Origin of the sequence: Mesorhizobium sp. ORS 3428 (assembly GCF_001854785.1) — a bacterium.
Taxonomy (GTDB): Bacteria; Pseudomonadota; Alphaproteobacteria; order Rhizobiales; family Rhizobiaceae; genus Mesorhizobium.
The window spans coordinates 1-57,671 of the sequence record NZ_MDFL01000159.1; the positions used below are offsets into that span (position 1 = coordinate 1).

The following is a 57,671-nucleotide window of genomic DNA, read 5'->3' on the forward strand; positions in this document are numbered from 1 at the left end:
CACCCAGGCGCGGAAAGGCTCGACCGGCGTGCCGGTGAGGCGCAGATTGGAAAGCACATCGAGATCGGGGATCAGCGCCGGTTCCTGATAAACGGGCAGCAGRCCGGCGCGGCGCGCGGCGGCCGGCGAGCGSACGTCGCGGGCTTTGCCGCGGATCAGGATGCGGCCGGCATCCGCCGGGATGGCGCCGGTCAGGATCTTCACCAGCGTCGACTTGCCGGCACCGTTGGCGCCCATCAGGGCATGGACCTCGCCCGGCAGCACCGACAACGAGGCGTTGCGCAGCGCTGCCACCGCGCCGTAATTCTTCGCCACGCCGGTGGCGTCCAGCAATGGAGTCTTCGATGGTTCGTTCGTCGTCAAAACGGGCGTTCCGGGCTCAAGCATCGAGGACGGCAGGTTGATACCTGCCGTCCTCGCGATTTTACTTGCCGCAGGTTCTTGTCGCAAAACCGTGGGACACTTTTGCGGAACCTGYGGCGTTCGACTCGATTGGGCGATTATTCACCCGGGCCCTTGCAGGCGACGATCTGGTCCTTGGTGTAGGTGGTCCAGTCCGGGATGGAGATCGAGACCGGCCATTCGGGGCTGAGCGACGGGTCGGCCGCTGACTTCAGCTTGGCCTTGCCTTCTTCGGTGGCGTTTTGCCACAGCTGGGGCTGGACCAGAACGGTATGCTCAGCCGGCTTCTTGCCGTCGAGGATCTGCAGCGCCAGCGTGATGCCGGCGCCGCCGATCGAGCCGGGATTGGTGACGGCTGCGCCGACCAGACCCTTGACCGAGTTCAGCTGGCCGACGAAGCCGGCATTGTCGGCGCCGACCACAGGCACCATCGGCGCCTGTTGCTCGACAAGAGCATCGACGATGACGTTGTCGATGCCGGAGGTCCAGATACCGTTGATCGGCGCTCCCGTGGCGAGGAAGGAGAGTATCTGCTGCTTGCCCTGATCCTGCTGCCAGCCGGTGAAGACCTCCTGCGCGACCTTCACATCGGGGAACTCACCCAGCGCCTTCTTGAAGCCCTTGTCGCGGTCGCTGTCGGCCGAGGCGCCGGCGGCGCCGCGCATGTAGAGCACCTCGCCCTTGCCGCCCATTTGCTGGAACAGCCACTTGGCGCCAAGATAGGCATATTCTTCCTGATTGTTGGAGATGATGTAGGCGGACGGCTCCGTCACTRCCTGATCGACGGCGACGACGACGATGCCGGCCTTGGTCGCTTCTTCCAGGCCCGCCTTGATGCCGGCCGGATCGGCCGGGTTGACGACGATGGCGTCGACCTTGGCGCTGATCAGGTTGCGGATATCCTCGAGCTGGCCGGCGGCGTCGGTGTTGCGGTGCGCGATGTTGAGCTTCGCCACCTCGCCGGAAGCGAGCGCCTGCGCCTTCATGGCGCAGATCATCTCCTCGCGCCAGCCATTGCCCTGCACGCTGTTGGAAATGCCGATCGTGTATTTGCCCGCGGCGGACGAAACGCCCACCGAGGCTAGCAGGGCGGCACCGGCAAGTAGCGGGGCCATGTTCAGGTATTTCTTCATTTCAATACTCCTCCACATTGACTGTCAGTTGCAGTTCAGTCGCAGTTCCGGGGTTCGATRCCACCGGAACCAAGCAGTTTGCCCGGTCACTTGACGAAGGGGCGCAGCACGTCGCGGGCAAGCAGGAATCCGCGCTTCACCTTTTCGTCGCTCCCTTCGAAGCGCCTGTCCTCATGCTCGATGATGACCGGCCCGTCATATCCGGCCCGATACAGGCCCGAAAAAATCGTGCTCCAGTTGATGTCGCCCAGCCCCGGCATGCGCGGCACCTGCCAGCCTATGCCGGCAGAGAGAATTCCGCGCTCGTACAAACCATCATGATCAATCATCAGGTCCTTGGCATGGACATGCAGCATGTGCTGCCCGAACTCGCGGATGAAGCGTTCCTTGTCGATCATCTGCCAGACGAGATGCGAGGGATCGAAATTCATGCCGACGTCGCCGCCCCAGGCTTCGAGGATGCGGCGCCAGATATAGGGCGAGTAGGCGATGTTGTGCCCGCSCGGCCATTCGTCGTAGCTGAAGATCATCGGGCAGTTTTCGAAGGCGAGCTTCACGCCGTGGTCGCGCGCATGGGCGATGATCGTGGGCCAGACCTTCAGCGCATCTTCCCAGTTGGCATCGATGGTCTTCGAGGCATCGCCGCCGCAGAAGGTGTTGACGAGCGACACACCCATCCGGCTTGCCAGCACGATCWCCTTCTTGAGGTGGTCGATCACCGCCTCGCGGTGCGCCTGATCCGGGTGCAGGGGATTGGGATAGAAGCCGAGGCCGGAAATGGTCAGGCCCTTGCCGGCAAGCGCGGCGGCGATGTCCTTGGCTTGCGYGGCGGAGGTGCCTGCGGCGTCGATATGGCTGGTGCCGGCATAGCGCCGGCTGGCGCCCGAAGCCTTCGGCCAGCAGGYGATCTCCAGCGCCTCGAAGCCGGCAGAGCGCGCCCAGTCGGCAACCTCGCCGAGCGGCGTATCCGGAAACGGCGCGGTGAGCAGTCCAAGCCTCATGATCCCCTCCCTGTTCCTAACTATGCAGATCGCGCCGGCTGCATCAACCGCGCATCTGTTGGCCCAGCACAGACTTGTCTGACAAACCCCATCGGATCGCCCGAAAGCAGACCGTCGAGGCCAGCGATGACATGCGCCCGCAATGTGGCACTGGCGGCTAAAGGCGGATCGAAGACCGCGTCGATGGCAAGAATCGCATCGGCGAGTGCCTTGCTGTCCGCGCCGATGCGATTGGCGATTGCCGCGATCTTGWCGGCAAAGGGATCGGACACCTGCCAGGCGCGGCCGAAACGCGATGAGGCCTTGATCAGGTAGGCCATCCAGCCGGCGACGGGCACCGTCAGGAGCGCGATGTTCTCGCCACGGGCCAGGCGGTCGCGGATCGGGTTGAGCAGGCGCTGCACGATCTTCTGCGAGCCGTCGGTAGCAATCTGGTGATTGCGATGGCGGATCGCCGCGTTGGCGAGGCGCGAAAGGCTCTGCTCGACATAGGCTGATGGCGAGATGCCCGGCACCGGCGTCAGCGTCGGCAATGTCTCTTCCGTCAGCATGCGGCGGATGAAATTTGCCAGAAGCGGATCGGCGATTGCCTCGAAAGTGTGCTCGAAGCCGCCGAGCACACCGAGGTAGCAAAGCGTCGTCTGCGCGCCATTGAGCACCCGCATCTTGAGGTGCTCGAAGGCGGTGACGTCGTCGACGAAGGTGGCGCCGACAAGGTCCCAGCCCGGCGCGCGGCCGGCGAAGYGGTCTTCGATCACCCATTGCCGGAAGCGCTCGCCGACGACCACGGCACTGTCGCGGTAGCCGAAGCGCGCTTCAACAGTGTCGAAATCGGCCTGGCTCGTTGCCGGCGCGATGCGGTCGACCATGGCGCAGGGGAAGGCGACATTGGCGGCGATCCAGTCGGCCAACCCGTTGCCACGACGCTCGGCGATCGCCTCCACGACGTTTCGAAGGATGATGCCGTTGGTCGGAATGTTGTCGCAGGAAAGCAGCGTCACCGGCCGGCCATGCGAGGCCATGCGCAGTTCCAGCGCCCTTGCCAGGATGCCCGGCACGCTGCGCGGCACCTCAGGGTTGGCGAGATCGTGGTCGATGTCTGGATTGTCGAGGTCGAGCGCRCCGCTCGACGGGATGTGGCAATAGCCTTTCTCCGTCACCGTCATGGTGACCATCTCGATGTCGGGCGAGGTGAGCACTTCGAGCGCCGGGGCGGCRCTGTCCTGGCTGTCGACGACGCGCACGATGCTGCCGATGACGCGCGCTTCGACCTCGTCATCCTGACGGATCAGCCGGGTGTAAAGCCCGCCCTGGCTGCCGAGCGTCCGGCCAAGCTCAGGTGGGCGGATGTTGATGCCGACCAGCCCCCAGCGGTCGAAATGGCTCGCCAGAAGGTCATCGGTGTATTCGGCCTGGTGGCAACGATGGAACGCGCCGACGCCGATATGCGCGATCCCCGGTCGCAGCGCGGCGCGGTCGTAAGCCGGTTTGCGGACCGTGGGCGGCAGGCGGCCGAGCAAAGCGGGGCCGAGACTTTCGGAAGCGCTCACCGGTTCGCTCCGATCACCCATTGTTCCTGGTCGATCAGCGCGCCGGTCATCGGCCCGGCGGCGTCGGAGAGCAGGAAGGTAGCGAGATTTGCGATGTCGCTCACCGAGAACAGCCGGCCGAAGGGCTGCGCTGCATTGGCGGCGTCGAGCCAGCCTGGGCCCTGGCCGAGCGTCTCGGCCTGCATGACCCGTTCCGCTGGCGTGTCGGTCCAGCCGACATTGATGCCGTTGACGCGGATGCGGTCGAAGCGATGCGCGTTGGCGGCGTTCCTGGTGAGCGTCGCCAAGGCGCCCTTGGTGGCGGAATAGACGGCAAGCTCCGGCGCGCCGCAATGCGCGTTGATCGACAGGATGTTCACGATGGCGCCGCCCTGGCTGCGCCTTTTCATGTCGGCGATGGCCGCCTGCATGAGGAAGAAGGGCGCGCGCGCATTGACGGCAAACAGCGATGCCCAGTCGTCCAGGTCGGCATCGACGAAGGAGGCGCGGTCGGTAAGGCCGGCGGCGTTGACGAGGCCGTCGATGCGGCCGAAGCGGTCGATGCAGGCTCGGGCGAGGATTGCCGGAGCCCCGGGATCGCCAAGGTCGGCGGCGGCAAAGGCGGTTGGTGTGCCGTCAGCGGTCAGTTCCGCGGCGACGGCGTCGCCGCGCTTCTCGTCGCGTCCGGTGATCAGGAGGCCTTCGGCTCCCGAATGCGCTGCGACCTCCGCGATCGCGCGGCCGATGCCTTGCGTCGCGCCGGTGACCAGCACCACCTTGCCGTCGAGACGAACCTCCATTCCTCCTCCTGGAACAAGGTTTCTATTTTTTCAAATATGGAACGACAATTCCCGGTAGTCAATCGCGTCCGTCAGCCTGTCCGGCGGGCGACCACGCCGTGGACCAAAGCCATGCCGACCGCGAGCGAGGCGGCAAGCGAGCGGAAGCCGGCGAAGTCGGACTCGACCACCTCCAGCCAGGTGTCGGAGAGTTCCACCAGCGGYGAGAAGGTGCTGTCGGTGACGGTGACGATGCGTGCCTTGCGCTCATGCGCGACGGCGACGAGATCGGGTGTGATCGAATTGTAGGGGCTGAAGGAGACGGCCAGCACCGCATCGCGCGGCGTTATGCAGCCGACCTGGTCGAGCGCCGTCGAGCCGACATTGTCGACCAGCACATTGCGCACGCCCTGCTGCGACAGCGTCAGCGAGAGATAGGTGGTGACGGGAAAGGCGCGCTTGCTGCCGATGACATAGATGAGCTCGGCCGCCGCCAGATGATCGATCATCTTCTCGAAGCTGTCGATGTCGAAGCGGTTGCCGATGCGGCTGAGCGAGGCCTGCGAGGCGCCGACCATGCCGTTCAGGAAATGCAGGTCGGCGTTGGGCTCGGCCGCCTTTTCCTGGCTACCTTGTCCGCGGCCCTCCGGCCAAGAGCCTTTCATGTGCTCCTTGAACAGGGCCTGGAAATCGGAAAAGCCGGCATAGCCGAAGATCTGCGCGAAGCGCACCAGGGTCGAGGGCTGCACGCCGGCCTGGTCGGCCACCTGGGCGATGGTGCCCAGCGCCACGTCGCTCGGATGCTGCCACAGGAAGATGGCGACCTGGCGCAGCCGCTTCGGAAAATGCACGGTGCCGGAAGAGAGCACGGCGCGCAGTTCCTCATAGGTCTGCGGCTTGGTGTAGCCAAGCGCTGCCAGCGAGCGGCCCTGTTTGCGGGGAGCGCTCTCGCCGGGTGAAGTTCGCGCGCCGCTCATGAGGTGGGCCGGGTTTGAGGCGCGGATGGGGCGATCCGCACTTGCTGTGGAGATTGCCAATTGTCGAAATCGGCGCCGCCCCTCATCCGCCTGCCGGCACCTTCTCCCCGTATAGTGACGGGGAGAAGGGGGCTGGCCGGAGCCTCGGCGCCCTTCTTGCGACACTGCTGATTGGCGAAACCGGCGACGAGAGCGACCCTCTCCCCGTCACTATACGGGGAGAGGATGCCGGCAGGCAGGTGAGGGGCGGCGCCAACGTCAGGAAACGAGCGCGAACCCAAAACCCGAAGCAATTGTCCTGCTTCCATTACACAGCTCCTCCACTGTTCTCGCACAAGGCTATTGCGGCACGATCGTTTTACAAAACAAAATTTGGAAAAGCTGTTCGAAATCGGCTGGGAGCTCCCTATAGTCCTGCGCTGCCAATGACAGCCACCCGGGAGGAATCGAACCATGGTCTATGCAACTGCTGACGCAACCGCGCGCAAACGCTTGTCGGTCGGCATGGTCGGAGGCGGCCGCAACGCCTTCATCGGCGCCGTGCATCGCCTTGCGATGCGGCTCGACGACCAGATTGCGCTTGTGGCAGGCGCGCTCTCCTCGGACCCTGAAAATGCCGCGGCCTCGGCCGCGGAGATCGGCATCGCGCCGGAGCGCTCCTACGCCGACTATCGTGCCATGGCCAAAGCCGAAGCGGCGCGGCCCGACGGCATCGAGGCGGTCGTCATCGTCACGCCCAACCATCTTCATGCGCCGATCGCGACCGCCTTCCTCGAGGCGGGCATCGACGTCATCTGCGACAAGCCGCTGGCAACGACGCTTGCCGAGGCCGAAGCGCTGGTCGCGCTGACAAGAGCGAAGCAGCGCCGCTTCGTCGTCACGCTCAACAATACCGGCTACGCCATGGTGCGGCAGGCGCGCGAGATGGTGGCGGCGGGCGTGATCGGCCGGATCGTGTGCGTGCACGGCGCCTATATCCAGGACTGGCTGACGCAGCCGATCGACGCGCAAGGCCAGAAGCAGGCCGAATGGCGCACCGATCCGGCGCGGGCCGGGCAGTCGGCGGTGCTTGCCGACATCGGCGTGCACGCCTTCAACCTGGCGAGCTTCATTTCCGGCTTCGAGGCCGAGGCGGTCTCGGCGGACCTCTTCACCGCGGTGCCGGGACGGCGGCTCGACGACAATGCGCATGTGCTGGTGCGCTGGACGGGCGGCGCGCGCGGCACGATCCTCGCCAGCCAGACCTCGCCCGGCCACTACAACGATCTTTCGGTGCGGATCTATGGCGAGAAAGCAGGCCTCGAATGGTCGGGCACGCGGCCGGAGGAATTGCGCTTCTCGCCCTATGGCGAGGAGACGCGCACGCTGGTGCGCGGCGGCCACGGATCGACGGCGGAAGCCCGGCGCGTCTCGCGCATGCCGGCCGCGCACCCAGAAGGCTATATCGAGGCCTTCGCCAATTTCTACCGCGACGCCGCCGACATCATCCGCGCGCATCGTTCGGGCGGCACGGCCGATGCCGCGCGCGTGGCGCTAGTGCCCGATGTGGTCGACGGCGCGCGCGGCGTCAAGTTCGTCGCGGCGGCGGTGGAGTCGAACGCCGCCGGCGGTGCGTGGACGCCGGCGCGGTTCGGGTGAGGTCATGCAAGCCTTGGGGCGGCAGAATTCGAATAAGAGTTAGCCGGCCACGGACAATCCACGACGAGATCGAACAAATCTTCTCAGCCCATCCGAATCCAAGACATGCCCGAAAGCGTAGCCTTGCAAAATGTCGCAGCCAAGCGCTTTAAGCACACGTGCGTGCTCCATCGTCTCGACGCCCTCCGCTACGATCTCGATGCCGAGGGATTTGCCGATTTCGATGAWCGACGAGACGATCTGTCTTCGCTGGGGCGAATCCAAGATTGGATTAACCAGCTGGCGATCTATCTTCAGTCGGCGAGGCTGCAATTTGAGCAGACTGACGATTGAAGCATAGCCGGTGCCAAAATCGTCGATTTCGATGTCGATGCCGAGTTGCTTGATCTGCTCAACATTCCATGTGACCAGGTCGTCGTTGTCGTCCAGGAAGATCGACTCGACGAGTTCAAAAGAGAACGTTCCCTTCCTGATGTCCAAAGTTCGCAAACTCTTTATGAGTTCCTCGTCTTGAAGGCGCCGCGCTGAAACGTTGACGGAAACGCGTGGAATRCCAATCTTCTCTGCAGACCACGCCTCGAAATCCAAAAGCGATTGCTGGAGGACTTTCTGGTCTATTATCGAGACGACGTTCACCTCTTCGGCGGTCTTCAGGAAGGCGTCGGGTGTCAGAATGCCTTTCTCTGGGTGTCTCCATCGCGCCAGCGCCTCAACTCCCACAATTTCCCGGGTCCTGGCATTAAATTGAGGCTGGTAACATACGATAAACTGGTTTTGCTCCAGGCCGGTTAGAATTTCGTCGGCAATTCTCTTCGAGTTGACGATTTCGCTTTGCAACTCGCCGCTGAAGAATTCACGCCGGTTGCGGCCGCGGCTCTTTGCCCGGTAGAGGGCGATATCGGCGTTTACGAGCAACTGTCTGGCATCGGCATCCCTGCCATCATCGACTGCAATTCCGACGCTGACGCCAAAGCGGCACTCGTGACCGTGGTAATAGACGGGCCTGCGCATCTGTTCGATAATGCGGTCAGCGAGCACCGCCGCTTGGCCAGCATCGTCGCTTACCGTGCAGAGCACGACGAATTCGTCTCCCCCGACCCGTGCGACAAAACCTTGATCGCCGACATTGGATCGGAGAACGGATGCCGCATRCACCAGCATAGCATCGCCTGCCGCGTGGCCGAGCGTATCGTTGATGTGCTTGAAGCGGTCCAAGTCGATATGAAGCAATGCGGCACAGCCGCTGTTCATCCTGGCCTTTGCCGCGTAATCGTCCAGTACCTGGTCCAGGTAACGCCTATTGGGCAAATCAGTCAGCGGGTCGTGAAATGCGACATGCTCTATGCGCGCTTTGGCAGACTCGAGTTCCGCATTTTTCGACTCAGCCAGTTGCCGCGCGCGAACCAGATCCGCGTTCAGCAAAACGTCCGCTGTGACGTCCCATTCTGCGCCAACCATACGAGGTGAATTGTTTGCGGCCTGATAGAAGATCGCCTTGGATCGGACATGACGTATCTCTCCATTCGGTCGAACAATTCGGTACTCCGACGAATATGGTCCACCAACAGCGGCCGCTTTGTCGAAATCCGCGAGCGCGCCTGGCAAATCGGCTGGATGGATTGCTCCCGCCCAATCCCAATAACCGCGTGGCTTGCCATCGGCCTGCTTGCCGTAAATCTCGTTGACCCGATCGTCCCACGTAAGGTCGTTGGTTTCGAGGTCGTGCTCCCAGACCCCAATTGCCGATGCTTCCAGCGCAAGCTCCAGGCGACGCGACAGTCGCTCCAGTTCCCAGTAGTTTCGTTGCCTTTCATCAACGAGGCGGCCGGCCATCAGGAAAGGGACCAAGATCAGCGCAGCCGCCGATGTCATGACAGCTCGCAACAGCCAGGCATTGGCAGGAGTGCTCGGCCAACCGCCTTTGGGGATCGCCGCGATCTGCCAGGAACCTGACGGGACAAGAACGTCGACCGTCACCGGATTGCTTTTAACGACCCGTTCGTCACCGAAGAACTGGCTCCCCTTTGCACCGAGGGCGTCATTGCCGATCAGCGCGACGTCTATCCCGAGATTTTTGTCGAGAAGTCCGCTCGCTCGGTAGAGGCGCTCTACGTCGACGACTGCGGAAACAATTCCCCAGAACCGGTCGGTGTTGCCCGCGCTCTTTACGAATACCGGAAATCGGCCGATGAAGGCCTGTCCGCCCTGCTGCAGATCGACCGGGCCGGCCAGAATGAGCTTGCGCTCATCACGCGCACGCAAGGCAGCGTCACGCTGCTGGTCGTTCTTGCGGTAGTCGAGGCCGATCGCCTTCTCGTTGCCGGCTATCGGATACATCAAGGAAATCACGAGGTCAGGTGCGCCGGCAATGTTGCGAAGTTGGGACTCTTCGTTGAACAGGCGGCTGGCAAGCTCTGCGAACCGTTGCTCTCCCATATAARGCTCGGTCGTGACCGCTGCTACCAGCCCTCGCGCCAATTGCAGGTTGCCGTTTATGTTCCCTTCAAGCTTGGCGCGAATGACGTTGACCTTGGCCAGGACGTCCGCGCGAGCAGCCTGGTCCGAGACGATCTTGTTCTGATGATCCGCGAATACTGCGCAAACCGCAATGACCGCGACCGCGATCGCCGCAGGAATTTTTGCGGGTGAAAAAACGGCCCCCTTTATGCGGCCGAACCTGTTGGCGAAGAGAGCCAATAGGGCGACTTCCCAGTGCTTTTCAGGTTCTCCAACCGAGCCTGATCAGGGGATATTAGTTCGCAATAACTTAATTTTAGCCTTCATAGTCGCTAAAATTTGCGCCTCCGGACACTGTTCCGTGGAGGATCGCACCAGAATTCGCCACACGGCGAAACTAAAACGCGTCCCGCTGAACGTATTCAGGCGGCCCGCTAGTCTTTGTTTTGATGCATGTCGTTTCCCCAAAACCGCTGCGCGCCTTTGGGCGACATGCATTAGTGGCTATCAACCTTCTTCGGGATGATCCGGTACGTCCCAACACCACGCTTGGTCGCGCCAATTGAATAAGCCAGCGGGATCTTGGGGGCGTTTTCGGGCAGGCCATACATGTCCTTGCCGACCCTGACCGAGAATGAAAAGTGCTTCCAGGAAACCGTGTCGTGCTCGTTGAGAAAATCGAGCGTCAGCCCCGCTCCGATCAGGGCATTCACCACRTCGCTGATCGGATGAATCCATTCATAGTAACGCGGATGCTTCAAGGTGCGCTCATCGCCAGTATAGGTCAGATCCTCATTCCAAACCAGCGGTCGCRCTATCGGCGTCCGCCAATCGTCCTTCAACTCGAGCGCCGCAGCCTTGCGATTGCACTGGRACATCAGGGGATGGCCCTCGGCCATATAGAGCCGGCCGCCGGGCCRCAGAAGATCGGCGACCACCCGCGCCCAGCGGAAGACATCGTCAAGCCAGTTGACCGACCCCCAGGTGACGTAGACGATGTCAAAGGTCCGGTCCAGCGCTTCGACAGCCTCGTAAAGAGGCGCTTCCACGAAGCGAACGTCGCTACCTGCCTTGGACGCGAAATCCCGCGCTGCGGCGATCGCCCTTGGTGAAAAGTCCAGGCCGGTCACGCTGCCCGCGCCGAGGTTCCTGAGGCTGATCGTGTCGAGCCCGATGTGGCATTGCAGATGGACGATATCCTTCCCGAATATGTCTCCGATCTCGCGCGTTTCCAGCTCATAGAGATTGGATCCGCCGGCCAGCACATTCTCGATGCGATAGCTRCCGGTTCTATCGGTCGCGTGCAGTTCCGCCCGATCGTCCCAATTCAGGAGATTCGCGTCTATGAACGGTTCCAAACCGCCCCCCGATCTCAGCCGCGGCAAGGTAAACAGCTGGTTAATGCAGATTGCAGCCAGCTGGCGTGCGCGTCAATCCCAAGGCCCTGCAGCAAAACGAACAGGATCAGCGGCGCTTGTCGCTGATCAAGGGTGAAAGCCCGTCGAGCACCAGGCTCCGGAACATCGCGTCGACCTGCGACGGAGGCAGCCCAGGCTTTCGTTCGAACCACCAGTTCAGCGTGGTAAGGAAAGCACTGACGATGAATTGCACGGCGAAGTCGCGTGGTATGGCGTCGCCGTGGAGGGCAGGGGGCAGTTCCTGCCGCACCATCTCCGACAGGATCAGGCGAATTTCGTTCTCGGTCACCGCGCCGCCTCGCCCGCCGATCATCGTCCGGTAGTGGTCGGCGTAGCGGGCCGCATGCTCGAACATGGCCGTGCTGAAACCGAGCGGATCGTCGTGTGATGCTCCCGCTGTCGCGGGCGCCGCGGATTGCGCCTCTCTTAGCTCTTCCCGAAGCAGCTGGAAGCCGCTTYGCAGCAGATCCTCCTTGCCGGTGTAATGAGCATAGAATGTCGAGCGGCCGACATCGGCTTCATCGATGATGTCCTGCACAGAGAGGGCCTCGTAGCCCTTTCGCAGCATGAGCGTCAGAAGCGCCTGGTGAAGCGCTTTGCGCGTACGGGCGGCTCGTCGATCGATCCCGCGCGGCATGGGTCAGTTCTCCTTTGCCCCTCCACGCTGCTGGAGAGCACCGGTACCTTTTCCAGGACGACAGGCGCGGATTGTCCGCTAACGGACATTCCAGCTGCATCGTCTGTCGAAATCCCGGACAGAGTGTCCATTATCATACTGACTGTTTCGAAGCCTTACCAGCCGGCGTTTGCTGGMCTGCGCCGTTGAGGATCCGGCGCTTTCGAAGAAAGGATGTGACGAACATGCACCATATGCGAAGCGCGCACCGCCGGGGCTGCGATCGGCCCCGACGCGAACAAGGGCATCGGCTTCCCGCGCCTCTATGACCTCCTGGTCCTCATGCTGACCCGCGGGCGGGACCGGGCCTATCGCGAGGATCTGCTCAATCTGGCCGGTCTGGCACCGGGCTTTCAGCTGCTGGACGTCGGGTGTGGCACCGGCACGCAGGCGATTGYAGCCTGGCGCCGCGTGCAGCCTGGCGGGTCGGTGGTTGGCGTCRACGTCTCCGAAAAGATGCTTGCCGCCGCTCGCCACAAAGCCGGCCGCGCGGGCCTCGACATCACGTTTCACCATGCCGACGCGGYCGAACTGCCGTTCGAGGACGGGCGCTTCGACGTCGTCACTTTCACCACTGTGCTGCATATGGTGCCGGAGGCGCGGCGCAGCCTTTGCCTGCGCGAGGCAGCGCGCGTCCTGCCGCCGGGCGGACGGCTGCTGCTGATCGACTATGCTGGCCCTGTGGGCGAGCGCAGACACATGTCGGCAAAGCACGGCTTGCACGGCCAGTTCGACCTGCACGCCCTTAGTAAACCACTGGCGGCAGCGGGCTTCGAGCGCATCGAAGGCGGCCCGCTCAACTGGCTCGGCCTGCATTTCCTGGCGCAGGCACCCGACCTGTCCGGATCAACGTGGAACAAGGCTCGCTCCCGAGTGCTTGGGCGGCACATCATTCTCGTCGGGGTTGGGGACGGGCTCCTCGTCCGGCAACCTTTCCGGATCCGGCTCGCGCATCGGCTTCGGGTCGGGAAACGGCGGCGGCGTGGGGACTGGATTGGGCGTCGGATCGGGGTTGGGGAGAATGGCCATCAACTGATCTTCCTTCCGCTCGGTGTGCCGGCAAGGCGTCGGCGTGAACGGAGCGTTCCGACAACCGAGCATCCTGCCTGGCCAACCATGGTGGAGCGACAGCCGCACCCGTAGCGCTCCCGCGAGCGCCTGATTGGCGGCTGAGGCTGTCAGAACGACCACACGTAGGGATGGTTCCACGTCACATGCCGCTGCGTTTCGGCGGCGCCGGGCATGAATGACGATCAAATGATTTCCCGTTACCCATTTCGCTCTTGCCGGCGTCATGCAGCGCCTTAGTTCCGTTGCGGGGCGGGTGGTCAACTGCCGACATAGGAGGCGGCCTTGAAGTACCAAACCGTTGATCAACTCAATGCCGTTGCCGACGTAAATGCTGAAGCAGCGGTTCTCATCTCCAGTCGAGGCCAGCGCCTCGAACGCTGGGCGCAACTTCTCGAGCAAAATCCCAGCCGGCGCCTCTCGGCGCTTGCGGGCACCGAATACGCCACTCCAGAAGTGCGCGAAAGAATGCGTTCCGCCGGATCGCCAATCACTGTCGCTTTCGAAGACCCGATCTTTCGTGCGCAAGGTTTGCAGGACGACACTTACGGCGAAGCAAAGCGCTTCTTCGAGCTCAGCGACTGGCAGCTGCATGAGGTCGTCTGCCATTGCCATGTCGGCGCCAATCTGCCGGCCCGCTGGGCGGCGTCCCGCGTCCGTGCGGCGATCTCTCCCGGCTCAGGCATCCTTGCCTGGCTGAAAGCGGTGTTCATGCATTGAGCCGATTGCCGCGGTTCACGCAACTGCGGCAGGCTCAATGGAAGATCTTGCCCGGGGCGAGGGAGTTATCCGCTCCCCCCGCCCCGCGGCCGCGCGAGGCTTGGCAGCCGCGCGCCACCAGAGGCCGTTCAGCGTTTGGCAGACTCCAACGCGTTGTTTTTCGTACGAATATAGCTAGAGCGAGATGCAGTTAATCGACGTCGGCATCCCGCTCTATCTGTTTGTCCTAGCCGTACTTATCCGACGCCAAGTGGTTCCACTTACCGGCAAGATGCCCTAAAGGCGCGTCGCCTGTCGTTCCCCAAACCGCTGCACACCTTTGGGCGACATGCATTAGCGGTCGATCTCGCCAAAGACGATGTCCAGCGAGCCTATGATGGCCGCGACGTCGGCGATCATGTGCCCGCGCGACAGATAGTCCATCGCCTGGAGATGGGCGAAAGAGGGTGCGCGTATCTTGCAGCGGTACGGAACATTGCTGCCGTCCGAGACGAGGTAGACGCCGAATTCCCCTTTGGGAGCTTCCACCGCGGCGTAGACCTCACCAGGCGGTACGCGGTGCCCTTCGGTATAGAGCTTGAAATGCTGGATTGTCGCCTCCATGGAGCGCTTCATGGTGGCGCGCGGCGGCGGTGTGATCTTCTGGTTGGCCACGGCGAATGGTCCTGCGCCATCGGGCGAGCGCAGCTTGTCCAGGCACTGCCTCATGATCCGCACCGATTGCCGCATCTCCTCCATGCGCACGAGATAGCGGTCGTAACAATCGCCGTGCTTGCCGACAGGAATGTCGAAATCCATCTCGGGGTAACACYCATAAGGCTGCGCCTTGCGCAGGTCCCATGCCGCGCCCGAGCCGCGCACCATGGGGCCGGAGAAACCCCATGCCCAGGCATCGTCAAGAGAGATCACGCCGACATCGACGTTACGCTGCTTGAAGATGCGGCTGTCGGTCAGCAGGTCCTCCAGGTTGTCGCAGACCTTCAGGAACGGATCGCAAAAGTTCCAGATGTCGTCGAGCAACTGCTCGGGCAGATCCTGATGCACGCCGCCGACGCGGAAATAGTTGGCGTGCATGCGGGCGCCGGACGCGCGCTCATAGAAGACCATCRGCTTCTCGCGCTCGGCAAAGCCCCAGAGCGGCGGCGTCAGCGCGCCGATATCCATGGCCTGCGTGGTGACGTTGAGCAGATGCGACAACAGACGGCCGATCTCGCAAAACAGGACGCGGATGAGCTGCCCGCGCCGCGGAACCGAGATTTCGAGCAGCCTCTCGGCGGCGAGGCAGAAGGCATGCTCCTGGTTCATCGGCGCCACATAGTCGAGCCGGTCGAAATAGGGCAGGGCCTGAAGATAGTTCTTGTATTCGATCAGCTTCTCGGTGCCGCGATGGAGCAGGCCGATATGCGGATCGGCGCGGTCGACGATCTCGCCGTCCAGCTCCAGCACCAGCCTGAGCACGCCGTGCGCCGACGGGTGTTGCGGTCCGAAGTTGAGCGTGAAATTACGGACTGCGGTTTCGGCCATGGCCGGCGCTCCGCGGAATCTGGTTTCGTGTTGGCCGGTGCCGGTCCGGTCAGCCGCGCTCGGCAGCGCCGATCATGTCGTCGTCTGGATGATCAGCGTCAGCGTGCCGTTGCCGTCGATGTTGGCGGCGACGACTTGCGAGGAATTCAGTCCATTCGCGCGCAGGACCGATACCGCCTCCGGCGAGGCATCGATCGAGTTCTGCAGCTTGGCCAGGTCCTTGGCGGTCGTCCTGGTGACCACGGCTTCCGCCTGCGCCTTCWCTTCAGCGGGAAGATCCTCGATCGCCACCAGCACGATATTGGTGAATTTCTGACCAGAATTCTGCTGATCGGGTTGTGYCTGGTCAGGTTGGGCTTGCCCGGACGGCGGCAGGGGTTGCGCAGACGGTGGTTGCGGCTGCCCAGCCGGYGGCAAGGCCTGCGGCGGCTGCGGAGCGGCGCGCTGGGCGCAGACAGGCTGCGCCAGGGTCAGGGCTGAAAGCGTGAGGACCATCGTCAATGTCCGCATCGTCTTTCCTTCCTTGTCTCGAAGTCTGACGACACAACCCATCTGCCCGTCGATGGTTCCCGCCGAGCAATGGCAAGTCGGCGGCAGAGACGGCATAGAGCGGTTCACCGGTTCACGGAAACGCAGAACGGGTCTATTCCTTTGTTTTGACGGCAATTCCGGACGGAAATGGCTTTACGCTTTCCCTGGAATTACCCTGGCCGTTCGCAGCCGCCATCCACCGTCAATAGGCCTCAGACGGCCAGCACCGACAGCGCTGCGGCCTGCAGGCTTTCGAAGGCCGCAAAGCGCCTGTCGTGCCAGGCGGCAAGCGAGCGGTTGGGCGAATAGACCTCGCCCATCTCCGACATGGCCGACATGGCCGCGGGAAGATCGGGATGGCGGCCGGCGGCGACGGCGCCGAGCATCGCCGAGCCGAGCAGCACCGGTTCCGGAGATGTCGGCGCGTAGACCAGCTTGCCGGTCGTGTCGGCGATCAGCTGACGCACCAGCGGACTTTGACCCGCGCCGCCGCTGATGGCGATGGTGTCGATCCTGATGCCGCAGGCGCGCATGGCCTCCAGGATCTGCCGGGCGCCATAGCCAAGGCCGCAGACGCCGGCGAGATAGAGCGCGACGAGGCTGTCAGGGCCGGTCGCCATGTCGAGCCCGGCAATCAGCCCGCGCGCGTCGGGATTGGCGAGCGGAGCACGATTGCCGAGGAATTCGGGAACGACGTGCAGGCCGCCGACCAGCCTGTCCGCGCTTGGGGCGCCGCCGCGCCGTTCAGCCTCCTGCGCCAGCCACTGGCTGAGGCTCTGGCCGTTTCGCGCCGCGATGCCGGCAAGCTCGACGGCCGCCGGGTGCATGCCGACCAGGCGATCGATGGCGGCACCGGCAGCCGACTGGCCGCCTTCGTTCAGCCAGAGGCCCGGCACCATGGCGGAGAAATAGGGGCCCCACACGCCAGGCACGAAGGCCGCCTCCGCGGTCGTCGTCATGGTGCAGGCGGAGGTGCCGAAGACATAGGCCATGCGCGTCGTCACGTCGCCGGCGCCACCGCGCGCTCCGACCGAGCCGATGCCGCCGGCATGGGCATCGATCATGCCGGCGGCGACCGGCGTTCCGGGCAGGAGGCCAAGCTCGGCCGCCGCCTCGTTCGTCAGGCCGTGGGAGAGAGCGCTCCCGGGCGCGACGATCTCGGTACCGATCCGTGCGAAATTCTCATCCGCGAGTGTGCCCAGTCCGACCCGACGGAAATAGGCGTCGTCCCAGCTTGCCTCATGCGCGAGATAGGTCCATTTGCAGGTCACGGTGCAGGTCGAGCGTGCGAGGCTGCCGGTCGCCCTCCAGGTGAGAAAATCGGCAAGGTCCATAAACTGCCAGGCGTCAGCGAAAGTCCGCGGCATGKTTTCGGCGAGCCACAGCAATTTCGGCGTTTCCATTTCCGGCGAGATGGTGCCGCCGACATAGCGCAGCACATCCTCGCCGCTGTCGTTGATGCGGCGTGCCTGYTCGGTGGCGCGATGGTCCATCCAGACGATGATGTTGYGCTCGGGATCGCCCGACGGGCTGACCGTCAGCGGCGCGCCGCCTGCTCCCAGAACAACCAGCGAGCAGGTCGCGTCGAAGCCGATGCCCCRCACCGATCCGGCCGAAATGCCGGCGAGCGAGACGGCTTCGCGGACGGTGGCCGCAACGGCGCGCCAGATGTCGTTGCTCGACTGCTCGACGATATGGCCCTCGGCGTGCCAGATGGCGATGTCCGCCTTGGCGGAAGCAAGCAGCGCGCCCTGTTCGTCGAAGACGCCGGCGCGAGCGCTCCCCGTTCCGATATCGATGCCGATGAAATGGCTGCTCATGACGTCAGATGCTCCGCCCGATCGATCCGATTCTATAGGTCATTGCTTTGCGGCAGGGTGACAAGGTCGCGAATGGTGATGTTGCGCGCCTCGTCAGCATGAACATGACGGCTTCGGCCACCTCGACCGGCTGCTTGCCCTCGGCCATCGTCTTCCGTTGTCTTTGGTGTCAGGCTGGCTAAGCCGCTTTCGCCAGGTTGATGTTGTGCAATGTCAGCCGCCGGAAATGCGAGGGCGTCATGCCCTTTTCGGCGAGGAACTGCCTGTTGAAGTTGGAAAGGGTGTTGTAGCCGACCTCGAAGCAGATGCTGGTGATCGAGGCCTGCTCGTCGCTCATCAGCATCTGGCAGGCCAGGTTGATGCGCAGCCGCTTCACATACTGCACCAGGGTCATGCCGGTGTGCTGGCGGAAGGAGCGGGAAAAGACGCTGGGCGACTGGCCGGCTATGTCGGCCAGATCCGTCTCGCTGAAGGGCTGCGTCAGGTTCTCGCGCAGATAGGCAAGCGCCTTGTTGATGCCGGCCGACATATAGCCCGAGGGGTCGGGCAGGTAGCTTGCGCTGGCAAGCATGCGCGCGCCCTCGGCGCGGCTCAGCAGACCCATCATCATCATGAACAGCTCGATGCGGCGCACGCCTTGCGAATTCATGATCTCTTCCATCAGCGGGCCAAGCTGCCGGCTGGTCTGCCGGCTGAACAGCACGCCGCGGCGTGAGGCCTCGAGCACAGGCGTCAGCGCCGCGAGCTCGGGAAAGGTGTTGATGGCGCCCTCGATGAAGCCCTCGTGGAACTGGATGATGCGGCAGCGCAGCGGCACCGTCGCATCCTTCGGCACATCGCTCACCCAGTTGTGCGGCAGGTTGGGRCCGGTCAGCACCAGATTGCCCGGCTCGAACTCGCCGATGAAGTCGCCGACGAAATAGCGGCCGCGCGTGGCGACGATGAGATGCAGCTCGTATTCCGGATGGAAATGCCAGCGCACCGTGCGGAACGGATAGCCGTGCGACCAGGCGGTGAAAGATTCGCCTGGCCTGATCTGCACAACCTCGAGATCAGGTTTCATCGCTGTTCCTCCACTATCGAAGCCTTTTTGCGCGATCACCTCGTCGATGCGCCACCTCCCATCGGCCTCATGCCATCCAAACTACTGAGCCGATAAAACCGGCGCCACCATGTTCCCGTCCCCTCATTGGTACTTTTTTGACCACACTGAGCCTTCATTGAACCGTGCGCTCAAACGACGCCGTGCTCCGCTTCTGATGCGGAAAGCCATCGACGGCGATCGCAAGCAGGATCATCGTCCCGCCGAGATGGCCAGGGTTCTTCGAGAGTACTTTCGAGGGCTTGCTTGTAGCCCAGYAGGACAAGTCAGCTCCGACTTGATGGCGAAGGCAGCGTCAATGGTTCGGGACGCTGCCGCCGCCATACCGGCCGGTCAGGCCGCGTATCTCGCCATTGCGGGCTGCCTTGACCACTGGGCGTACCAGGCGTCGAAGAGCTTGAGCTGCGCCTCGGCATAGCCGCGCTGACTGTCGCTCAGCGCATCAGTCTCGTTGAAGTGCAGTCTGTATTCAGGGTTACCCTTGAGCACCATCATGTGCTTGAAATAAAGCACCAAGTCGGGACCTTCGTCGAAGGAGGACAGCACAGCAAGCGCGGCATCCAGCTCCTGCGCCAGCCGGCGTGCTTCGGCGTCGCCTCGTGCCGCTGCCTGGCTGAGACTCACGAGATGCAGCACTTCCTTCGGCAGGACATTGCCGATGCCGGTGATGGCGCCGGAGGCGCCGCAATTGACGAATCCGTGGAGAACGGCGGTGTCGACGCCGATCATCAGGGCAACCTCGTCATCGCGGCTGGTGATGTTTTCCGCCGCGTAGCGCAAATCGGACAGGCCGCCGAATTCCTTGAAGCCGACCAGGTTCGGATGTTCGGCGCGCAGCGCGAAGAAGAGATCGGCGCGTGTGGCAAAGCCGTAATAAGGGCTGTTGTAGATGACCGCCGGCAGGCCGGGGGCGGCCGCCAGAATTGCCTTGAAGTGGTGGCGTTGCGCCGTGACCGACGGCCCGCGCGACAGTACGCGCGGGATCACCATCAGACCGCGTGCGCCGACCTTTTGGGCATGCGCGGCGTGGGCCACGGCACTCGCGGTATTGACCGCGCCGGTTCCCACGATCACCGGCACCCCAGCCTTGACCAGGCGCTCGACGCCCTCCATGCGCTGCGCGTCGGTCAACAGCGGCCAGTCACCCATCGAGCCGCAATAGACGACCGCCGACATTCCGGCGGCGATCAGCTCGCGTCCTTTGCGCACCAGTGCGTCGAAGTCGGGAAGGCGATCATCTGTGCAAGGCGTCATCAGCGCCGGCATGCAGCCGGAAAAGACATTGGCGGTCATTTTGGTTCTCCCTGGGGCTCGCGATCAGATTGGTCAGTTTGTGCCGGAGAAGCATCGCTTGCCAAGCGGATAGTCGAGGTCGACAGGAGCAAGGTCGGAGGGCGCGGGAGTGCTTGCGGTCGCCTATGGCGGCATGTTCCATGCGATCGTCGGTTGTCGCCGCGTAACGACGACGCGTCACGGCATATCCAGGCTGAAATGAATGGTGGGCAGAAACGCGGATTTGGTGGGCAGAAACGCGGATTGAGCGCCGCATTCCGTTAACGCATTGCTTTTGCTGGTTTAATTGGAATGACTGGCGGAGAGAGCGGGATTCGAACCCGCGTTACGGTTTCCCGTAAACACACTTTCCAGGCGTGCGCCTTCAACCACTCGGCCACCTCTCCGTCCTTGCATCTCGCGCCGGCCGGTTTCGCCGCGCGGGTTGGGAAGATGCATCTCCCTCGGGAAGGCTCATCGCACTATTTGGGGTGCCTTCAACCGGCAGACAACCCCCTTCCCGGCACCTCTAGCCGTCTAGGCAAAACAGGCGCGGGGCTCATCTAGTCGATCCCAAGGCGAATGCCAAGCCATAATGACATTGCAGAGGCTTTTGCCGTGGACGGTCGGAATGCTGCGTTCGCATGGGGAGGCTGTTCAGTCGAATGATGTGCACAGGCCGGCCGCCGCCGCTGCCCGCGCTTGACTTCGGCCCTGGCCGCCTGTCGACTGCCCGAAATGTTTGCTTCCGCGCAATTCCGGGCGGAAAAACCGCTGCGCACTTTTCCTGGAATTGCGTGGTTTTTTCTTTTCGCAATTCCGGACGGAAAACCGCTACGCACGTTTCCTGGAATTGCTTTGGGCTTTGCGAGGGGCATCGTCCTGACATGTCATCGATCAACCAGCAACCCGCGGTCCGGCCCGACAGCGGGCTCTCCTTCATCCCAGTGGCGTGGCTGATCATCGTCATGGGGCTGTCCGCCTACGGCCTCATCTCGAACTGGCGACTGATCGGCGACTTCAACCTGCCGGAAAGCGTGCTCTTCCTGATCTATGGCGGGCTGGCCGGCGGCGTCGTCACCATTTTGTGGGGGCTTTACCTGCTCGGCCTCGCCTTCAACCGATCGGCGCGTTTCCCGCGCCACTACACGATCTGGCAGGTCGCCATCATCTTGTGGCTCATTGTTCGCCAGGCCTACACGCTTCTGGTGTCCGACTTCGTCTTCTCGGCCGAAGCGCTGGGCTTCACACTGGCCGAAGTCGCCGTCGGGTTGCTTTGCATCTACTTGTTGCGGCCCGGCGCCGGCGCTGAGACGGTCTATGCCAATCCTGAGACCGCGCGCCCGCCGCTGCTGGTCTCGCTCGTTGCCGCGCTTCTCGGGAGCATCCTCGGCGGCGCCATCGGCGCCTGCGCCGGGTTTTTCGCCGGCTCGCTGTTCGCGGATGCCACTCGTATGAGCTGCTTCGAGGGCGCCTGCGGGTTTTTCGCCGCCTTTATCGGCCTCGCAGGCCTGATCGTCGGGGCGATCGCCGGYGGGATCTTCGCCATCTGGCGGGTCAACCGGCGCAAGGCGGCAAGAATGGCCTGAAGCAATTCCAGTACGAAGCGGATTTCCGCCCGGAATTGCGCGAAAGCAAACAGACAGGACGGCGCAAAATCGCGTGTTGCGATTGCGTGGCGATAGCGCAGGCTCTATGTCGGTTCCGGGCAGACGGGAGCGTTTCGCGGGGAGAGCGTCGGATGGTGCGTTTCATCTTTCGGCTGGCGGCGATGGTTTCATTGTCGATTTCCGTCATCATGGCGGTGATCGACACCACGCGCTCGGTCGCGGCCTCGGCGCTCGTCATGACGCCGCTCAACGCAAGCTGGCTGGCGGTATCGCCCGACACCCGCGCGGCCTTCGAGAGCTATGTGCGCGCCAAAGCCGATCCGCTGGTCTGGGACGGCGCCGTCGCCTGGGTGCTCAACCAGCCGGGTTTCGCGGTTTTCGCCGTGCTGGCCTTCCTGCTCTACGCCATCGGCTACCGGCGGCGGCGCCATCAATTCGCGCCGACCAACTGACGGCGACGCTTGGCTCGGCCCGAAAGCGGTCGGGCCGGGCGCTTTTTCCAACAGGTCAAAATTCCACGTGAATTTTGTTTCGGGCCGTGCCAGATTGGCCGCGAGCGGGAGGGGTAATACACTTTCCTGCCTGGCGTCGCATGCCTGCCGGAGAACCGGGCAGGCAGGCGGTGCAACGGAAAAATAACCGACAGGGTGTGGATCACATGAAACGTATCGTTCTCGGCCTCCTGGCCGCTACCGCAATGGTTCTTCCGGCCTTCGCCGCGGATGTCCAGCCGGCCATCCTCTATGATCTGGGCGGCAAGTTCGACAAATCCTTCAACGAGGCCGCCTACCACGGCGCCGAGAAGTTCAAGAAAGAAACCGGCATCGCCTACGTCGAATTCGAAGTCTCCAACGCCTCGCAGCGCGAGCAGGCGCTGCGCCGCTTCGCAGAGGACGGCCGTAATCCGATCGTCATGGCCGGCTTCGCCTGGGAGGATGCGCTGAAGAAGGTCGCGGCCGAATATACCGACCTGAACTTCGCCATCATCGACGATGCCGTCGACCTGCCCAATGTTCGCTCGCTGGTATTCAAGGAGAATGAAGGCTCCTACCTCGTCGGCATCATGGCGGCGATGGCGTCGAAGTCGAAGAAGGTCAGCTTCGTCGGCGGCATGGACATCCCGCTGATCCGCAAGTTCGAGTGCGGCTATGTCGGCGGCGCCAAGTCGGCCGGCGCCACCGAAGTCATCCAGAACATGACCGGCGACACGCCGGCCGCCTGGAACGACCCGGCCAAGGGCGGTGAGATCGCCAAGACGCAGATCGACCAGGGCTCCGACGTGGTCTATGCCGCCGCCGGCGGCACCGGCGTCGGCGTGCTGCAAGCTGCGGCGGATGCCGGCAAGCTTGGCATCGGCGTCGATTCCAACCAGAACGGACTGCAGCCGGGCAAGGTGCTGACCTCGATGCTGAAGCGCRTCGACGTTGCCGTGTACAACGCTTTCATGGACGGCAAGAACGGCACCTTCAAGGGCGGCGTCGAGAATCTCGGCCTCAAGGAAGGCGGCGTCGACTACGCCATGGATGACAACAACAAGGCTCTGGTCACCGACGAGATGAAGGCCGCCGTCGAAAAGGCCAAGGCCGACATCATCGCCGGCAAGGTTCAGGTGCACGACTACACGTCGGACAACAAGTGCCCCTATTGATCGGCTGCTGAAGCAAGATATCGCGACCGCCGGGCCAAACCCGGCGGTTTCTTTTTGGCTTACAGCGTACCGGCGAGATAGCCCAGCGCAAAGGCCGCCAGCAGGGCGAGCGCGATGACGACGCCGAGCCTGCCGCCAAGGGAATGCAGGCCGACGCCATAGGGCTTGCGCTCGATCTTGTTGATTACGACGGGCGGCGGCTGCGTCTCGCTCCCGTTCAATCCGGCAAGCCGCATCTGCGGCAATTCGGCAAGCCGCCGCTGGACAAATTTCCAGCGATCGTCGGACGCCGACGGCCCCACGGTGTCCAGCGCACGCATGCGCTCGGCCAGCTTGAGCACCGCGTCGCGAAAGGCGGGATCGATCTGGAGGTCGCGCTCGGCGCGGGCGCGCTCCCGCTCATCCATCAGGCCGAACACGTAGTCGCCGGCCCTTGCGATGCGGTCACCTTCATTGGCCATGACGGTTCTCCCCCATGCTCRCTGGCCCTCGTTTCTCGTGCACCCCCCTGTTCGCTCACCAGTGCGGCGGCTTGGTCACCGGCACGTCGGGAGCGCTCTGCTCTTCCAACGCCAGGAACCGGTCGGTAAGGGCGGCAAGCTTGCGTTCCAGGCGCTCGATCACCTTCCACTGCTCGGCGATCTGGCCGGACAGTTCCTCGATGGTCTTTTCCTGCTCGGCAGCGCGGATTTCCAGTGTTGTCAGCCGGTCGTCAGGCATGGTCATTCAAAATCCAGGCTCTGTGAATGTGAAGCTCGGCCACCTTCGAAATTGACAAGCGCGCGGGGATTTGTCGAGAGTGAATGGCATTCYGGCCCAATTGGCACGGGCGTGGCATCATGCTAGGCGTTTGACCAAGCGATAAAAAATACGAGTGGGACAGGCTGCATGGCGCAAGCCGCAATCGAGCTTATAGGCATCAACAAGAGTTTTGGCGCCGTGCGCGCCAACCGCGACATCAACCTGGAAGTGGCGCGCGGCACCATCCACGGCATTGTCGGCGAGAACGGCGCCGGCAAGTCGACGCTGATGTCGATCCTCTACGGCTTCTACCAGGCCGACAGCGGCGAAATCCGCGTCGGCGGCAAGCCAGCGTCAATCAACACCTCCAACGACGCGATCGCGCTCGGCATCGGCATGGTGCACCAGCATTTCATGCTGGTCGACAATTWCACCGTGCTCGAAAACGTCATCCTCGGCGCCGAAAATGACGCGCTCTTGAAGAGCAGCATCGCCAAGGCGCGCTCGGAACTCGAGCGGCTGGAGCGCGAATACGGCCTCGAGGTCGATCCCGACGCCGTCATCGAGGAACTGCCGGTCGGCCTGCAGCAGCGCGTCGAAATTCTCAAGGCGCTCTATCGCGGCGCCGAGATCCTGATCCTCGACGAGCCGACGGGCGTGTTGACGCCGGCCGAGGCCGACCACCTGTTCCGTATCCTCAAGCAATTGAAGGAGCAGGGAAAAACGGTGGTGCTGATCACCCACAAGCTGCGCGAGATCATGGCCATCACCGACACCGTCTCGGTCATGCGCCAGGGCACGATGGTGGCGACCCGGGTGACGAAGGAAACCACGGTCGGAGAACTGGCCGAATTGATGGTCGGTCGGYGCGTGCTGCTGCGGGTCGAGAAGGGCGAGTCGAAGGCCGGCGCGATCAAGCTCTCGGTCAAGAACCTGACGGTGAAGGATTCACGCGGCGTCACCATGGTCGACGACGTCTCCTTCGACGTGCGCGGCGGCGAGATCGTCGRCATCGCAGGTGTGGCCGGCAACGGCCAGTCGGAGCTGCTCGAGGCGATCTCCGGCATCCGGCATGCCGTCTCGGGCGAGGTCATGCTCGAAGGCAAGCCGGTCGACCTCACCGGCAAGGCCGATCCCGGTGAGTTGCGCGACCGGGGGCTGGCCCATGTGCCGGAGGACCGCCATCATGTCGGGCTGGTGCTCGCCTTCGAGGAGAACGAGAATTCGATCCTCGGTTACCATGACGACGAGCGCTATTTGAAAGGTCCCTTCCTCAACGTCGATGCCATCGTGGCCGACGCGAAGGACAAGATCGTGAAATACGACATCCGTCCCACCAATCCGCGCCTGAAGACGGCCAATTTCTCCGGCGGCAACCAGCAGAAGATCGTGCTGGCGCGGGAGATGGAGCAGGATCCCGGCGTGCTGATCGTCGGCCAGCCGACGCGCGGCGTCGATGTCGGCGCCATCGAGTTCATCCACAAGCGGCTGATCGCGATGCGCGACCAGGGCAAGGCGGTGCTGGTGGTGTCGGTCGAGCTCGACGAAATCCGTTCGCTCTCCGACCGCATCCTGGTGATGTTTGCCGGCCGCATCGTCGGCGAGCGCGGGCCGGACGCGACCGAGGGCGAGCTTGGCCTGCTGATGGCCGGCGTCGAGCACCAGGAGGCCGCTGAATGAGCACGCCTTACGCCAAGCTGCCGGCCTGGGCCGATTACGGGCTGATCCCGCTGATCAATCTGTCGGTGGCCTTCATCGTCGCCGGCTTCGTCGTCATGCTCGTCGGCGAAAACCCGTTCCGCGCCGCCGTCATCCTGGTCGAGGGCGCCTTCGGCAGGGGCTCGGGCATTGCTTTCACCCTGTTCTACGCCACGACCTTCATCTTCAGCGGGCTTTCGGTGGCGGTCGCCGTCCATTGCGGACTCTTCAACATCGGCGGCGAGGGGCAGGGCTACATAGCCGGCCTCGGCATCGGCGTCGTCTGCCTCGCCTTCGACAGCATCTTCCCGTGGTGGCTGACCTTCCCGCTGGCGATCATCGCCGCGGCGGGCATGGGTGYGCTGTGGGCGCTGATCCCGRCCTATCTGCAGGYCAAGCGCGGGTCGCACATCGTCATCACCACCATCATGTTCAACTTCATCGCYGCCAGCGTCATGGTGTACGCGCTGGTCGACGTGCTGAAGCCGGCTGGCTCGATGGCGCCGCAGACGCGCAACTTCCTGCCCGGCGCCGAGCTGCCGAAGCTCAACTGGGTTATCGAATTGTTCGGCGCCAAGATCCGCTCGGCGCCGCTCAACATCTGCTTCCTGCTGGCGCTGGTCATGGCCTTCCTCGTCTGGCTGCTGATCTGGCGCACCCGGCTCGGCTACGAGATGCGCACCTACGGCCACAGCCCGAAGGCCGCGCGCTATGCCGGAATTTCGGAAACTCGCATCATCCTGATCGCCATGGTGATTTCCGGCGCGCTTGCCGGCATGATGGCGCTCAACCCRGTGATGGGCGACCAGCACAATGTCGCGCTCGACTTCGTCTCCGGCGCCGGCTTCGTCGGCATTGCGGTGGCGTTGATGGGACGCTCGCACCCCGTGGGCATCGTGCTGGCGGCGATCCTGTTCGGCATGCTCTACCAGGGAGGCGCCGAGCTTGCTTTCGAGATGCCGGCGATCAGCCGCGACATGATCGTCATCATCCAGGGTCTGGTGATCCTGTTCGCCGGCGCGCTTGAGCACATGTTCAGGCCATACATCCAGGCGCTGTTCGCCTCGTTCAGCCCGAAAGCGGTCGGCATCGAGGCGGTCAAGGGGAAGGGGGCCTGAGATGGACAGTTTCAATGCCATCGTCCAGGTGCTGGACTCGACCATCCGCCTCTCGGTTCCGCTGCTGCTTGCTTGCCTGGCAGGCCTCTATTCCGAGCGTGCCGGCATCTTCGACATCGGCCTCGAAGGCAAGATGCTGGTCGGCGCCTTCGCCGGCGCCGCCGCGGCCTCCGTCTTCCATTCGGCCTTTATCGGCCTCGGCATGGCCGTCCTGATCTCGGTTGCCTTCGCGATGGTGCACGGTTTCGCCTCGATCACGCATCGCGGCAACCAGATCGTGTCCGGCGTCGCCATCAACTTCGTCGCCGCCGGGTCTACCATCATCCTCGGCCAGGCCTGGTTCCAGCAGGGCGGGCGCACGCCGGCGCTGCAGCCCGGCGAGCGTTTCGAGGCGATCGTCTGGYCGGGCGCCGATGCGGTGCGGGATGTGCCGCTGCTCGGGCCGATCTATTCCGAACTCATCTCCGGCCATTCGATCCTGGTCTATTTCGCCTTCGCGATGGTGCCTTTTACCTGGTGGGTGCTGTTCCGCACCCGCTTCGGCCTCCGCATGCGCGCGGTCGGCGAAAACCCGGCCGCCGTCGATACCGCCGGCATCTCGGTCGCGTGGCTGCGCTACCGGGCGCTGATCTGCACGGGCGTGCTCACGGGCGTCGCCGGCGCCTATCTGTCGATGGTGCAGAATGGCGGCTTCGTGAAGGACATGACGGCGGGCAAGGGCTATATCGCGCTTGCCGCGCTGATCTTCGCCAAGTGGAAGCCGGTCAACGCCATGTTCGCCTGCCTGCTTTTCGGCTTCCTCGATGCGCTGTCGATCCGCCTGCAGGGAACGCCGCTGCCGATCATCGGCAAGGTGCCGGTGCAGTTCATGCAGGCGCTGCCCTATGTGCTCACTGTCATCCTGCTTGCCGGCTTCATCGGCAAGGCCATCCCGCCGCGCGCCGGCGGCGTGCCCTATGTCAAGGAACGCTGAGACCGGGGAAACGCTGAGGTCGGGCGRCAGAACGGACTCTCGGGTTCAGACGGTTTTTGAACACGATCGTGGAAGAGAATAAGTGAATGTCRCATGATCTGTTCGAGGCGGCGAAGGCTGCGATGGCCAAGGCCTACGCGCCCTATTCCAAGTTCCCGGTAGGCGCGGCATTGCGCACCGAGGACGGGCGCGTCTTCGCCGGCGCCAATATCGAGGTGGCGTCCTACCCCGAAGGCTGGTGCGCCGAGACCACAGCACTCGGCCATTACATCATGGGCGGCGGCGGCAAGATCATCGAGATCGCGGTGGTTGCCGAGCGCATGGCCAAATGCTCGCCCTGTGGCGGCTGCCGGCAGCGGCTGGCGGAATTCTGCCGGCCGGAGACCAAGCTGTATCTCTGCGACAGTACCGGCGTGGTCGAGACCGTCACCATGGGCGACATGCTGCCTTACGGCTTCAGGGGCGACGTTTTGAAATGAAGAATGGGCTGAAATGAAGGAAGCGCTGGATCATCTGGTCGAGAAGCTGGACGGGCTGGCGCCGACAGCGGCTCTTGTGCTGGGCTCCGGCCTTGGCGGGCTGGTCGACCAGGTCGAAGACGCCAGGCGCATTTCCTATGCCGAGCTGCCGGGTTTCCCGCGAAGCGGTGTCTCCGGCCACGCCGGCGAGGTGGTAGCAGGGCATTTCGCCGGCACGCCGGTGCTGATGCTTTCCGGCCGCGCGCATTACTACGAGCACGGCAATGCCGCCGCGATGCGTCCCGCCCTGGAGGTGCTTGCCGGCATCGGCATCTCGCACCTCATCCTCACCAACGCCGCCGGCTCCGTCGATGCGCAGATGGGACCGGGCTCGGTGATGCTGATCACCGACCACATCAATTTCTCCGGCTCCAATCCGCTGATCGGCGAGCCGAGCGACCGCCGCTTCGTCGGCCTCACCGAGGCTTACGATGCCGGCCTGCGCAAGGCGATCGAGAAGGCGGCCGAGGCGACCGGCACCGCGCTGCACAAGGGCGTTTACATGTGGTTCTCTGGAYCCTGCTTCGAGACGCCGGCCGAGATCCGCATGGCGCGCATCATGGGCGCCAATGCCGTGGGCATGTCGACCGTGCCGGAAGTCATCGTCGCCCGCTTCCTCGGCCTCAAGGTCGCCGCCTGCTCGGTCATCACCAATCTGGCGGCGGGCATGACCGGGGCGGAGCTCTCGCACCAGGAAACCAAGGACATGGCGCCGATCGGCGGCGCGCGGCTGGCGACGATCCTCGAATATGTGTTTCGGGAAGGTTTGCCGGATGGCTGAGGCGGACTTCACCCTCCCCCTTGTGGGGAGGGTCGGCGAGCGGGCCTTGCCAAGCAAGGTCAGCGAGACGGGGCGGGGGTGCTTCACTCACAGCGCCGCGGCCCCCACCGCGGTCCGCTTCGCGGAGCGACCCTCCCCACGAGGGGGAGGGTAAGGTCGTGCTCCCGCAGGAAATCATCCGCCGCAAGCGTGACGGCTACAAGCTCTCGGCGCCAGAGATCGCGGCTTTCGTCGAGGGGATAACGGCCGGCACGCTCACGGAAGGCCAGATCGGCGCCTTCGCCATGGCCGTGTTCCTCCAAGGCATGAGCCGCGAGGAAGCGGTGGCGCTGACGCTCGCCATGCGCGATTCCGGCGACGTGCTCGACTGGTCCGATCTGCCCGGGCCGGTCACCGACAAGCATTCGACCGGCGGCGTCGGCGACAATGTCTCGCTGATGCTGGCGCCGATCGTCGCCGCCTGCGGCGCCTATGTGCCGATGATTTCCGGCCGCGGCCTTGGCCATACCGGCGGCACGCTCGACAAGATGGACGCCATCCCGGGCTACACCAGCCAGCCCGATGTGGCGCGCTTCCGCAAGACGGTGCTTGAGACCGGCTGCGCCATCATCGGTCAGACCGCCGATCTCGCGCCCGCCGACCGCCGGCTCTATGCGATCCGCGACGTGACCGGCACGGTCGAGTCGGTGCCGCTGATCACGGCCTCGATCCTGTCGAAAAAGCTCGCAGCGGGCTTGGGCTCGCTGGTGCTCGACGTCAAGGTCGGCAACGGCGCCTTCATGGAGAAGTCGCGCGACGCGACAGCACTGGCGAATAGCCTGGTTGAAGTCGCCAACGGCGCGGGCCTGAAGGCATCGGCGCTGGTGACCGGCATGAACGAGCCGCTGGCGTCGGCCGCCGGCAATGCGGTCGAGGTGCGCAATGCCCTCGACTTTCTCACCGGCCGGTTCCGCGATCGGCGCCTGGAAGACGTCACGCTGGCTCTGGCAGCCGAAATGCTGCAGTCGGCCGGACTTGTCTCCTCCAACCAGGACGGCATGCGACGCGCTGCCGAGACGCTCGCCGGCGGTCGCGCGGCGGCGGTGTTCGCGCGCATGGTGACGGCGCTGGGCGGTCCTGCCGATTTCGTCGAGAACCCGGAAAAATACCTGYCGAGGGCAGCGGTGGAATGGGCGGTGGAAGCGACGGAGGACGGCTTCGTCACCGGGATCGCAACGCGCGACATCGGGCTCGYCGTCGTCGCGCTAGGCGGCGGGCGCACCCGGCCTGACGACAAGATCGATCACGGCGTCGGCCTCACCAGGCTGTTGCCGGTCGGCGCGGAGGTGCGGGCGGGAGAGGCRCTGGCGCTGGTCCATGCGCGGAGCGAGACGGATGCCGACGGCGCCGCCGCCGCAGTGCGCTCCGCCTACATGATCGGCGCCTCGAAGCCGTCCGCCGAAAAGACCGTGCTCAGGCGGATATTGCCTCTCTAGGTGCGCAATTTCAGGAAGCGTGTCTCGGTTTTCCGTCCGCGACGAGAGAATATCTACTACTGCACCAGCAGCAGCGCGCCGTTCTCGACTTCATATTTCTGCAACCGCTGCAGGAAGCTCATGCCGATCAGATTGGTTTGCAGCGCCCTATCGTCGAGCACCACCGCCTGGACGTTGTCGACGGAGATCTTGCCGATCTGCAGACGGTCGACGGTGACCACCGCGGCCTTGATGGCGCCGTTCRCTGTGTTCACTTGATGGTTGAAATCCGATTGGTTGAGCGAGATGCCGATCCGGCGCGCCGTCGATGTGTTGATGGCGACCAGCGTCGCGCCGGTGTCGATCATGCCGTCGATCTGGCGACCGTTGAGTTTGAACGCGGAGGTGAAATGACCGCGCTCGTCAGCATTGACCAGCACCTGGCGGCCGAGCGGCATCGGCGCCGCCTGCTTTGCTGGGACCGAAGCGAGATTGGCGGCCGGCTGGGCCTGCGGAGCCGCYGGCTTCGAGGCGACCGTCGATCTCAGCAGGGTTTCCACCATCTGYGGGTTCGACTGATAGACGATCGGGATCGATGCCGAACTTCCGACAAAGACGCCAAGGAGGAGAAGCTTGCGCAGCATGGATCGACCTTCGTGAAGGCCCGATCCTTAAGCAGATATGGTGTTTCCACCTTTAACGCGCGCCGCCCCCGTGGTCCTTGCGTAAACGAGCGGTAAAGAAAGCGCTCACTTGGTTCCGTACATGCGGTCGCCGGCGTCGCCGAGGCCCGGCATGATGTAGCCCTTGTCGTTCAACTGACGGTCGATCGAAGCGGTGAAGATCTGGACATCCGGATGTGCCTTGGTGAAGCGCTCGATGYCCTCCGGCGCCGCGAGCAGGCAGAGGAAGCGGATATTGGTGGCGCCGCGCCCCTTCAGCTTGTCGACCGCCGCGATCGCCGAATTCGCCGTTGCCAGCATCGGGTCGACGACGATCACCAGCCGGTCGGCCAGGTCGCTCGGCGCCTTGAAGAAATACTCGATCGCTTCCAGCGTCTCGTGGTCGCGATAGAGGCCGATATGGGCGACGCGCGCCGCAGGCACCAGATCGAGCAAGCCTTCGAGCAGGCCGTTGCCGGCACGCAGCACCGAGGCGAAAACCAGCTTCTTGCCCTCCAGCGTCGGCGCTTCCATCTCCTCGATCGGGGTCTCGATGGTCGTGGTGGTAAGCTCGAGGTTGCGGGTGACCTCATAGCCCAGGAGCAGCGAGATCTCGCGCAACAGCCGGCGGAAACCTGCGGTCGAGGTCTCCTTCTTGCGCATGATGGTCAGCTTGTGCTGGACAAGGGGGTGGTCGACGACGGTTACGCCCTGCATCGTGATCTCCTGAAGTTCCGGCTTGCCTAGAGCCCGGTTGGAAACTCTGCTCCTGCGGCCATCTGAAGGCGCCACCTGCGCTTCCGGTGCTCACGTACAACATGTACGCTCCGCTCCGGTTCTCGGTGACACCATCGTCTGACTCGCAGGAGCGAGTTTCGAAACGGGCTCTCAAACGAACCCTAGCGRCATTGCGCCGGCCAAGGAACCGCCCGCCGGCATCCACCACAGCTTTTGCCGGGAATCCAGCAAAGAAATCCAGACGAAGAAATTAGCGTGCGCCGCCGCTTAGACGGGCAAGAAGTGCTGCCCTGGTCTTGCGGTCGACGAAGGCCGCCTCGATGGCCGTTCTGGTGACCGCGGTGAGCGCCCTGTCGTCCATCGCGAAATGCTCGGCCGCAATGTCGTATTCGCGCTTCAGTGAGGTCCAGAAATAGGGCGGGTCGTCGGAATTGAGCGTCACCTTGCAGCCGGCCGCGCGCAATGCCGGAAAGGGGTGCTCGGCGAAGCCGTCGAACACCTTGAGCGCGATGTTGGAACCGGGGCAGCATTCCAGCACCACGCCTTCGGCGGCGATGBGGCGCACGAGGTCGGAGTTCTCGATGGCACGCACGCCGTGGCCGATCCGGGCGGGGCGGATATGGTCGAGCGCCGCCTTGACACTTTCCCAGCCCATCAGCTCGCCGGCATGGATGGTGATCCCGAGGCCGGCCTCGCGCGCGATCTCGAAGGCCCGCACGTAATCCTCGAAATCGCCGATCCGCTCGTCGCCGGCGACGCCGAAGCCGGTGACCAGCGGATGGCCGCAGCGAGCCGCAAAACGCGCCGCCTGCTCGATCGCCTCGACGCCGACATGGCGCACGCCGGTGACGATCATGCGGCCTTCGATGCCGGTCCTGGCTTTGGCGCGGGCCATGCCTTCGCCCAGCGCATCCGTATAGGCCTTGGGCGACAGTCCGGCCTTCCTTGCGTGATCGGGCGAGGTGAAGACCTCGGAATAGATAGCGCCGTCGCGGGCGAGGCTGGTCAGGTAGTGATCGGTCAGGCGGGCGTAATCTTCTTCGGTGCGAAACAGGTCGGAGGCAAAATCGTAGGCCGCGAGGAAAGAGGTGAAATCGTGCCAGACGAAAGAGCCGTCCTGGATGTAGGGCGAGGGGTCCTTGCCGTATTTGCGCGCCTGGCTGACRACAAGGTCGGGCGCCGCTGCCCCTTCGATGTGGCAGTGCAATTCGGCTTTCAAGATCATGCGGTCATCCCGTCCGGTACTCTGTCCCCGCCTGATTCGGAGCGGAAATTCTTGCGAGACCTGCCCGAACCCGTGTCGAAGGCGCGGCTGAAAACCGCGTTTCGGACAATAGCGTCGGCCCCCTCGATCGGCTATGGTCCCGCCGGTTTTATGGCGGATCACAATAATGTCAGTTGAGAGAACCACGGCCGCGGGCGGCATGGAAACTTCCTATGGTTTCAGGAAGGTCGGGGCGGGCGACAAGCAGTCCCTCGTCAACGACGTTTTCCACAAGGTGGCCAATCGCTACGACCTCATGAACGATCTGATGTCGGGCGGACTGCATCGGCTGTGGAAGGACGCGATGGTTGCCTGGCTCAATCCGCCGAAGCGACCGGGCTGGAAGGTGCTCGACGTGGCCGGCGGCACGGGCGACATCGCCTTCCGCATCATCGAGACCAGCCACCGCCACGCGCACGCGACAGTTCTCGACATCAACGGCTCGATGCTTGCCGTCGGCCGCGATCGTGCCGAAAAGCAGGGGCTTTCGGCAAATGCCGACTTCATCGAGGCCAATGCCGAGGCGCTGCCCTTCGAGGACGGCACGTTCGACGCCTATACGATCGCGTTCGGCATCCGCAACGTGCCGCGCATCGATGTGGCGCTGAGCGAAGCCTTCCGCGTGCTGAAGCGCGGCGGACGCTTCCTCTGCCTGGAATTTTCCGAGGTCGACATGCCGCTGCTCGACAAGGTCTACGAGGCCTGGTCCTTCAATGCCATCCCCAGGATCGGCAAGGTGGTGGCCGGCGACGGCGAACCCTATTCCTACCTGGTCGAATCGATCCGCAAATTTCCCAATCAGCAGAACTTCGCGGCGATGATCGCGCGCACGGGCTTCGATCGCGTCACTTTCCGCAACTATTCGGGGGGCATCGCGGCGCTCCATTCGGGCTGGAAGCTTTGAGGCAGGACTCCTTGAGRCAGGCTGGGCAATGAGCAGCGTCGGCGCCGCCTTTCGGCTCGTCAGGGCCGGCTGGGTGCTGGTCCGCGAGGGCGTCGTCGCGGCGCTGCCGGGCGAGGAGCTCTCCGGCATGCCGAAGCTCGGCTGGCAGCTGGCGCGGTTGCTGACCCGCCGCCGCGCGCGAACCTACGAGCGTGGCGACCGGCTGGCGAAGGCGGTGGTGCGGCTCGGCCCGTCCTACGTGAAGCTCGGCCAGTTCCTGGCGACGCGACCCGACGTCGTCGGCAACGACATGGCGGTTGACCTCGCCCTGCTGCAGGACAAGATGCACACCTTCCCGAAGGCGGAGGCGATTGCGGCGATCGAAGCCTCGCTCGGGCGCAAGATCGGCGATCTCTACGCCAGCTTCGGCGATCCGGTGGCCGCCGCTTCGATCGCCCAGGTGCACAGCGCCGAAGTCCTTCGCGACGGGAGAGCTTCACGCGTGGCGGTGAAGGTGATCCGGCCCGGCGTGCGCCACCGCTTCTTCCAGGATCTCGAGAGCTATTTCCTCGCCGCCCGCCTGCAGGAGAAGTACATCCCCTCATCACGCCGCCTGCGGCCGATCGAGGTGACCCAGACGCTGGCGCAGACCACCAAGGTCGAGATGGACATGCGGCTCGAGGCGGCCGCGTTTTCCGAGATCGCCGAGAATACCAGGGACGATCCGGGCTTTCGCGTGCCCGCGGTCGACTGGGAGCGGACCGGCCGCGATGTGATCACCATGGAGTGGATCGACGGCATCAAGATGAACGATCTGGTTGGTCTTGCCGCCGCCGGCCACGACCTCAAGGCGATCGCCGCCAATCTGATCCAGTCGTTCCTCAGGCACACGCTGCGCGACGGCTTCTTCCATGCCGACATGCATCCGGGCAATCTGTTCGTCGAGCCGGACGGCACCATCGTTGCCGTCGACCTCGGCATTGCCGGGCGGCTCGGCAAGAAGGAGCGGCGTTTCCTGGCCGAGATCCTCTACGGCTTCATCGTGCGCGACTATCAGCGCGTCGCCGAGGTGCATTTCGAGGCCGGCTATGTGCCGCGCCAGCACAATGTCTCGGCCTTCGCGCAGGCGATCCGCGCCATCGGCGAGCCGATCCATGGCCAGTCGGCCGACACGATCTCGATGGCCAAGCTTTTGACGCTGTTGTTCGAGGTCACCGACCTCTTCGACATGGCGACGCGGACCGAACTGGTGCTTTTGCAAAAGACCATGGTGGTGGTCGAAGGTGTCGCCCGCACGCTCGATCCGGCCTTCAACATGTGGAAGACCTCGGAGCCGGTGGTCAGCGACTGGATCGCCAGCAATCTCGGCCCACGCGCCCTGCTCACAGACGCGCGCGACGCCGGCAAAGCCCTGGTGTCGCTGGCAAAGCAGGCGCCGGACCTTGCTGCCCGCACCGAGCGGCTGTCGCGCGAGATCGACCTGATGGCCGAGCACGGCCTGCGCTTCGACGAGGCGACCGCGCACGCGATCGGCAAGGCCGAGGCGCGCCATACCCGCTCGGGCCGCGTGGCGCTGTGGGTGATCGCGCTGACGCTGCTCTATGTCGCCTGGCGGATTGTCTGATTTCCTGGYCGTCCTTGCCGCCATTTGATTGCATTGCTATCATTGCTGGCGCCAATCTGAAGTGAGTGCAATCACATGGCCAGCATCACGATCCGCAACCTTGACGATCAGGTCAAGGACTTGCTTCGGCAACTGGCGGCCGAAAACGGCTGCTCGATGGAGGAGCAGGCGCGGATGATGATCCGCGCGGCGGTGGAAGGGCGGATCGGCCAGACTGACCGCATTGACCAGATCGAAAAGACGCTGCGCGCGCTGACAGGCGCTGGCCAGCCGACAAGTCCAACCRCAGCCGCATCCACCAAGCCAGCAGTTCGTGGACCCCTCTCCGGCAAGCGTACCCTGCTCATCATCGGCGGCGGCATCGCTGCCTACAAATCGCTCGACCTGATCCGGCGCCTGCGCGAGCGCGGCGCCTCGGTTCGCGTGGTGATGACGGCCGCCGCGCAGGAGTTCGTCACCACGCTGTCGGCCGGTGCGCTTTCGGCCGATCATGTCTTCACCGATCTGTTCGACCGCCATGACGAGCATGATGTCGGGCATATCCGGCTGKCACGCGAGGCCGACCTGCTGGTGGTGGYGCCGGCCACCGCCGACTTGATGGCGAAGCTCGCCAACGGCCATGCCAACGACCTCGCCTCGACGGTGCTTCTGGCCACCGACAAGAAGGTGCTGATGGCACCGGCGATGAACCCGAGAATGTGGTCGCAWCCGGCGACGCGCCGCAACCTGGCGGTATTGCAGAGGGACGGCATTGCCTTTGTCGGTCCCGCCAAGGGGGAGATGGCGGAGAGCAACGAGGCCGGCGAAGGTCGCATGGCAGAGCCGCTGGAAATCGTGGCAGYGATCGAGGCCATGCTCGACGAGAAGCCGAAGCCGCTCGCGGGCCGCAGGATCATCGTCACTTCGGGGCCGACGCATGAGCCGATTGACCCGGTGCGCTACATTGCCAACCGCTCGTCCGRCAAGCAGGGCCATGCGATCGCGGCGGCGCTGGCGAAACTCGGCGCTGATGTCCGGCTGGTGTCCGGTCCGGTCAACATCGCCGATCCAGTCGGGGTCAAGACCACGCATGTCGAAACCGCGGCCGAAATGAAGGACGCGGTCGAAAGCCTTTTGCCGGCGGATGCGGCGGTGTTCGTCGCGGCGGTCGCCGACTGGCGCACGGCGAACGCCGCCAGGGAGAAGATCAAGAAGGTGGCGGGGAAGGGGCCGCCTTCCCTCGAGATGGTTGAGAACCCCGACATCCTCGCGGGCGTCGGCCATCATGCGCAAAGGCCCGGTCTTGTCGTCGGCTTTGYCGCCGAGACCCAGGACCTCATCGTCAACGCCGAGGCCAAACTCAGGAAGAAGGGCGCCGATTTCATCGTCGCCAACGACGTCTCGCATGAGAGCGGCATCGGCCCATTGGGCGTGATGGGCGGCGACTGCAACAAGGTGCGCATCGTCTCCCGMAGTGGCGTCGAGGAGTGGCCGGAGATGGGCAAGGACGAGGTCGCGGCACGGCTCGCCGCTCTCATAGCCGAGCAGCTGCAGGCGACTGCCGTTTAGATCTAGCTGGCCGCTTCCTGAGGCCGCATGGCCGGCAGCGCGATCCTGATGGCGGCGATGCATCCCAATATCCCGAGCGGCACGAAAGCGAGGAACAGCCAGCCGGCGACGCCCGCGGCCGCTTCGCGGTTCAGCCCTTCCTGAAAGCCGCTGGCGTTTGCGACGATGCCGGYAAGGGCGGCGCCCACTGCATAGCCGATCCGCTGCATGGTCGGCACGGCGGCAGAGGCGATCGTCTGCTCGCCCTCGCGGGCCGAAGCGACGATGACGCGGGTGAGGAACGGCCAGCAGACGCCGAAGCCGCCGCCTTGCAGCAGAGCGCAGAGCAGGATCAGCGGGATCGAGCCTGACGGGATGGTGTAGGCAAAGCCGGCGAGACCGGAGGCGATCATCAGCGCGCCGATGACGATGATCACCCGTTCGCGTTCCAGCGGCGCATTGGCGATGAGGATCGACAGGATCGACCAGGCGATCGATTCGGCGGCGATGATATAGCCGGTGGTCAGGATCGGAATGCCGTGCAGCGTGGTCAGAAGCAGCGGCCCGTAGATGGTGAAGGTGCAGGTGGCCACCGAAAGCGCCGCAACCATGGTCATGCCGCTGCCGAGCGGTGAACGCCATGAAAACAACGGTGACGGGAAGAGGCGCGAGCGCGGCCGCATGGCATCGATGCGGAAGAACAGCGCCAGGCCGATCAGGCCGAGGAGCAGCAGCAGCGACGAGCGCAGCAGGGCAATGTCGATGCCGGCGGCGGCGATCAGCACCACGCTGATGGCGAGACAGGCGAGCGCCGGATAGGGGAAGGGCGGCGCCGCGCCGCAGCCCGCCTGCGGCCGCGTCGCCTCGGGCGTGTCGAGGACGATGAAGCTTGCCAGGGCCATTGCCGCGCCGCCGAAAGTGAAGACTCCGAAGGCCCAGCGCCACGACAGGAATTCGGTCATGATCGCGCCGAGCATCGGTCCGCTGAAGGCGGCGACGCCCCAGATCGCCGACATGATGCCGAAGAGCTGCGGCCAGATGTTGCGCGGAAACAGCCGTTCCACCGAGACATAGGCGAGCGAGACGAGCGCGCCGCCGCCAAGGCCCTCGACCAGGCGTCCTGCGAGGAACAGCGGCATCGAAGGTGCCGTGGCGCAGATCAGCGCGCCTGCGGCGTAGAGCAAGGCGGCGACCATCATGTTGGAGCGCAGCGCGACATAGCTCACGAGCCGGCCGGCCGCAGCGCCCGCGACAATGGCGCCGAGCTCATAGATCGCCAGCGACCAGCCGACGAGTTGCACGCCCGCCAGGTCGCCGACCATGGCCGGCATCACCGTCGCCACCATTGTCTCATTGGTGGCATGCAGCAGGATGCCAAGGCTGATGAAGCAGAAGCGCGCCAGGTCGCCGCTCGCCCACAGACCCCGCCAGTCCAGCTTGCTGCTGCTCGCCTCGTCGCCGCCTGCTGCCGTCACGTCGATCTCCTTGGTGTGATCARCAGCCTCGTCCGCGATTCGAAGGGGCGCCAGATCCAGTTCGGCAAGCTTGTAGAACCTCAAGCGCGGTTGAGCTCAATAGCCTTTTTCACGGATTCCGCGTGGTGAGGAAGCTGCAGTCTGTGCCTAAAGCGCGTCGCGCTGAAACGAGTTCAGGCGACGCGCTTTAGGTCTTTGTTTTTATGCATGTCGTTTTCGCAAAACCGCTGCACACTTTTGCGCGAGATGCATTAGACGGCCCGGCGCTCAAAAGCACTCGGCCCGGAACGGTTGTTCCGGGCCGAGTATTACTGCGGCGGATTCCGAGGCTGAGGCTTCACTTATAGGAGTGGACGAGGTCCAGCGAGGCCACAGTGACGGCCAGGTTGACGCCGGTCTGCGCCTGGACGCTCAACGGCTCAAGCATAAAGGCGCTGTTCCATCCGCCGACCAGGACGTTGGCGCCGCCGCCGGTCACGACGCTCGCCTCGGCATTGACGCCGTAGTAGCTGCCGGCGAGGTCGCCCCCGTTATGGCTGGGGGTGGCGRCCAGAACCGCCCAGACGAGTTGGCCCTGATCCGTCCTGCCGACATCGACGCCGAGCTTGGAGATCATCCCGGTGTAAACCTCGGCCGGTCCGCGATGGGAGGGCCGGAAGACGCAGGACACACCTTTGTTTGAGGAGATGATATAGCCAGTGCCCCCCTCTATGGAGCAATCGAGCGTGCCGAGCCGGAGCGTGCCGGCGCTGACAGGAGAAGTAAGGACCGTGGCGGCAAGYGCGGCGGCGGCACTGGCAAGTATCTTGATCATCGGAAAGGTCCTTTCGCAAAAATTTGGCCCCGATTAACGGTCGAGGTGCGTGGAGYGTTCCGCCGAAAACTGGGCGCGAGCATGGCAGGCGTTTGAGGCGCTGCCCTCGGCGGTTAACGGATTGCTATCGGCGTCTCAGCGCCGCCACACCGACAAGCAGAACCGTCGCCGGCGATGACCGGCGTCCTGCGGACCTCGCTGGCGTCGCCTGCGATCAGCTGGCGCTGCCGGAGGTGCGCGAAAGGCCGTCCTTCGCGGGCTGGTAGGTCGGGTTGAGGCGGAGGGCCTCACGATAGGATTTGGCCGCCTTCGCCTTGTCGCCGCGCTTTTCGTAGATCAGCGCCTGATTGGCCCAGGCTTCGGCATTCTTGGGGTCGAGCTTGATGGCCATGTTGAAGTCGGAGAAGGCGTTATCCTCGTCGTTGGTGGCGAGATAGGACAGGCCGCGGCCGTTGTAGGGCTCGGCGGCGTCCGGCGCCAGCGAGATCGCGGTCGAGAAGTCCTCGATGGCGAACTTGTGCTGGCCCTGGCTCTGATAGATCAGGCCGCGATTGTGGTAGGCGCGCGCGTCGGTCGTGTCGAGCTGGATGGCCTTCTGGAAGTCATTGAAGGCATCGTTGACGCGGCCTGCCTTGCGGTAGAGATTGCCACGGCCGATATAGGCGGCGTCGTAATTGGCGTTGATCTGGATCGAACGGTTGTAGTCGGCGAGCGCCGCTTCCTGGTTGCCGAGGAAGCGCTGAATCAGCGCACGGTTCGAATAGGCCTGGTAGAAATTCGGATTGAGCTGGATGGCGGTGTTGAAGTCTTTCAGCGCCGCCTGGTACTGGCCGCCGCGGCCATAGGCCGAGCCGCGCACATTATAGCCCTCGGGATCCTGCGGGTTGCGCTGGATCACCGCCGTCAGCGAGGAAATGTTCTCGCTCGACCCTTGYGCTTTGTCGATGTTGTTGAACTCACCCGTCGGGGCTGTCTGGCATGCTGCAAGCGTCAGGCCCGAAAGCAGGGCCGCCGTCAGGGCGAAGCCGCGAAAAGCGGTTCTGCGCTCCACGGTAATTGCGTTCATCTTTCTTGGTCCCTCACTGGCGCCCCGCCGTCAGGTCCGTTCCCTCTCCGAACCGGCTCGAATGCACAACAAAAAGGTGGCGGCGATTCCGCATCGCGCCACCCTCGGTATCCTTCGAAAAGGACGAAAAATTGGCGTATCAGCGCGGCGAACGAGAGGCGCCGGCACCAGCCGCAGCCGGACGCGGAGTCATCGGCAGCAGGCCTTCGCGCTGGGCGCGCTTACGGGCCAGCTTGCGGGCGCGGCGCACGGCTTCCGCCTTCTCGCGGRCACGCTTCTCGGACGGCTTCTCGTAGTGACCGCGCATCTTCATTTCGCGGAAAATACCTTCGCGCTGCATCTTCTTCTTCAGCGCGCGAAGCGCCTGATCAACGTTGTTGTCGCGGACGAGTACCTGCACGTGCAATCCTGTCTTCGGGTTTGAAATTATCAGGCAAACSGACCATAGCCACTTGCCTCCGCAGTGATCTGCACCGCGAATTGTGCCGGCTGATAGCAGAATCAGGCCGTGCTGTCCACCGTCGATTGCAGGAAAACGCGATCAAAAAGCGGAGCGCCGCACCTTGCCGCCCGGCGCTCAGGCGGTTGYGAGATGCAGGCGGGCGAAATCCTCGAAAAATTCGCCATAGTCGCAAGTGATTTCCTCGCCGACCGCGATGTCGCGGATGGCGGTGGCGCCGCCATATTGCGAGAAATCCGTGTTCGGCCGTTCGGCATGGTTCATGAAGCGGCCGTTGTCGACCTCATAGACCATGAAACCAGGCCTGTCCGGGCTTGGATAGGCATAGCGGTCGAGCAGTTCCTTCAGATGCGGCGGCGCCGACTCATATTTCTCCATCGGGATCAGCCGGTCGAAATCGGGATCGAGCCGCCAGATCGAGGCGCCCTTCCTGATCGGTTCGGCGGCGAACACGCCGACGCCCTCGATGGGGCTGGCGGCGACATAGGTTCTGATCAGCAGCATCGTTCCGATCCGTCCTTGGCGAGAAAACGGAATCGTCAAATCGGACCCGAATGCAAGGCCGTATCGAGATATTTCAGCGGATGAGTATGGCTGCCGACTGTGAGGTCCGGTTTATCGACTGGCCGCCACTCACGCCAGCGTAGATCAATTTGGTCGGAACGGCCGTGCAGCTGCGGCGCAAAACGGCAAGCGCCGTCGCAAACAGCGCAAGGGTGACAGCGCGGTTTCGCTAGTGATACACCTCGCGCGCCGGGGGATTGCCCGGCCGACATCCGCGATTTTTGGCGCGAGGCTGAACGTGAAAAAATACTCGGTATTCGCCATTGCCCGCGAGGCAATGCGCGGCCACAAGGGCTGGGAAGAGCAGTGGACCTCGCCCGAGCCGAAGAAGGAATACGACGTCATCATCGTCGGCGCCGGCGGCCATGGCCTGGCGACCGCCTATTATCTTGCGACCGAGCACGGCATCACCAATGTCGCGGTTCTGGAGAAGGGCTGGCTCGGCGGCGGCAACACCGGCCGCAACACCACCATCATCCGCTCCAACTATCTCTATGACGAGAGCGCCGGCATCTACGATCACGCGCTGAAGTTGTGGGATGGGCTCAGCCAGGAGCTCAACTACAACGTCATGTATTCGGCGCGCGGCGTCATGATGCTCGCGCACAATGTCCATGACATCCAGGTGTTCAAGCGCCACATCCATGCCAACCGGCTCAACGGTATCGACAATGAGTGGCTGACGCCGGAACAGGCGAAGGAATTCTGCCCGCCGCTCAACATTTCCAAGGACGCGCGCTATCCGGTGATGGGCGCGGCGCTGCAACGGCGCGGCGGCACGGCGCGGCACGATGCGGTCGCCTGGGGCTATGCGCGCGGCGCCTCGGCGCGCGGCGTCCACATAATCCAGAACTGCGAGGTCACCGGCATCAAGCGTGCGGCCAACGGCGCCGTCACCGGCGTCGAGACGACGCGCGGCTTCATCGGCGCCAAGAAGATCGGCGTGGTCGCGGCCGGCCACTCATCGGTCATCATGAACATGGCGGGCGTGCGCATGCCGCTCGAAAGCTATCCGCTGCAGGCCCTGGTGTCGGAGCCGGTCAAGCCGGTCGTGCCCTGCGTGGTGATGTCGAACACCGTGCACGCCTATATCTCGCAGTCCGACAAGGRCGAACTGGTCATCGGCGCCGGCACCGACCAGTATGTCTCCTATTCGCAGACCGGCGGCCTGCACATCCTGCAGCATACACTCGACGCCATCTGCGAGATGTTCCCGATCTTCACCCGCATGAAGATGCTGCGCTCCTGGGGCGGCATCGTCGACGTGACGCCGGACCGCTCGCCRATCCTGGCGAAGACGCCGGTGCAGGGCCTCTACGTCAATTGCGGCTGGGGCACGGGCGGCTTCAAGGCAACGCCCGGATCGGGCAACGTCTTTGCCCACACCATCGCCAGGGACGATCCGCACCCGATCAACGCGCCCTTCACGCTCGAGCGCTTCCGCACCGGCCGTCTCATCGACGAAGCGGCGGCGGCGGCGGTGGCGCACTGATGATGACCGAGATGGTTGTCGCAATGCCGCTGGTGCTCGCCGGCGAGCAAGGGCTCTTTCACATTCCCTCCCCGGGAGAAGTGCGGGTCCAGGCGATCAGCCGCGAGGATCACGAGACGGATTGGCCGTTCTCCGTCGATGACGGCATGCTCACCTGTGTCTGGAGCGGCGGCCGCAAGGTGGCGATGTTCTTCGAAGGCCGGCCGAAGGGGCTGGACGAAGGCAAGCCGTTCGAGCCGCGCGGCGTCATCGTCACCACCGACCCGATGCAACTCACGCTCGGCAACATGGCAAACCGGGAGCTATTCAAGCCCGCGGCCAGCGTCGAGGAACGCATGCGGCTCGTCGCGCCCTTCGCGGCGCTCGGCCAGAGGCTTTGCGATCAACCGGCCGGCGCCCGCGTCGGCCATGGCGAATTGTAGGATCGACCGAAAATGCTTCTCATCCGCTGTCCCTATTGCGAGGAAGAGCGCCCGGAACTGGAGTTCCGCAATGCCGGCGAGGCGCATATCGCGCGCCCGACCAACATTGCCGCCGAAAGCGAAGACGACTTCGAGAAATTCTTCTTCATCCGCTCGAATCCGAAAGGCGTCATCTATGAGCGCTGGCGGCACATCCACGGCTGCGCGCGCTTCTTCAACGCCGTCCGCGACACCRTCACCGACAAGTTCGTCATGACCTACAAGGCCGGCGAGCCGAAGCCCGCAAAGTTGCCTGGAGCCTCGAAATGAACGCCGCGTTCCGCATTCCAGGCGCCGGGCGCCTCAGCCAGGCGAAGACCGCCTCTTTCAGCTTCGACGACAAGCCCTATGCCGGTATCGAGGGCGATACGCTCGCCTCGGCGCTGCTGGCAAACGGCGTCCACCTGGTCGGGCGTTCCTTCAAGTACCATCGGCCGCGCGGCTTCCTGTCGGCGGGCGCGGAAGAGCCCAACGCGCTGGTGCAGATCGTGCGCGACGACGCGCGCAAGACGCCGAATGTGCGGGCGACCGTGCAGGAGCTCTATGACGGGCTGACAGCGCATTCGCAGAACCGCTGGCCCTCGCTTGCCTTCGACGTCGGCGCGGTCAACGACATCGCTTCGCCGATGTTTTCGGCAGGCTTCTACTACAAGACCTTCATGTGGCCGAAGTCGGCCTGGAAGAACCTTTACGAGCCGAAGATCCGCGCGGCCGCCGGCCTCGGCGTTTCTCCGGACCGGCCGGACCCGGACCACTATGCGGYGCGCTACGCGCATTGCGAGGTGCTGGTGCTGGGCGGTGGCGCTGCCGGCATTGCCGCGGCGCTCGCCGCTGCCGAGTCGGGCGTGCGGGTGATCCTCGCCGACGAGCAGGCCGAATTCGGCGGCAGCCTGCGCTTCGAAAGCGGCGCCAAAATCGAGGGCGAGAATGGCTTTGCCTGGGCGCAGGCTGCGATCGCCAAGCTCAAGGCCATGGACAATGTCCGCGTGCTCTCGCGCACGACTGCTTTTGGGTATTACGCGCAGAACTTCGTCGGCTTGGTCGAACGGGTCAGCGATCACCTCAAGAGCCCTGGACGCGAGCTCGCGCGCGAGCGCCTGTGGCAGGTCCGCGCCAAGCGCGTCGTGCTGGCGACCGGCGCCATCGAGCGGCACATGGTGTTCGCCAACAACGACCGGCCGGGCGTCATGCTGGCATCGGCCGCGCGCACCTATCTCAACCACTATGGCGTCGCGGTCGGCAGGAATGTCGGCGTCTACACGGCGAACGACTCCGCTTATGCGGCCGCGATCGACCTGAAGAAGGCCGGCGTCAATATCGCCGCCATTGTCGACCTGCGCGACAACCCGTCCGGACCGGTGATCGACGAGGCACGAGGCCTCGGCATCGAGATCAATTTCGGCCGCGCGGTGGTCAGCGCCGGCGGCAAGCTGCGCGTCTCGTCAATGACCGTGCAGCCGAAGAGCGRCGGCGGCGAGCRCACCATCCCAGTCGATGCGATCCTGATGTCGGCCGGCTGGACGCCGTCGGTGCATCTCTTCTCGCAGTCGCGCGGTAAGGTCGCCTTCAACGACGAGACCAAGCGTTTCGTGCCGGGAACTTATGCGCAGGACTGCGTGTCGGTCGGCGCCTGCAACGGCACGGACGGGCTGGCGGCCACGGTCGAGGAGGCCTACGCGGCGGGCGCCAAGGCGGCGAAGGAAGCCGGCGGCAAGGATTCGAGCGTCAAGACGGGTAAGGGCGCCAARCCAAGGGTCGATGCCGGCGAAAACTGGTCGCGCGGCATGCTGGGCGCGGCACCCGGCGCAGGGCCCGGCACCACGGTCAAGGCCTTCGTCGATTTCCAGAACGACGTCACCGCCAAGGACATCCGCCAGGCGGTGCATGAGGGCATGCATTCGATCGAGCACGTCAAGCGCTTCACGACGAACGGCATGGCGACCGACCAGGGCAAGACGTCGAACATGCACGGCCTGGCGATCGCCGCCGAGACGCTCGGCAAGCCGATCCCGCAGGTCGGCCTCACCACCTTCCGCGCGCCCTATACGCCGGTGACCTTCGGCTCGATCGTCGGCCACGCACGCGGCGCCTTGTTCGACCCGACGCGCCGGACGGCCATCCATCCCTGGGCGGCGGGCCAGGGCGCGGTGTTCGAGGATGTCGGCCAGTGGAAGCGCGCCTGGTATTTCCCCAAGGCTGGCGAGGACATGCACGCCGCGGTCAACCGCGAATGCGTGACGGTGCGCAAGGCAGCCGGCCTGTTCGACGCCTCGACGCTCGGCAAGATCGAGGTGGTCGGGCCGGACGCGGCCAAGTTCATGGAACTGCTCTACACCAATCCGTGGGAGAAGCTGGAGCCCGGCCGCTGCCGCTACGGTATCATGCTGCGCGAGGACGGCTTCATCTATGACGACGGCGTCGTCGGCCGGCTGGCGCCGGACCGCTTCCACGTGACGACGACCACAGGCGGYGCGCCGCGCGTCATGCACCACATGGAGGATTACCTCCAGACCGAGTTCCCGCATCTCAACGTCTGGCTGACCTCGATCACCGAACAATGGGCGGTGATCGCGGTGCAAGGGCCGAAGTCGCGCGAGATCATCGCACCGCTTGTCGAAGGCCTCGACATGTCCGACGAAGCGATGCCCCATATGTCGGTGCGCGAGGGCAAGATCTGCGGCGTGCCGACGAGGCTGTTCCGCATGTCCTTCACCGGCGAGCGCGGCTTCGAGGTCAACGTCCCTGCCGATTATGGCGAGGCGGTGTGGGAAGCGCTGTGGGCCGAAGGCCAGAAGCATGGCGCGACCGCTTACGGCACCGAAACGATGCACGTGCTGCGCGCCGAAAAGGGCTACATCATCGTCGGCCAGGACACAGACGGCACGGTGACGCCGAACGACGCCGGGCTCGACTGGGCGGTCGGCAAGAAGAAGACCGACTTCGTCGGCATCCGCGGCATGATGCGGGCGGACCTTGTCGCCAAGGGCCGCAAGCAGTTGGTCGGCCTGAAGACCAAGGACCCGAAAGTCGTACTGGAAGAGGGCGCGCAGATCCTCGAGGATCCGAAACAGGCTATCCCGATGAAGATGATCGGCCACGTCACCTCCAGCTACTGGTCGGAGAATTGCGGGCGCTCGATCGCGCTGGCGCTGGTGGCCGGCGGCCGCGACCGCATGGGCCAGACGCTCTATGTGCCGATGCCGAACGGCACGATCGAGGTGGAGGTGACCGGCATGGTGTTCGTCGACGAGAAGGGAGAACGCCTCAATGGCTAAGGCTGCCGTCAAGACAAAAGCCCCCGAAGCCTCGGCCGAGCGGCGTCCAGCACTTGCCGGCCGCGCCGTGTCGGCGTCGAGCGTCAAGGTCGAGATCCTGGCGCCCGCCGAACGCATCTCGCTGCGCGCGCCGGAGGCTTCCGTCGCCGCGCTCTCCAAGGCGCTTGGCGTGACCTTGCCGACCAAGCCGAAGACTTCTGCGGCAAAGGGCGGACGCACCGCCTTGTGGCTCGGGCCGGACGAGTGGCTGATCATCGATGAGGCAGGAAACGATCCGCTGGCCGACTGCGCCAAGGTATCGGCGCTGCATTCGGCGGTCGGCATCTCGCATCGCAACGTCGCGATCTCCGTCACCGGCCCGGCGGCCGCAGTGACGGTCAATTCCGGCTGCCCGCAGGACCTGTCGCTCGAGGCGTTCCCGGTCGGGGCGRCGTCGCGCACCATTCTCGGCAAGGCCGAGATCGTGCTGTTGCGCACCGCAGCCGATGCCTTCCGGGTGGAGTGCTGGCGTTCCTTCTCGGACTATGTCTTTACTTTGCTTTCGGAAGCGGCAAGCGACGCGGCGAACTGAGAACGGGGCCTCTTGCGGCGTCCCTTGAGTGGTGCGTTTGCTCCGCTGGAACCATCGCCGCCCCGTTCCGTTGTTTGCGACCAGAGAGGGAGAAGCCGATGCCGTCCAAATCAGCACCGAAGTCGCCCAGGAAGACAGCGGCGGTCCGCTCGCTGGAGCAGGAGCGGCATCGCTTGCTCGAGGAAGAAGAACTCGAGGAAGGCCTCGAGGATACATTCCCGGCCAGCGACCCGGTGTCGATCACCGGCACGAGTATTTCGGGCGCGCCGGCGATGCCAGCCAAAGCCAAGACTGCGCCTGCAAAGCGACCGCGCAAGACATAGGCACTGCTGCCRATCGCTTCAGGCGCGTGGGAATTCAGGGCAAAAACAAAGCCGGGCGGCCAGGTGCCGCCCGTTTTCGTTTCCGGCTTTTGCGGCTCTCAAAGGCCGGGCACGAACCACGGGCTCACGTCCATGCCGAGCCGAGGGCCCTTGGTCGCCTGGGTCTTGGCTGCGTCGGTTTTCTCCACCGAGCCCGTCGCGGTGCAGTCGAGCGTCACATTCGCCCTGGTTTGAGCGCAGGCCGCCGGTGCGTGCTTGGCCGGCTGGCTCGCGCCAGCGAAAGCGGCGCCGGAGAAAGCCAGCACGGCAGCGACCGCGAGGATCGTCTTTTCCATCTTCCGTCTCCAAATTCCGTACATGTACAATCCAACGTACAGATACGGTTAATGGAAGCTGAATACAAGAGAGGAGTCTGTACGCGTACGACAAATTTTCTTGAACGTAGGAGGGCGTTGCAGATCAAACTGCGCTGGGTAGCTGCACACCGGCCAGCGAACTGCCGGTCARCACTTGACGGGCGTTTCGGTGAGCGGAGAGATGTCCTGCGCCGACAGGGAGGCCAGCATGAAGTCGCACATGCGCTTCACATAGGCCTGCGGGTCGCCGAACGGATAGAAAGGGAAGGTGATCAGCAGCGAGATCGTGCCGTGGCCGACGGTCCACAGCATGGTGGCGATGGCCCGCGGGTCGCCCTTGAGCTTGCCGGCGGCGACGCAGGCTTCGACCCTTTTGATCAGCACCTTCATCGCCGGATTGCCCTCTTCCATGTCCTCGTAGCTGCGGCCCTCCGGCAGCCGGGTTTTCTCGGTCATGAAGACGGTGCGGTATTCATTGGGATTRCCGAGCCCGAAGGCGGCATACTCGGTCATCACCGCCCGCAACGCCTCAACGGGATCGTCGGCGGGATGCTCTTCGATGCGCCGTGCAAGCGTCTCGAACGCGTCCTCGGCGAGCGCGAAGAGGATGTCCTGCTTGTCTGCGAAGTAGGAGTAGACCGACATCGGCGCGTAGCCGACACGTTTGGCCAGCTTGCGGATGGTAAGCCCTTCATAGCCCTCTTCCTGGACGAGCTTGTGGGCCGCATCAACCAGTTCGGAACGAAGTTCAGCTTTCTGTTTTTCGCGGCGTTTCTGAACGCTCAGCGCCAATGTCCGCCTGCCTTTTGTGGTTGGTTGCCTGACGAAATTATATACGCTGTACGACAACGGGCAAGGGAGTGGACTGGTTCCCCAGCGTCCGCCAGCTCCTTGGCCTAAGGCAATTCCGGACGGGAATCGCTGCCTCGGCGGCGAAGGCCTTGGCGGCGCCGCCGAGGACGCCGGTGGCGTCGGTTGTCAGCACCGCCGCTCCGTCGAAACGGCCCGTTGTTCAACTCGCCCCGATTTCAAATCTTCCCATCGATCAAGTCCACCGCGAGAGCGGCGAGCAGCTTGACCGCCTGGCCATAGTTTTTTGCCTTTTCCGGGTTGGAGGCGTTGCCGTCCAGCGCGCGGCGGTAGACGCCCTGGCAGATCGCCRCCAGGCGGAAGAAGGAGAAGGCGAGGAAGAAGGTCCAGTTGCCGATGCCGTCGAGGCCGCGCCGGCGGCAATAGGCGGCGACATAGGCTTCCTCGGAAGGCAGCCACAGCCTGGCGCGGTCGACGCCGCCGAGGCCGCGAAAGCCTGATGCATGCGGCAGCCGCCATTGCATGCATTGATAGGCAAGGTCGGCAAAGGGATGTCCCAGCGTCGACAATTCCCAGTCGAGCACGGCGATGACCTTCGGCTCGTCCCTGGCGAAGATCATGTTGTCCAGCCGGTAGTCGCCATGCACGAGTGCGACGCGGCCGTCATCGGCCGGCATGTGCGTCTCCAGCCAGGCGATCAGCCGATCCATTTCGGCGCTCTCTTCCGTCTCGGAGGCGCGGTACTGGCTGGTCCAGCGGGCGCATTGGCGCTCGAAATAACTGCCGGGCCTGCCGAAGTCGCCGAGCCCGATCGCCTCGAGATCGACATCGTGCAGGGCGGCGAGCGTGGCATTCATGGCGTCGTAGATCGCGGCGCRTTCGCCGTTGCCGGATGCCTCCGGCAGCGACGGATCCCAGAAGATGCGGCCGTCGAGGAACTCCATGACGTAGAACATGCGGCCGATCGGTGAGTCCTCCTCGCTCGTGAGATGCAGCATGCGCGGCACCGGCACGGCAGTGCCGGCAAGCGCCCGCATGACGCGGAACTCGCGGTCGACCTGGTGCGCCGATTTCAGCAGTTGTCCCGGCGGCTTGGCGCGCAGCACGTAGCGGCCGCTAGTGGCGGTCAGGAGATAGGTCGGATTCGACTGCCCTGACTTGAATTTCTCGATTGCGGAAAGCCCGGCAAAGCCCGGGATATTCGCTTCGAGGTAGGGCGCGAGCGCCGACTTGTYGAGCGCCAACGCCGACTTGTCGAGCGCGTTGGCGTCGCCGTTCATGCGGTCTCGGGCTGGCGCTCGATCAGCGTGAGCGTCAGCCAGCGCGCAGTGAGCGCAGGCTTCTTCGATCCTTCGATCTCGATGGTCACGTCGTGCGCTGTCTGCACCCAGCCGGAAGGCCGCACTTTGACCTCGGCCAGCACGAATCGGGTGCGAATGCGCGAGCCCGTCTTCACCGGAGCCAGGAAGCGCAACGTGTCAAAGCCGTGGTTGACGCCCATCTTGGTGTTTTCGATCGGCGGCATTGTCTCGAAGGTCATGGCCGACAGCAGCGACAGCGATAGGAAGCCATGYGCGATGGTGCCGCCAAACGGGGTCTCGCGCGCGGCGCGCTCGGGATCGCAATGGATGAACTGGTGGTCGTCGGTGGCGTCGGCGAACTGGTCGATCATGCGCTGCGTTACCGTGCGCCAGGGCGACACGCCGACCTCCTTGCCGACGCTGGCCAGAAGCGTATCGAGACTGATCGGTTCCACGCTGATGTCCTCCGCAGCCCGCCCGGATCGTGATTCCTTGAACCGGGCGCCTTATTCCTTGAACAATGTCATCCCGTGCTGAACGGACTGGCCGCCGTCGATCGGCAGGATGGCACCGGTGACGTAGCTTCCGGCGCGGCTGCACAAATAGAGCGTTGCGCCCGCAATGTCATCCGGTAGGCCGATACGGCCGAGCGGAACATGGCTGCCGACATGTTTCGCCTGCTCCTCGGTAGCGGTGGCAAACGCCGTCATCCGGCTCTGKAAGGGCCCGGGCGCAAATGCATTGACGGTAATGCGTCGGGCGGCGAACTCGATCGCCAGCGTGCGCGTCAGATGATGCACCGCTGCCTTGGAGGCGGTGTAGGAATAGGCGTCGTCGGCCAGCGGTTGGGTGCCCATCACCGAGCCGAGATTGATGACGCGGGCAGGGTCCTCGTCGCTTGCGGCGGCATCGAGCAGCGGCAGCAATTCGCGCGTCAGGTGGAAGACGGCGGTGACGTTGACGCCGAATACCTTGGCCCAGGCGTGGTAGGGAAATTCCTCCAGCGGCGCGCCCCAGGAAACGCCGGCATTGTTGACCAGGATGTGCAGGCGTTGTGTGCGTGCCTTCACCTCGGCGACCAGAGCGGCGATACCCGCTTCGCTGGACACATCCGCGGCAAAGCCCTCGGCCCGGCCGGAGCCGCCGAGCGCGTTGAGCTCGCCTGCGACCCGGATGCAATCCTCGCCCTTGCGCGAGGCGATCATCACYGTGGCGCCGGCCCGCACYAGCGCGGTGGCRATCATRCGGCCGATGCCGGTCGCCGCGCCCGTCACCAGCGCGGTCTTACCGGCGACCGAAAACAGCTCGTCCAGATAGCTCATCGCCATTCCTCCCACGTGGCTCGCCCAGGCCGGAACCAAAGGACTCGCGTTGACAAGGCTAGCCGAAGTACGGTCATCCTTGCCACGGGTAAAGACGCGAAAGGRCCGGAACCGATGGCGGACATGAACCTCGGCATGACCGACCGGCTGAAGYCGATCCACCAAAAGGTGGCGGCGATGGTGCGCGACGAGATCGCACCGCTCGGCGAGGAATTTCTGGCCGAGGTCGGCAAGAATGGCGACCGCTGGACCTATACGACCAGGCAGACCGAGATCCTGGAAGGCTTGAAGAAGACGGCGCGGGAGCGCGGCCTGTGGAATTTCTGGCTGACCGAYTCCAAGCGCGGCTACGGCCTGTCGACTGTCGAATACGCCTATCTGGCGGAGGAGATGGGCAAGGCGCATCTCGGCGCCGAGACGTTCAACTGTTCGGCGCCCGACACCGGCAATATGGAGGTGCTGGAACGTTACGGCTCGGAGGAGCACAAGCGTGTATGGCTGGAGCCGCTGCTCGACGGCAAGATACGCTCCGCCTATCTAATGACCGAGCCGGACGTCGCCTCATCGGACGCGACCAACATTTCAATGCGCTGCGAGCGGCGCGGCGACGACTACGTGCTCAACGGCGAGAAATGGTGGGCATCGGGCGCCGKGGATCCGCGCTGCGCCATCTACATCGTCATGGTGAGGACAGGTTCGGACGAGGCGCCGCCGCACCGCCGGCATTCGATGATCCTGGTGCCTGCCGACAGCAAGGGCATCACCAAGGTGCGCGCCATGCAGGTCTACGGCGACGATGACGCGCCGCATGGCCACATGCATCTAAGGTTCGACGATGTGCGGGTGCCGGCGGCTAATTTGATCCTCGGGGAGGGCCGGGGTTTCGAGATCGCGCAGGGGCGGTTGGGGCCCGGCCGCATCCATCATTGCATGCGGGCGATCGGCCAGGCGGAGATGGCGCTGGAGATGCTGTGCCAACGCTCGGTGCGGCGCGAGGCCTTCGGCCAGTCATTGGCGAAACTCGGCGCCAATTTCGACATCATCGCCGAATGCCGCATGGAGATCGAGATGGCGAGGCTGCTCTGCCTCAAGGCGGCATGGATGATCGACCAGGGCGACGCGCGCGCCGCCGCGCCCTGGATCAGCCAGATCAAGGTGGTGGCGCCCCGCGTCGCGCTCAAGGTCACCGACGAGGCGGTGCAGATGTTCGGTGCGCAAGGCATCAGCCAGGACACGCCGCTCGCCCGCTCCTGGACGCATCTCAGAACGCTTCGGCTTGCCGACGGGCCGGACGCCGTGCATCGGCGGCAAGTGGCGCGCGCCGAGCTCAGGAAATACACGCAGGAGAAAGTCTGATCGCAATGGCGCTTCCGCCGGAAATGAAGGCCCTGCTGCTTGTCGGCGACGGCTACACCAAGACACCTTCGGCCGGAGCGCTCGAGGCAGTGGAGCCCTATCTTCAGTCGGGCAGCATCGCCGTGCCTACACCTGGTGCGACGCAGGCGCTGATCAAGGTCAGCCTCGCCTCGATCAACCCGTCCGATGTCGCTTTCATCAAAGGGCAATACGGCCAGCCGCGCGTGAAGGGGCAGCCGGCCGGTTTCGAAGGCGTCGGCATCGTCGTCGCGACCGGCGACGATCCCTATGCAAGGAGCCTCGAAGGAAAACGGGTCGCCTTTGCCACCGGCGTGTCGAACTGGGGCTCGTGGGCCGAGTACGCGGTGGCGGAGGCTGCGTCCTGCATTCCGCTGCTCGATACGGTGCGAGACGAGGACGCAGCGGCCATGATCGTCAATCCGCTGACCGCGCTCGCCATGTTCGACATCGTCAGAGAGGAGGGCGAGAAGGCCTTCATCATGACGGCGGGCGCCAGCCAGCTCTGCAAGCTGATCATCGGGCTGGCAAAAGAGGAAGGTTTTCGGCCGATCGTGACCGTGCGCCGCGACGAGYAGATCCCGCTGCTGAAAGGGCTCGGTGCTGCGCATGTGCTCAACGAGAAGGCGGCGGATTTCGAGGCGGCGCTGCGCGAGGCGATCAAGGCCGAGCAACCGCGCATCTTTCTCGACGCAGTGACCGGACCGCTGGCTTCGGCCATCTTCAACGCCATGCCGAAGCGCTCGCGYTGGATCGTCTATGGCCGGCTTGATGCCGAGCCGACGGTGATCCGCGAGCCGGGGCAACTGATCTTCCAGCACAAGCGCATCGAAGGCTTCTGGCTGGCCGAATGGATGCGGCAGTTCCGCGACAGGCTCGGCCCGGCGGTGCTGGAGGCGCAAAGGCGCTTTTCCGACGGACGCTGGTCGACCGACGTGACGGCGGTGGTTCCGCTCGATGAGGCGATGGCGCGACTGCCGGCKGAACTGGCCAAGCCGAACGGCAAGGTGTTCATCAAGCCGTAGGCGCGGACTTTCCTTCGCCCCGTTTACGGGGAGAAGGTGGCCCGAAGGGCCGGATGAGGGGCGGCGCCGGCGGTCGTGATTGGCCGTGCTCCGTATTGGGCGGCAATCTCGCAAGCAGGCCTTGCCCTTCGCCTGCCTGCCGGCATCCTCTCCCCGTATAGTGACGGGAGAGGAGCGCTAACTATTCCGCCGGCTCGACATTGGCGTAGGCGGCTTCCTCGAGTTCGCGTTTCAGGCGAGCTTCCTCATGCGCCTTGGGCGTGACGAAGCGGCCGAGCAGCAGATAGGCGACCGGGGTCAGGAACAGCGTTGAGATGGTGGCCAGCCCGAGGCCGCCGACGATAACCCAGCCCAGCGCCACGCGCGCCTCTGCGCCGGCGCCGGAAGCCAGCACCAGCGGCACGCCGCCGAGCACGGTGCAGATCATGGTCATCATCACCGGCCGGAGCCGGATGGTGGCGGCCTCTTCGATCGCCTCGCGCACGGCGAGCCCGCGGTCGCGCAGCTGATTGGCGAATTCGACGATGAGGATGCCGTTCTTGGCCATGACGCCGACCAGAAGCACCAGGCCGATCTGGCTGTAGGCGTTGAGGCTGGTGCCTGAGAAGAGCAGTGCGAAGATGGCGCAGGCGAGCCCGAGCGGCACGGTCGCCATGATGATGACGGCGCTGACGAAACTCTCGAACTGGGCCGCCAGAACCAGAAGGATGATGACCAGCGCGAAGCCGAAGATGGTCGCCATGGCGCTGTTGCTCTCGCCGAGCGTCGCCGCTTCGGCGAGCGGCAGGATGCGCGCGCCCGGCGGCAAAAGCGGCGTCGCGATCTCCTGCGCGCGGGTCAGCGCTTCGCCGAGCGCGAAGCCGTTGCCGAGATTGGCGGTGATCGCCACTGACGGCTGCTGCTGCTCGCGCGTCAGCGACGGCGGTACGGCACGCTCGGTCAGCGTGGCGATGGTCGACATCGGCACGAAGCGGCCGTCCGAGGTCTTCAGCAAGATGTTTTCGAGATCCGTCGGGTCGTTGATCGGGTTGGTCGTCGAGACCAGCTTTACGCCGTAGCTGCGGTCGGCGATGTAGACGTCGACGACATCGTTGCCGTCGAGCATGGCCTGCAAGGTATCGGCGAGCCCGGGGATGTCGAAGCCGAGATCGGAAGCGCGCTCGCGGTCTATGGCGACAGCGAGCTGCGGCTGCGTCGGGTCGACGGAAAGCCGGGGCGTCTGGAAGCGCTGGTCCTTGCGCATCTCGTCGACGATTTTGACTGCAGCTTGGCTCAGCGCCTTGCGATCGTTGCCGACCAGCGCGAATTGCAGGCCGTTGCCGGCGCCRCGGATGCCGAGGCTGTTGGGCTGCATCGGGAAGACGCGGACGCTGGGCACCTGTTTCGTCAGGCGGCTGATCTCGGCCATGATCTCCTGCTGGCTGCGCGTGCGCTCGTCCCAGGGCGCCAGCGTCATCACCATGAAGCCGCTRTTGTAGGAGCCGTTGTTGCCGGCGTTCTCGAAGGTGGAGCGGATCTCGCCGGAGTMACGGAGAGGCTGGATCAGCCGCTCGATCTTGCGCATCTGCTCGGTCGTGTAGTCGAGGCTGACGCCTTGCGGCGCGTTGATGCGCAACAAAACGACGGCGCGATCTTCGGTTGGGGTCAATTCCTGGCGTATGGTGCCGAACAGCGTGAAGGCGGCGCCGGCAAAGAGAAGTGCTACGAGCACGACGATCCAGGGCGCGTCGAGGCAGAGATGCAGGCAACGCTTGTAGAGCCGATGCAGCGCGCCGCCGATACGGGCGCCGATGCCGTTGCCGCCTTCGTGGTGGAGCGAGGCGCCGGAGAGCATGCGCGAGGCAAGCATCGGGCAGAGCGTCAGCGCCACCACGCAGGAGAGCAGCACCGACATTGCCAGCACGAAGCCGAATTCGCGGAACAGGCCGCCGGTCTGACCGGGAAGGAAGGAGATCGGCACGAAGACAGCGACCAGCGTCAGCGTGGTGGCGACGACGGCAAAGAATACTTCCTGTGTGCCGAGGACGGCGGCCGCGCGCGGCCCCATGCCTTCATTGCGCCGGCGCACGATGTTTTCGAGCACGACGATGGCGTCGTCGACGACGAGGCCGGTCGCCAGCACCAGCGCCAGCAGGGTCAGGATGTTGACGGAGAAGCCGGCGAGATAGATCGCGGCGATGGTGCCGATCATGGCGACCGGCATCGACAGGCCAGGGATCAGCGTCGCGCGCCAATCGAGCAGGAAGGCGTAGATGATAATCAGCACGATGGAGACCGAGAGCGCCAGCGCRATCTCGACCTCGTGCACGGCGCCGTTGACGAAGACCGCATCGTCGCTGGTGACTTTGATCTTCATGCCTTGCGGGAGGTTCTGCTGCAGCTTCTCGACTGCGGCCCGGACGCCGGTCGAAATATCCAGCGTGTTCGATTCCGCCTGGGGGATGATGCCGAGGCCGATGCCGGTCTTGCCATCGGAGCGCAGCGAGGTCTGGCCGATGTCGGGGCCAAGCGTCACGGTGGCGACATCGCGGATGYGCGTCGCGCCGCCGATAACGATGTTCTCGAATTCCTCTGGCGTGGTCACGTCRGCCGTCGTGCGCACGATGAGGTCCTGGTTGGTCGTCGTGATCGAGCCGGCGGGCGAATCGAAGGCGACCGAGGCAAGCGCCTTGCGCAGATCCGCCACGGTGAAGCCATGGCTCGCCAGCTTGTTCTGGTCGACGTCGATGCGGAAGATCTTGTCGCGGTCGCCATAGACCTGGACATYGGCGACGCCGGGCACGGCGGCGAGTTCGTCCTCGATGCGGTCCTGCACCAGCACCGTCATGTCCTGCACGGACATGGTGTCGGAGGTGACCGCCAACCGCATCACGGCATCGGAATTGGCGTCGGCCTTGACGATGCGCGGCGCTTCCGCGGTGTCTGGCAATTGGTTGGTGACGCGGCTGACGACGTCGCGCACGTCGGAGGCGGCGACGTTGAGGTCGACGCCGTCATTGAACTCGATGGTGACGCGGCTCTGGCCGAAGGACGAGGTCGACGAGATCGACTTGACGCCGGAAACGCGCGCGACGGCGCCCTCGATCGTGTCGGTGAGCTCGCGGTCGACCGTTTCGGCGGCCGCACCCTCGAAGACGGTGTTGACGGTGATGACGGGGCGGTCGACATCCGGCAGCTCGCGCACCTCGACGCCCCAGAAGGCGGCAAGCCCGGYAACCGCGATCAGCGTGTTCAGCACGAAGGCCATGACCGGCCTACGGATGAAGAGCGCTGTCAGGCCCGATCCTGCGGCGGGGTCGCCTGCGGCGCTCATGAGCCTTCGGCCACAGTGGCGCGGTCCTCGCCGGCAATGCGAACGTCGCCGCCTTCGCTGACGCTCTGGGTGCCTTCGGTCACCACCAAGTCGCCGCTTTCGACCGGCGCGTCGATCAGCACCGTCTCGGTGTTGCGCTGAACGATGCGGACTGGAACGCGCTTGGCCTTGCCGTTCTCCACCGCCCAGACATAGGCGCCGTCCGTTCCCCACTGGATGGCGAGCGGGCTGACGGCGGGATAGGTATCGCCGGGGAATTTCATGCCGATCTGGAAGGACATGCCGGCACGCAGGGAGTCGGCCGGATTGGCGATGGTCGCCTTGACCAGCAAGGTGCGGCTGTTCTCGTCGATATGGTTGTCGATCGCCGATACCGTGCCGCT

General features: G+C 64.3%; 54 protein-coding genes and 1 tRNA gene (1 of these 55 running past the window's edge). 23 read left to right on the top strand and 32 right to left on the bottom strand.

The features are described from left to right. From ORS3428_RS26470 to ORS3428_RS26495, 6 genes are all read right to left on the bottom strand, one after another. Positions 1–387 (bottom strand): ATP-binding cassette domain-containing protein (locus tag ORS3428_RS26470; protein ID WP_131802957.1); only part of this gene is annotated, 387 nt, incomplete at its 3' end. Between the two features lie 113 nt (positions 388–500). After that, positions 501–1,535, bottom strand: coding sequence for an ABC transporter substrate-binding protein (locus tag ORS3428_RS26475; protein WP_071101233.1), 1,035 nt, complete (start codon positions 1,533–1,535; stop codon positions 501–503). Between the two features lie 86 nt (positions 1,536–1,621). Beyond that, a complete protein-coding gene (locus ORS3428_RS26480) occupies positions 1,622–2,536 on the bottom strand; it encodes a sugar phosphate isomerase/epimerase family protein (protein ID WP_071101234.1) in 915 nt (304 codons plus the stop codon). A 20-nt stretch (positions 2,537–2,556) separates the two neighbouring features. After that, positions 2,557–4,107 carry a mannitol dehydrogenase family protein gene (locus ORS3428_RS26485; RefSeq protein ID WP_071101235.1) on the bottom strand — a complete coding sequence of 517 codons (1,551 nt, stop codon included), beginning with the start codon at positions 4,105–4,107 and terminating at the stop codon, positions 2,557–2,559. After that, positions 4,083–4,865 carry an SDR family oxidoreductase gene (locus ORS3428_RS26490; protein ID WP_071101236.1) on the bottom strand — a complete coding sequence of 261 codons (783 nt, stop codon included), beginning with the start codon at positions 4,863–4,865 and terminating at the stop codon, positions 4,083–4,085. Before ORS3428_RS26490 ends, ORS3428_RS26485 begins: the two co-directional genes overlap by 25 nt. A 71-nt stretch (positions 4,866–4,936) precedes the next feature. Further along, positions 4,937–5,821 (bottom strand): MurR/RpiR family transcriptional regulator, encoded by an 885-nt coding sequence (locus ORS3428_RS26495; protein ID WP_071101237.1) that lies wholly within the window; start codon positions 5,819–5,821, stop codon positions 4,937–4,939. A 453-nt stretch (positions 5,822–6,274) separates the two neighbouring features. Here ORS3428_RS26495 and ORS3428_RS26500 point away from each other — a divergent pair, with 453 nt between their 5' ends. Beyond that, positions 6,275–7,459 (top strand): Gfo/Idh/MocA family protein, encoded by a 1,185-nt coding sequence (locus ORS3428_RS26500; protein WP_071101238.1) that lies wholly within the window; start codon positions 6,275–6,277, stop codon positions 7,457–7,459. Between the two features lie 39 nt (positions 7,460–7,498). On the opposite strand, the gene ORS3428_RS26505 is transcribed toward ORS3428_RS26500, so the two are convergent. The 3 genes from ORS3428_RS26505 to ORS3428_RS26515 all read right to left on the bottom strand — a co-directional run bounded on the left by ORS3428_RS26505 (position 7,499) and on the right by ORS3428_RS26515 (position 11,971). Further along, a complete protein-coding gene (locus tag ORS3428_RS26505; protein WP_443136885.1) occupies positions 7,499–10,126 on the bottom strand; it encodes a bifunctional diguanylate cyclase/phosphodiesterase in 2,628 nt (875 codons plus the stop codon). Positions 10,127–10,413: 287 nt separating this feature from the next. Continuing rightward, positions 10,414–11,301 (bottom strand): class I SAM-dependent methyltransferase, encoded by an 888-nt coding sequence (locus tag ORS3428_RS26510; RefSeq protein WP_244508113.1) that lies wholly within the window; start codon positions 11,299–11,301, stop codon positions 10,414–10,416. 79 nt (positions 11,302–11,380) lie between these two features. Then, positions 11,381–11,971, bottom strand: a complete 591-nt coding sequence (locus tag ORS3428_RS26515; RefSeq protein WP_071101240.1) for a TetR/AcrR family transcriptional regulator — start codon at positions 11,969–11,971, stop codon at positions 11,381–11,383. 312 nt (positions 11,972–12,283) lie between these two features. Between ORS3428_RS26515 and ORS3428_RS26520 the strand changes: the two genes are divergently transcribed. Then, on the top strand, positions 12,284–13,153 hold the full coding sequence (locus tag ORS3428_RS26520; RefSeq protein WP_274534827.1) for a class I SAM-dependent methyltransferase: 870 nt from the start codon (positions 12,284–12,286) through the stop codon (positions 13,151–13,153). Positions 13,154–13,363: 210 nt separating this feature from the next. Next, positions 13,364–13,798, top strand: coding sequence for a hypothetical protein (locus ORS3428_RS26525; protein WP_071101242.1), 435 nt, complete (start codon positions 13,364–13,366; stop codon positions 13,796–13,798). A gap of 333 nt (positions 13,799–14,131) precedes the next feature. On the opposite strand, the gene ORS3428_RS26530 is transcribed toward ORS3428_RS26525, so the two are convergent. The 6 genes from ORS3428_RS26530 to ORS3428_RS26555 form a co-directional block, all read right to left on the bottom strand. Then, on the bottom strand, positions 14,132–15,322 hold the full coding sequence (locus ORS3428_RS26530; protein ID WP_071101243.1) for an NADH-quinone oxidoreductase subunit D: 1,191 nt from the start codon (positions 15,320–15,322) through the stop codon (positions 14,132–14,134). Between the two features lie 72 nt (positions 15,323–15,394). After that, positions 15,395–15,832 carry a hypothetical protein gene (locus ORS3428_RS26535; protein WP_071101244.1) on the bottom strand — a complete coding sequence of 146 codons (438 nt, stop codon included), beginning with the start codon at positions 15,830–15,832 and terminating at the stop codon, positions 15,395–15,397. Positions 15,833–16,065: 233 nt separating this feature from the next. Further along, on the bottom strand, positions 16,066–17,673 hold the full coding sequence (locus ORS3428_RS26540; RefSeq protein ID WP_071101245.1) for an FGGY-family carbohydrate kinase: 1,608 nt from the start codon (positions 17,671–17,673) through the stop codon (positions 16,066–16,068). Positions 17,674–17,851: 178 nt separating this feature from the next. Further along, the gene (locus ORS3428_RS26545; RefSeq protein ID WP_071101246.1) at positions 17,852–18,736 is read right to left on the bottom strand and encodes a helix-turn-helix domain-containing protein; all 885 of its coding nucleotides are present in this window, start codon (positions 18,734–18,736) and stop codon (positions 17,852–17,854) included. A gap of 372 nt (positions 18,737–19,108) precedes the next feature. Beyond that, a complete protein-coding gene (locus tag ORS3428_RS26550; protein ID WP_071101247.1) occupies positions 19,109–20,068 on the bottom strand; it encodes a dihydrodipicolinate synthase family protein in 960 nt (319 codons plus the stop codon). Positions 20,069–20,364: 296 nt separating this feature from the next. Then, a tRNA-Ser gene (locus ORS3428_RS26555) sits at positions 20,365–20,454 on the bottom strand. Positions 20,455–20,934: 480 nt separating this feature from the next. Between ORS3428_RS26555 and ORS3428_RS26560 the strand changes: the two genes are divergently transcribed. The 3 genes from ORS3428_RS26560 (at position 20,935) to ORS3428_RS26570 (ending at position 23,305) form a co-directional block, all read left to right on the top strand. Beyond that, positions 20,935–21,636, top strand: a complete 702-nt coding sequence (locus ORS3428_RS26560; RefSeq protein ID WP_071101248.1) for a hypothetical protein — start codon at positions 20,935–20,937, stop codon at positions 21,634–21,636. A gap of 152 nt (positions 21,637–21,788) precedes the next feature. Beyond that, positions 21,789–22,109 carry a hypothetical protein gene (locus ORS3428_RS26565; protein WP_071101249.1) on the top strand — a complete coding sequence of 107 codons (321 nt, stop codon included), beginning with the start codon at positions 21,789–21,791 and terminating at the stop codon, positions 22,107–22,109. 206 nt (positions 22,110–22,315) lie between these two features. After that, positions 22,316–23,305: a BMP family lipoprotein gene (locus ORS3428_RS26570; RefSeq protein ID WP_071101250.1), complete on the top strand. Its 990-nt coding sequence runs from the start codon at positions 22,316–22,318 to the stop codon at positions 23,303–23,305. A 59-nt stretch (positions 23,306–23,364) separates the two neighbouring features. Here the strand turns inward: ORS3428_RS26570 and ORS3428_RS26575 are convergent, their stop codons facing one another. Both ORS3428_RS26575 and ORS3428_RS26580 read right to left on the bottom strand, forming a co-directional pair. Then, positions 23,365–23,766: a hypothetical protein gene (locus ORS3428_RS26575; protein ID WP_071101251.1), complete on the bottom strand. Its 402-nt coding sequence runs from the start codon at positions 23,764–23,766 to the stop codon at positions 23,365–23,367. Positions 23,767–23,821: 55 nt separating this feature from the next. Beyond that, on the bottom strand, positions 23,822–24,031 hold the full coding sequence (locus tag ORS3428_RS26580; RefSeq protein WP_071101252.1) for a SlyX family protein: 210 nt from the start codon (positions 24,029–24,031) through the stop codon (positions 23,822–23,824). Between the two features lie 162 nt (positions 24,032–24,193). Here ORS3428_RS26580 and ORS3428_RS26585 point away from each other — a divergent pair, with 162 nt between their 5' ends. The 6 genes from ORS3428_RS26585 to deoA all read left to right on the top strand — a co-directional run bounded on the left by ORS3428_RS26585 (position 24,194) and on the right by deoA (position 30,609). Then, on the top strand, positions 24,194–25,726 hold the full coding sequence (locus tag ORS3428_RS26585; RefSeq protein ID WP_071101253.1) for an ABC transporter ATP-binding protein: 1,533 nt from the start codon (positions 24,194–24,196) through the stop codon (positions 25,724–25,726). Then, positions 25,723–26,862, top strand: coding sequence for an ABC transporter permease (locus ORS3428_RS26590; RefSeq protein WP_071101254.1), 1,140 nt, complete (start codon positions 25,723–25,725; stop codon positions 26,860–26,862). Before ORS3428_RS26585 ends, ORS3428_RS26590 begins: the two co-directional genes overlap by 4 nt. A gap of 1 nt (position 26,863) precedes the next feature. Further along, a complete protein-coding gene (locus ORS3428_RS26595) occupies positions 26,864–27,835 on the top strand; it encodes an ABC transporter permease (protein WP_071101255.1) in 972 nt (323 codons plus the stop codon). Positions 27,836–27,921: 86 nt separating this feature from the next. Then, positions 27,922–28,314 carry a cytidine deaminase gene (gene cdd / locus ORS3428_RS26600; protein WP_071101256.1) on the top strand — a complete coding sequence of 131 codons (393 nt, stop codon included), beginning with the start codon at positions 27,922–27,924 and terminating at the stop codon, positions 28,312–28,314. 13 nt (positions 28,315–28,327) lie between these two features. After that, positions 28,328–29,134, top strand: a complete 807-nt coding sequence (locus ORS3428_RS26605) for a purine-nucleoside phosphorylase (RefSeq protein ID WP_071101257.1) — start codon at positions 28,328–28,330, stop codon at positions 29,132–29,134. 158 nt (positions 29,135–29,292) lie between these two features. After that, the gene (deoA, locus tag ORS3428_RS26610; RefSeq protein WP_071101258.1) at positions 29,293–30,609 is read left to right on the top strand and encodes a thymidine phosphorylase; all 1,317 of its coding nucleotides are present in this window, start codon (positions 29,293–29,295) and stop codon (positions 30,607–30,609) included. A gap of 56 nt (positions 30,610–30,665) precedes the next feature. Here deoA and ORS3428_RS26615 read toward each other — a convergent pair whose 3' ends face one another. The 3 genes from ORS3428_RS26615 to ORS3428_RS26625 form a co-directional block, all read right to left on the bottom strand. Then, positions 30,666–31,232 carry a TIGR02281 family clan AA aspartic protease gene (locus ORS3428_RS26615; RefSeq protein ID WP_071101259.1) on the bottom strand — a complete coding sequence of 189 codons (567 nt, stop codon included), beginning with the start codon at positions 31,230–31,232 and terminating at the stop codon, positions 30,666–30,668. Between the two features lie 105 nt (positions 31,233–31,337). Beyond that, entirely contained in the window at positions 31,338–31,967 is a 630-nt protein-coding gene (gene upp, locus ORS3428_RS26620) for a uracil phosphoribosyltransferase (RefSeq protein ID WP_071101260.1), read from the bottom strand. A gap of 271 nt (positions 31,968–32,238) precedes the next feature. Beyond that, complete coding sequence (locus ORS3428_RS26625; RefSeq protein ID WP_071101261.1) at positions 32,239–33,213, bottom strand: adenosine deaminase; 975 nt, start codon at positions 33,211–33,213, stop codon at positions 32,239–32,241. A 166-nt stretch (positions 33,214–33,379) separates the two neighbouring features. Between ORS3428_RS26625 and ubiE the strand changes: the two genes are divergently transcribed. The 3 genes from ubiE (at position 33,380) to coaBC (ending at position 37,307) form a co-directional block, all read left to right on the top strand. Beyond that, positions 33,380–34,156, top strand: a complete 777-nt coding sequence (gene ubiE / locus ORS3428_RS26630) for a bifunctional demethylmenaquinone methyltransferase/2-methoxy-6-polyprenyl-1,4-benzoquinol methylase UbiE (RefSeq protein ID WP_071101262.1) — start codon at positions 33,380–33,382, stop codon at positions 34,154–34,156. Positions 34,157–34,184: 28 nt separating this feature from the next. Continuing rightward, the gene (gene ubiB, locus ORS3428_RS26635; protein ID WP_071101263.1) at positions 34,185–35,759 is read left to right on the top strand and encodes a 2-polyprenylphenol 6-hydroxylase; all 1,575 of its coding nucleotides are present in this window, start codon (positions 34,185–34,187) and stop codon (positions 35,757–35,759) included. Between the two features lie 75 nt (positions 35,760–35,834). After that, a complete protein-coding gene (coaBC, locus tag ORS3428_RS26640) occupies positions 35,835–37,307 on the top strand; it encodes a bifunctional phosphopantothenoylcysteine decarboxylase/phosphopantothenate--cysteine ligase CoaBC (RefSeq protein WP_071101264.1) in 1,473 nt (490 codons plus the stop codon). 2 nt (positions 37,308–37,309) lie between these two features. Here coaBC and ORS3428_RS26645 read toward each other — a convergent pair whose 3' ends face one another. The 5 genes from ORS3428_RS26645 to ORS3428_RS26665 form a co-directional block, all read right to left on the bottom strand. Next, a complete protein-coding gene (locus ORS3428_RS26645; protein WP_083355313.1) occupies positions 37,310–38,761 on the bottom strand; it encodes an MFS transporter in 1,452 nt (483 codons plus the stop codon). A 337-nt stretch (positions 38,762–39,098) separates the two neighbouring features. After that, positions 39,099–39,575: a DUF992 domain-containing protein gene (locus ORS3428_RS26650; protein WP_071101265.1), complete on the bottom strand. Its 477-nt coding sequence runs from the start codon at positions 39,573–39,575 to the stop codon at positions 39,099–39,101. Between the two features lie 214 nt (positions 39,576–39,789). Next, entirely contained in the window at positions 39,790–40,641 is an 852-nt protein-coding gene (locus ORS3428_RS26655; protein WP_071101266.1) for a tetratricopeptide repeat protein, read from the bottom strand. Between the two features lie 139 nt (positions 40,642–40,780). Next, the gene (rpsU, locus tag ORS3428_RS26660) at positions 40,781–41,041 is read right to left on the bottom strand and encodes a 30S ribosomal protein S21 (RefSeq protein ID WP_071101267.1); all 261 of its coding nucleotides are present in this window, start codon (positions 41,039–41,041) and stop codon (positions 40,781–40,783) included. Positions 41,042–41,218: 177 nt separating this feature from the next. Then, positions 41,219–41,605 carry an SET domain-containing protein gene (locus ORS3428_RS26665; protein ID WP_071101268.1) on the bottom strand — a complete coding sequence of 129 codons (387 nt, stop codon included), beginning with the start codon at positions 41,603–41,605 and terminating at the stop codon, positions 41,219–41,221. Between the two features lie 298 nt (positions 41,606–41,903). Here ORS3428_RS26665 and ORS3428_RS26670 point away from each other — a divergent pair, with 298 nt between their 5' ends. The 6 genes from ORS3428_RS26670 (at position 41,904) to ORS3428_RS26695 (ending at position 47,787) form a co-directional block, all read left to right on the top strand. Further along, on the top strand, positions 41,904–43,157 hold the full coding sequence (locus ORS3428_RS26670; protein ID WP_071101269.1) for a sarcosine oxidase subunit beta: 1,254 nt from the start codon (positions 41,904–41,906) through the stop codon (positions 43,155–43,157). Beyond that, positions 43,157–43,579 carry a hypothetical protein gene (locus ORS3428_RS26675; protein WP_071101270.1) on the top strand — a complete coding sequence of 141 codons (423 nt, stop codon included), beginning with the start codon at positions 43,157–43,159 and terminating at the stop codon, positions 43,577–43,579. The genes ORS3428_RS26670 and ORS3428_RS26675 overlap by 1 nt, the downstream gene beginning before the upstream one ends. Positions 43,580–43,591: 12 nt before the next feature. Then, positions 43,592–43,888 (top strand): sarcosine oxidase subunit delta, encoded by a 297-nt coding sequence (locus tag ORS3428_RS26680; RefSeq protein WP_071101271.1) that lies wholly within the window; start codon positions 43,592–43,594, stop codon positions 43,886–43,888. Then, positions 43,885–46,893 (top strand): sarcosine oxidase subunit alpha, encoded by a 3,009-nt coding sequence (locus ORS3428_RS26685; RefSeq protein WP_071101272.1) that lies wholly within the window; start codon positions 43,885–43,887, stop codon positions 46,891–46,893. The genes ORS3428_RS26680 and ORS3428_RS26685 overlap by 4 nt, the downstream gene beginning before the upstream one ends. Beyond that, positions 46,886–47,464 carry a sarcosine oxidase subunit gamma gene (locus tag ORS3428_RS26690; protein WP_071101273.1) on the top strand — a complete coding sequence of 193 codons (579 nt, stop codon included), beginning with the start codon at positions 46,886–46,888 and terminating at the stop codon, positions 47,462–47,464. Before ORS3428_RS26685 ends, ORS3428_RS26690 begins: the two co-directional genes overlap by 8 nt. Positions 47,465–47,562: 98 nt before the next feature. Beyond that, on the top strand, positions 47,563–47,787 hold the full coding sequence (locus tag ORS3428_RS26695; protein ID WP_108723190.1) for a hypothetical protein: 225 nt from the start codon (positions 47,563–47,565) through the stop codon (positions 47,785–47,787). A gap of 98 nt (positions 47,788–47,885) precedes the next feature. On the opposite strand, the gene ORS3428_RS26700 is transcribed toward ORS3428_RS26695, so the two are convergent. From ORS3428_RS26700 to ORS3428_RS26720, 5 genes are all read right to left on the bottom strand, one after another. After that, positions 47,886–48,122, bottom strand: a complete 237-nt coding sequence (locus tag ORS3428_RS26700; protein ID WP_071101275.1) for a DUF680 domain-containing protein — start codon at positions 48,120–48,122, stop codon at positions 47,886–47,888. Positions 48,123–48,290: 168 nt separating this feature from the next. Then, positions 48,291–48,935, bottom strand: a complete 645-nt coding sequence (locus ORS3428_RS26705; RefSeq protein WP_071101276.1) for a TetR/AcrR family transcriptional regulator — start codon at positions 48,933–48,935, stop codon at positions 48,291–48,293. A gap of 236 nt (positions 48,936–49,171) precedes the next feature. Next, entirely contained in the window at positions 49,172–50,233 is a 1,062-nt protein-coding gene (locus ORS3428_RS26710; protein ID WP_071101277.1) for a phosphotransferase family protein, read from the bottom strand. Further along, positions 50,230–50,715 (bottom strand): MaoC family dehydratase, encoded by a 486-nt coding sequence (locus tag ORS3428_RS26715; RefSeq protein ID WP_274534828.1) that lies wholly within the window; start codon positions 50,713–50,715, stop codon positions 50,230–50,232. The genes ORS3428_RS26710 and ORS3428_RS26715 overlap by 4 nt, the downstream gene beginning before the upstream one ends. A gap of 45 nt (positions 50,716–50,760) precedes the next feature. After that, entirely contained in the window at positions 50,761–51,576 is an 816-nt protein-coding gene (locus ORS3428_RS26720) for an SDR family oxidoreductase (protein WP_071101476.1), read from the bottom strand. Positions 51,577–51,690: 114 nt separating this feature from the next. On the opposite strand from ORS3428_RS26720, the gene ORS3428_RS26725 reads away from it, so the two are divergent. Both ORS3428_RS26725 and ORS3428_RS26730 read left to right on the top strand, forming a co-directional pair. Beyond that, on the top strand, positions 51,691–52,932 hold the full coding sequence (locus ORS3428_RS26725) for an acyl-CoA dehydrogenase family protein (RefSeq protein ID WP_071101279.1): 1,242 nt from the start codon (positions 51,691–51,693) through the stop codon (positions 52,930–52,932). 5 nt (positions 52,933–52,937) lie between these two features. Then, positions 52,938–53,975, top strand: coding sequence for a zinc-binding dehydrogenase (locus tag ORS3428_RS26730; protein WP_071101280.1), 1,038 nt, complete (start codon positions 52,938–52,940; stop codon positions 53,973–53,975). 181 nt (positions 53,976–54,156) lie between these two features. Here ORS3428_RS26730 and ORS3428_RS26735 read toward each other — a convergent pair whose 3' ends face one another. Continuing rightward, positions 54,157–57,288 carry an efflux RND transporter permease subunit gene (locus ORS3428_RS26735; RefSeq protein WP_071101281.1) on the bottom strand — a complete coding sequence of 1,044 codons (3,132 nt, stop codon included), beginning with the start codon at positions 57,286–57,288 and terminating at the stop codon, positions 54,157–54,159. After that, positions 57,285–57,671 carry the 3' portion of an efflux RND transporter periplasmic adaptor subunit gene (locus ORS3428_RS26740; RefSeq protein ID WP_071101282.1) on the bottom strand. Its footprint extends 771 nt past the window's final position, so the window shows 387 of its 1,158 coding nt (coding positions 772–1,158); the start codon falls outside the window, past its right edge — the gene reads right to left on this strand; the stop codon is at positions 57,285–57,287. The genes ORS3428_RS26735 and ORS3428_RS26740 overlap by 4 nt, the downstream gene beginning before the upstream one ends.

Coding starts and splice junctions, on each gene's coding strand:
- ORS3428_RS26490 (WP_071101236.1), bottom strand. CDS start 4,865: ATGGAGGTTCGTCTCGACGGCAAGGTGGTGCTGGTCACCGGCGCGACG.
- ORS3428_RS26500 (WP_071101238.1), top strand. CDS start 6,275: ATGGTCTATGCAACTGCTGACGCAACCGCGCGCAAACGCTTGTCGGTC.
- ORS3428_RS26550 (WP_071101247.1), bottom strand. CDS start 20,068: ATGACCGCCAATGTCTTTTCCGGCTGCATGCCGGCGCTGATGACGCCT.
- ORS3428_RS26565 (WP_071101249.1), top strand. CDS start 21,789: ATGGTGCGTTTCATCTTTCGGCTGGCGGCGATGGTTTCATTGTCGATT.
- ORS3428_RS26575 (WP_071101251.1), bottom strand. CDS start 23,766: ATGGCCAATGAAGGTGACCGCATCGCAAGGGCCGGCGACTACGTGTTC.
- ORS3428_RS26580 (WP_071101252.1), bottom strand. CDS start 24,031: ATGACCATGCCTGACGACCGGCTGACAACACTGGAAATCCGCGCTGCC.
- ubiE (WP_071101262.1), top strand. CDS start 33,380: ATGTCAGTTGAGAGAACCACGGCCGCGGGCGGCATGGAAACTTCCTAT.
- ubiB (WP_071101263.1), top strand. CDS start 34,185: ATGAGCAGCGTCGGCGCCGCCTTTCGGCTCGTCAGGGCCGGCTGGGTG.
- ORS3428_RS26675 (WP_071101270.1), top strand. CDS start 43,157: ATGATGACCGAGATGGTTGTCGCAATGCCGCTGGTGCTCGCCGGCGAG.
- ORS3428_RS26695 (WP_108723190.1), top strand. CDS start 47,563: ATGCCGTCCAAATCAGCACCGAAGTCGCCCAGGAAGACAGCGGCGGTC.
- ORS3428_RS26700 (WP_071101275.1), bottom strand. CDS start 48,122: ATGGAAAAGACGATCCTCGCGGTCGCTGCCGTGCTGGCTTTCTCCGGC.